51 protein-coding genes (1 of these 51 running past the window's edge) are annotated in these 57331 nt (G+C 70.8%); 13 read left to right on the forward strand and 38 right to left on the reverse strand.

What is annotated here, in order from left to right; translation table 11 throughout:
• The 5 genes from hpf to mtrA all read right to left on the reverse strand — a co-directional run.
• A protein-coding gene (gene hpf, locus ACLQ23_RS01100; RefSeq protein WP_355597361.1) for a ribosome hibernation-promoting factor, HPF/YfiA family crosses the window boundary here: on the reverse strand, nt 1-70 show its 5' end (the start). 575 nt of this gene lie to the left of the window's left edge; the window shows 70 of its 645 coding nt (coding positions 1-70); it begins with the start codon at nt 68-70; the stop codon falls past the left edge of the window.
• Nucleotides 71-318: 248 nt separating this feature from the next.
• Nucleotides 319-1023, reverse strand: a complete 705-nt coding sequence (locus ACLQ23_RS01105) for a ComF family protein (protein ID WP_355597359.1) — start codon at nt 1021-1023, stop codon at nt 319-321.
• A gap of 4 nt (nt 1024-1027) precedes the next feature.
• Nucleotides 1028-2806, reverse strand: coding sequence for an LpqB family beta-propeller domain-containing protein (locus ACLQ23_RS01110; RefSeq protein ID WP_355597375.1), 1779 nt, complete (start codon nt 2804-2806; stop codon nt 1028-1030).
• A 38-nt stretch (nt 2807-2844) separates the two neighbouring features.
• Entirely contained in the window at nt 2845-4596 is a 1752-nt protein-coding gene (gene mtrB / locus ACLQ23_RS01115; RefSeq protein ID WP_425734738.1) for an MtrAB system histidine kinase MtrB, read from the reverse strand.
• A 12-nt stretch (nt 4597-4608) separates the two neighbouring features.
• Nucleotides 4609-5298: an MtrAB system response regulator MtrA gene (mtrA, locus tag ACLQ23_RS01120; protein ID WP_007455837.1), complete on the reverse strand. Its 690-nt coding sequence runs from the start codon at nt 5296-5298 to the stop codon at nt 4609-4611.
• A 160-nt stretch (nt 5299-5458) separates the two neighbouring features.
• On the opposite strand from mtrA, the gene ACLQ23_RS01125 reads away from it, so the two are divergent.
• A complete protein-coding gene (locus tag ACLQ23_RS01125) occupies nt 5459-5740 on the forward strand; it encodes a hypothetical protein (RefSeq protein WP_425880241.1) in 282 nt (93 codons plus the stop codon).
• A 63-nt stretch (nt 5741-5803) separates the two neighbouring features.
• Here the strand turns inward: ACLQ23_RS01125 and ahcY are convergent, their stop codons facing one another.
• From ahcY to ACLQ23_RS01180, 11 genes are all read right to left on the reverse strand, one after another.
• Nucleotides 5804-7303: an adenosylhomocysteinase gene (gene ahcY / locus ACLQ23_RS01130; protein ID WP_355597353.1), complete on the reverse strand. Its 1500-nt coding sequence runs from the start codon at nt 7301-7303 to the stop codon at nt 5804-5806.
• A 273-nt stretch (nt 7304-7576) separates the two neighbouring features.
• On the reverse strand, nt 7577-8740 hold the full coding sequence (gene manA, locus ACLQ23_RS01135; RefSeq protein WP_355597351.1) for a mannose-6-phosphate isomerase, class I: 1164 nt from the start codon (nt 8738-8740) through the stop codon (nt 7577-7579).
• Between the two features lie 3 nt (nt 8741-8743).
• Nucleotides 8744-9751, reverse strand: a complete 1008-nt coding sequence (locus tag ACLQ23_RS01140; RefSeq protein WP_355597349.1) for a cation diffusion facilitator family transporter — start codon at nt 9749-9751, stop codon at nt 8744-8746.
• Nucleotides 9752-9800: 49 nt separating this feature from the next.
• Nucleotides 9801-11000 (reverse strand): SIS domain-containing protein, encoded by a 1200-nt coding sequence (locus ACLQ23_RS01145; protein ID WP_355597347.1) that lies wholly within the window; start codon nt 10998-11000, stop codon nt 9801-9803.
• Complete coding sequence (locus ACLQ23_RS01150) at nt 10997-11182, reverse strand: Trm112 family protein (protein WP_030490836.1); 186 nt, start codon at nt 11180-11182, stop codon at nt 10997-10999. Before ACLQ23_RS01150 ends, ACLQ23_RS01145 begins: the two co-directional genes overlap by 4 nt.
• A gap of 60 nt (nt 11183-11242) precedes the next feature.
• Complete coding sequence (locus ACLQ23_RS01155) at nt 11243-12628, reverse strand: phosphomannomutase/phosphoglucomutase (protein ID WP_355597345.1); 1386 nt, start codon at nt 12626-12628, stop codon at nt 11243-11245.
• Nucleotides 12629-12698: 70 nt separating this feature from the next.
• The gene (locus ACLQ23_RS01160) at nt 12699-13763 is read right to left on the reverse strand and encodes a hypothetical protein (RefSeq protein WP_425734773.1); all 1065 of its coding nucleotides are present in this window, start codon (nt 13761-13763) and stop codon (nt 12699-12701) included.
• Nucleotides 13764-14221: 458 nt separating this feature from the next.
• Nucleotides 14222-14662 carry a hypothetical protein gene (locus ACLQ23_RS01165; RefSeq protein ID WP_425734737.1) on the reverse strand — a complete coding sequence of 147 codons (441 nt, stop codon included), beginning with the start codon at nt 14660-14662 and terminating at the stop codon, nt 14222-14224.
• Nucleotides 14662-19017: a toxin glutamine deamidase domain-containing protein gene (locus tag ACLQ23_RS01170; RefSeq protein WP_425880242.1), complete on the reverse strand. Its 4356-nt coding sequence runs from the start codon at nt 19015-19017 to the stop codon at nt 14662-14664. The genes ACLQ23_RS01165 and ACLQ23_RS01170 overlap by 1 nt, the downstream gene beginning before the upstream one ends.
• A gap of 16 nt (nt 19018-19033) precedes the next feature.
• Nucleotides 19034-19366, reverse strand: a complete 333-nt coding sequence (locus tag ACLQ23_RS01175) for a hypothetical protein (RefSeq protein ID WP_355597337.1) — start codon at nt 19364-19366, stop codon at nt 19034-19036.
• A complete protein-coding gene (locus ACLQ23_RS01180) occupies nt 19363-19785 on the reverse strand; it encodes a YbaB/EbfC family nucleoid-associated protein (RefSeq protein ID WP_355597335.1) in 423 nt (140 codons plus the stop codon). The genes ACLQ23_RS01175 and ACLQ23_RS01180 overlap by 4 nt, the downstream gene beginning before the upstream one ends.
• 79 nt (nt 19786-19864) lie before the next feature.
• Between ACLQ23_RS01180 and ACLQ23_RS01185 the strand changes: the two genes are divergently transcribed.
• From ACLQ23_RS01185 to gabT, 3 genes are all read left to right on the forward strand, one after another.
• Nucleotides 19865-21094: an SUKH-3 domain-containing protein gene (locus ACLQ23_RS01185; RefSeq protein WP_355597333.1), complete on the forward strand. Its 1230-nt coding sequence runs from the start codon at nt 19865-19867 to the stop codon at nt 21092-21094.
• Nucleotides 21095-21243: 149 nt separating this feature from the next.
• Nucleotides 21244-22680, forward strand: a complete 1437-nt coding sequence (locus ACLQ23_RS01190) for a gamma-aminobutyraldehyde dehydrogenase (protein WP_425880243.1) — start codon at nt 21244-21246, stop codon at nt 22678-22680.
• A gap of 27 nt (nt 22681-22707) precedes the next feature.
• A complete protein-coding gene (gene gabT / locus ACLQ23_RS01195) occupies nt 22708-24015 on the forward strand; it encodes a 4-aminobutyrate--2-oxoglutarate transaminase (RefSeq protein ID WP_425734735.1) in 1308 nt (435 codons plus the stop codon).
• 59 nt (nt 24016-24074) lie between these two features.
• Here gabT and ACLQ23_RS01200 read toward each other — a convergent pair whose 3' ends face one another.
• The 6 genes from ACLQ23_RS01200 to ACLQ23_RS01225 form a co-directional block, all read right to left on the reverse strand.
• Complete coding sequence (locus ACLQ23_RS01200; protein ID WP_355629158.1) at nt 24075-24749, reverse strand: hypothetical protein; 675 nt, start codon at nt 24747-24749, stop codon at nt 24075-24077.
• 57 nt (nt 24750-24806) lie between these two features.
• Nucleotides 24807-25472 carry a M15 family metallopeptidase gene (locus ACLQ23_RS01205; protein WP_355597325.1) on the reverse strand — a complete coding sequence of 222 codons (666 nt, stop codon included), beginning with the start codon at nt 25470-25472 and terminating at the stop codon, nt 24807-24809.
• Nucleotides 25469-26596, reverse strand: coding sequence for a D-alanine--D-alanine ligase family protein (locus tag ACLQ23_RS01210; protein ID WP_355597323.1), 1128 nt, complete (start codon nt 26594-26596; stop codon nt 25469-25471). The genes ACLQ23_RS01205 and ACLQ23_RS01210 overlap by 4 nt, the downstream gene beginning before the upstream one ends.
• Nucleotides 26593-27618, reverse strand: a complete 1026-nt coding sequence (locus tag ACLQ23_RS01215) for a threonine ammonia-lyase (protein ID WP_355597322.1) — start codon at nt 27616-27618, stop codon at nt 26593-26595. Before ACLQ23_RS01215 ends, ACLQ23_RS01210 begins: the two co-directional genes overlap by 4 nt.
• 100 nt (nt 27619-27718) lie before the next feature.
• The gene (locus ACLQ23_RS01220) at nt 27719-28783 is read right to left on the reverse strand and encodes a sensor histidine kinase (RefSeq protein WP_355597320.1); all 1065 of its coding nucleotides are present in this window, start codon (nt 28781-28783) and stop codon (nt 27719-27721) included.
• Nucleotides 28780-29445 (reverse strand): response regulator transcription factor, encoded by a 666-nt coding sequence (locus ACLQ23_RS01225; RefSeq protein WP_355597318.1) that lies wholly within the window; start codon nt 29443-29445, stop codon nt 28780-28782. Before ACLQ23_RS01225 ends, ACLQ23_RS01220 begins: the two co-directional genes overlap by 4 nt.
• Before the next feature lie 235 nt (nt 29446-29680).
• Between ACLQ23_RS01225 and ACLQ23_RS01230 the strand changes: the two genes are divergently transcribed.
• From ACLQ23_RS01230 to ACLQ23_RS01240, 3 genes are read left to right on the forward strand one after another with little or no spacing between them, the layout of a single operon-like run.
• Nucleotides 29681-30955: a GAF domain-containing protein gene (locus tag ACLQ23_RS01230; protein WP_355597316.1), complete on the forward strand. Its 1275-nt coding sequence runs from the start codon at nt 29681-29683 to the stop codon at nt 30953-30955.
• 48 nt (nt 30956-31003) lie between these two features.
• A complete protein-coding gene (gene adh, locus ACLQ23_RS01235) occupies nt 31004-32509 on the forward strand; it encodes an aldehyde dehydrogenase (protein WP_355597314.1) in 1506 nt (501 codons plus the stop codon).
• Nucleotides 32509-32916 (forward strand): DUF779 domain-containing protein, encoded by a 408-nt coding sequence (locus ACLQ23_RS01240; RefSeq protein WP_425880244.1) that lies wholly within the window; start codon nt 32509-32511, stop codon nt 32914-32916. Before adh ends, ACLQ23_RS01240 begins: the two co-directional genes overlap by 1 nt.
• Before the next feature lie 275 nt (nt 32917-33191).
• Here ACLQ23_RS01240 and ACLQ23_RS01245 read toward each other — a convergent pair whose 3' ends face one another.
• From ACLQ23_RS01245 to ACLQ23_RS01280, 8 genes are all read right to left on the reverse strand, one after another.
• Nucleotides 33192-34112 (reverse strand): type IV toxin-antitoxin system AbiEi family antitoxin domain-containing protein, encoded by a 921-nt coding sequence (locus ACLQ23_RS01245; RefSeq protein WP_425880245.1) that lies wholly within the window; start codon nt 34110-34112, stop codon nt 33192-33194.
• Between the two features lie 178 nt (nt 34113-34290).
• Nucleotides 34291-34896, reverse strand: coding sequence for a G5 domain-containing protein (locus ACLQ23_RS01250; protein WP_355597310.1), 606 nt, complete (start codon nt 34894-34896; stop codon nt 34291-34293).
• A gap of 494 nt (nt 34897-35390) precedes the next feature.
• Nucleotides 35391-36653 carry a saccharopine dehydrogenase family protein gene (locus ACLQ23_RS01255; protein WP_355597308.1) on the reverse strand — a complete coding sequence of 421 codons (1263 nt, stop codon included), beginning with the start codon at nt 36651-36653 and terminating at the stop codon, nt 35391-35393.
• Nucleotides 36653-38092 (reverse strand): NAD(P)/FAD-dependent oxidoreductase, encoded by a 1440-nt coding sequence (locus ACLQ23_RS01260; protein ID WP_355597306.1) that lies wholly within the window; start codon nt 38090-38092, stop codon nt 36653-36655. The genes ACLQ23_RS01255 and ACLQ23_RS01260 overlap by 1 nt, the downstream gene beginning before the upstream one ends.
• A 34-nt stretch (nt 38093-38126) precedes the next feature.
• Nucleotides 38127-38963: an ABC transporter permease gene (locus tag ACLQ23_RS01265; RefSeq protein ID WP_355631691.1), complete on the reverse strand. Its 837-nt coding sequence runs from the start codon at nt 38961-38963 to the stop codon at nt 38127-38129.
• A gap of 117 nt (nt 38964-39080) precedes the next feature.
• Nucleotides 39081-39989 (reverse strand): ABC transporter permease, encoded by a 909-nt coding sequence (locus ACLQ23_RS01270; protein ID WP_355631694.1) that lies wholly within the window; start codon nt 39987-39989, stop codon nt 39081-39083.
• The gene (locus ACLQ23_RS01275) at nt 39986-41137 is read right to left on the reverse strand and encodes an ABC transporter ATP-binding protein (protein WP_355631710.1); all 1152 of its coding nucleotides are present in this window, start codon (nt 41135-41137) and stop codon (nt 39986-39988) included. The genes ACLQ23_RS01270 and ACLQ23_RS01275 overlap by 4 nt, the downstream gene beginning before the upstream one ends.
• Nucleotides 41138-41142: 5 nt before the next feature.
• The gene (locus ACLQ23_RS01280; protein WP_425734726.1) at nt 41143-42327 is read right to left on the reverse strand and encodes an ABC transporter substrate-binding protein; all 1185 of its coding nucleotides are present in this window, start codon (nt 42325-42327) and stop codon (nt 41143-41145) included.
• A 162-nt stretch (nt 42328-42489) separates the two neighbouring features.
• On the opposite strand from ACLQ23_RS01280, the gene ACLQ23_RS01285 reads away from it, so the two are divergent.
• The 3 genes from ACLQ23_RS01285 to ACLQ23_RS01295 all read left to right on the forward strand — a co-directional run bounded on the left by ACLQ23_RS01285 (nt 42490) and on the right by ACLQ23_RS01295 (nt 46140).
• A complete protein-coding gene (locus ACLQ23_RS01285; RefSeq protein ID WP_053658609.1) occupies nt 42490-43002 on the forward strand; it encodes an Lrp/AsnC family transcriptional regulator in 513 nt (170 codons plus the stop codon).
• Between the two features lie 400 nt (nt 43003-43402).
• Nucleotides 43403-44749: an aspartate aminotransferase family protein gene (locus tag ACLQ23_RS01290; RefSeq protein ID WP_355597296.1), complete on the forward strand. Its 1347-nt coding sequence runs from the start codon at nt 43403-43405 to the stop codon at nt 44747-44749.
• Nucleotides 44734-46140, forward strand: a complete 1407-nt coding sequence (locus tag ACLQ23_RS01295; RefSeq protein ID WP_355597294.1) for an NAD(P)/FAD-dependent oxidoreductase — start codon at nt 44734-44736, stop codon at nt 46138-46140. The genes ACLQ23_RS01290 and ACLQ23_RS01295 overlap by 16 nt, the downstream gene beginning before the upstream one ends.
• Nucleotides 46141-46145: 5 nt before the next feature.
• Here the strand turns inward: ACLQ23_RS01295 and ACLQ23_RS01300 are convergent, their stop codons facing one another.
• Nucleotides 46146-46511 carry a DUF3499 domain-containing protein gene (locus ACLQ23_RS01300; protein ID WP_053658603.1) on the reverse strand — a complete coding sequence of 122 codons (366 nt, stop codon included), beginning with the start codon at nt 46509-46511 and terminating at the stop codon, nt 46146-46148.
• Between the two features lie 153 nt (nt 46512-46664).
• On the opposite strand from ACLQ23_RS01300, the gene ACLQ23_RS01305 reads away from it, so the two are divergent.
• The gene (locus ACLQ23_RS01305; protein WP_007455785.1) at nt 46665-47114 is read left to right on the forward strand and encodes a metallopeptidase family protein; all 450 of its coding nucleotides are present in this window, start codon (nt 46665-46667) and stop codon (nt 47112-47114) included.
• A gap of 72 nt (nt 47115-47186) precedes the next feature.
• Here ACLQ23_RS01305 and ACLQ23_RS01310 read toward each other — a convergent pair whose 3' ends face one another.
• From ACLQ23_RS01310 to ACLQ23_RS01335, 6 genes are all read right to left on the reverse strand, one after another.
• Nucleotides 47187-47444 carry a WhiB family transcriptional regulator gene (locus ACLQ23_RS01310; RefSeq protein WP_007455784.1) on the reverse strand — a complete coding sequence of 86 codons (258 nt, stop codon included), beginning with the start codon at nt 47442-47444 and terminating at the stop codon, nt 47187-47189.
• A 468-nt stretch (nt 47445-47912) separates the two neighbouring features.
• Nucleotides 47913-48242: a phospholipase gene (locus tag ACLQ23_RS01315; protein ID WP_355597292.1), complete on the reverse strand. Its 330-nt coding sequence runs from the start codon at nt 48240-48242 to the stop codon at nt 47913-47915.
• Nucleotides 48243-48262: 20 nt separating this feature from the next.
• Nucleotides 48263-49657 (reverse strand): DUF4331 domain-containing protein, encoded by a 1395-nt coding sequence (locus ACLQ23_RS01320; protein ID WP_425880246.1) that lies wholly within the window; start codon nt 49655-49657, stop codon nt 48263-48265.
• A 55-nt stretch (nt 49658-49712) separates the two neighbouring features.
• Complete coding sequence (locus ACLQ23_RS01325) at nt 49713-49991, reverse strand: hypothetical protein (protein WP_234587743.1); 279 nt, start codon at nt 49989-49991, stop codon at nt 49713-49715.
• Nucleotides 49992-50152: 161 nt separating this feature from the next.
• Nucleotides 50153-52696 (reverse strand): bifunctional FO biosynthesis protein CofGH, encoded by a 2544-nt coding sequence (locus tag ACLQ23_RS01330; RefSeq protein ID WP_355597288.1) that lies wholly within the window; start codon nt 52694-52696, stop codon nt 50153-50155.
• Nucleotides 52697-52842: 146 nt separating this feature from the next.
• Entirely contained in the window at nt 52843-54057 is a 1215-nt protein-coding gene (locus ACLQ23_RS01335) for a hypothetical protein (RefSeq protein ID WP_355597286.1), read from the reverse strand.
• Nucleotides 54058-54155: 98 nt separating this feature from the next.
• On the opposite strand from ACLQ23_RS01335, the gene cofD reads away from it, so the two are divergent.
• Both cofD and ACLQ23_RS01345 read left to right on the forward strand, forming a co-directional pair.
• Entirely contained in the window at nt 54156-55103 is a 948-nt protein-coding gene (cofD, locus tag ACLQ23_RS01340) for a 2-phospho-L-lactate transferase (protein ID WP_355597284.1), read from the forward strand.
• Nucleotides 55100-56188: a coenzyme F420-0:L-glutamate ligase gene (locus ACLQ23_RS01345; protein ID WP_355597282.1), complete on the forward strand. Its 1089-nt coding sequence runs from the start codon at nt 55100-55102 to the stop codon at nt 56186-56188. The genes cofD and ACLQ23_RS01345 overlap by 4 nt, the downstream gene beginning before the upstream one ends.
• Nucleotides 56189-56262: 74 nt before the next feature.
• On the opposite strand, the gene ACLQ23_RS01350 is transcribed toward ACLQ23_RS01345, so the two are convergent.
• The gene (locus ACLQ23_RS01350; RefSeq protein WP_355597280.1) at nt 56263-57252 is read right to left on the reverse strand and encodes an ArsR/SmtB family transcription factor; all 990 of its coding nucleotides are present in this window, start codon (nt 57250-57252) and stop codon (nt 56263-56265) included.
• Between the last annotated feature and the right edge of the window lie 79 nt (nt 57253-57331).

Raw genomic sequence — 57331 nt, forward strand, 5'->3', positions numbered from 1 at the left:
GTTTCTCGGCTACGTGCACCCGGTAATGGTCCGGCACTTCGACGTTGCGGCCCTTGACCACGATGTCCATGCGACCTCCCTTGATTTCGGCCGTCTTCGATCCGGTTTCCCGGTCGCACGCCGTGGGGAGACCCGCTGGCGTCGACCGGTCAATACGGCTACGCCTCCTCTCACCGCCGGGGGCGGGATGGACCGACCTTCCTACCCCCGACAACGAAACGCTAACTCTTGTTTGCCCGGCAGTCACCCCATGTTGCCAACACCACCAAGGAATTTCCGCAGCCCATACACCAACAGGTGAAACGGAAACACTGTCGGTTACAAATGGTGTCTTTTCTCGGTCGCGGCGAGCACCGCGGCGACAGTGGGCGCCCACCCGGCCGTCGCCAACACCCGGGCCGCCGCGGCGAGGGTGACACCTGTGGTGACGATGTCGTCGAGCAACACCACGACGGGTACGTCGCCAGGCATGCCGCCGCGCGCCACCCCGGCCCGGGGACGGAACGCCGCCTCGGCCGCCGCCGCCCGGCCCGCGCTGTCAAGCGTCACCGAGTCGGGCCGGGGCATCGCGCGCAGCGGCCGGTGCACCCGTACCGGCCAGCCACAGTGACTCAGCCGCGCCGCGCAGTGCCGGGCCAACCGGTCCAGGTGGTCGCCAAAGCGGGCCCGGGCCGCCGCCGCGGTGTCCGGAACCGGCACCAGCGCAATCGGCCGGACCTCGCCGACCGCAGCCGCGACCACCTCGGCGAGTAGCGCGCCGAGCGGGCGGGCCAGCCCGTGCCGGCCGTGTTCCTTGTACGCCAGCAAAGCCTCGCGCAGCGGGCCGGCGTACGGGCCGAGGGCTGCGCAGGGCGGCAGGCCGGGCGGGGCGGGAGTCGGCCGCACCGACCGGGGGCGCAGGGCGGCCAGAGCCGTCACGCAGGCGGGGCAGACCCCGTGCCGCATTCCCGGGTGGCGCTCCCGGCAACCCGCGCAGTCGGCGGGCAGGACCAGGTCGGCGAGGTCCGCCCAGAGCCCGCGCACGGCGTCAGTAGAGGAAGAACGGGGCGGACGGGTTGCTCGGGCGTACGCCGGCCGGCGGCGCGACGATGTCGCGCACACGGTCGGGCTCGATCCGCTCGAACGGGCTGCTGCGGTAGGCCACCTTGTTCGCCTCGTACATGTACGCCCCGCTGGGCACGCGCACACTGCGGTTCGTGGGGTACGCCGCCAGGTGGGTGACCTTGGCGCCAACGTCGGTACGCAGCGGGGTCTGCACGGCGCCGTCCACGCTGATCTCGTAGATCGCCGGCTGGCCCGCCGACCCGGCCACCACCAGCCGATCCTCCCCGATCCAGTCCACCGCCGTCAGGCCGCTCAGCGAGGTCACCAGCGCCCGAGGCGGACCGATGGACACGCTGCTGCCCGCACCGTCCAGGTTGACCGCCGCCACATAGAGCCGACCCTCGGCGATCAACGCGATCCGCTGCCCGTCCAGCGCGGCGGCCACGGCGGTCACCCCGGCCGAGGGCAGGTTGAGCGGCACCTCGAACATTCGGGCGGCCTCGTCGAAGCGGTAGAGGCGGCCGTCGGCCACCACAAGGCCCTGCGCGGAGCGGGAGTCGACAGTGCGCAGCCAGACCGGGCGGCTGATCGAGGCGTACTCCGTGGCGCTGCGGTTGACGATCTCCACCGGCACGGCGCCGGCGCCCACCGCGAGCCGCTGCCGGTCCTTGCCGCCTGTCACCACCATCGCGGCGAGGATCCGGTTGTTGGCGGCCCGGGCGAGGCCTGCGGAGACGACGTTGCGATTGACCCCGCCCGCCAACGGGACCTGGCCGCTGAGTTCGCCGACGAAGTCGAGCGGACGGATGGCGCCCTCGTAGACGCCGAACCGCTGCGGGCCCTCCGTCACCGGGTAGAGCGGCTGGGCGATCCGGCGGTCGCTCAGGTTCTGCACGGGCTGGGAGTTGTTACGGATCTTCAACTCCAACTCGCCCGGCAGGTCGCCAAGCGACCAGGCGAGCTGGGTGATCAGTTGGTCGACCCGGTTCTGGTCGTCACCGGACATGTCCAGGTTGACCTCCCAGCGGCCGTTCGCGCCGGTGGCATTGTTGATCAATTCGGTGCCGTCGGGCAGCCCGACGACGCCCTGGCGCAGCCATTCCGACGGGCCGCCGACCAGCCACTTCACCACCTCGTTGACCCGGCGCTCGTCGGGCACCGCCAGTGGCAGGTAGCGCTGGTCGGGCACCAGCCGGGTGCGGTCGGAACTCCAGAAGTAGATCGACTCGTCCTGGTAGTACTGCTGGAGCGCCACGTCGCTGAGCAGCAGGACGTTCGGCGGATCCAGGACGTACAGGCCGGCGCGCTCGTCACTGTCGGTGCCGCCGAGCGCCGCGCTGCGCAGCCGGAACTCGTACTCCGTCTCGGTCGCCACCGGCGGCGCCAGGGTGCCGTTGGTCCGGAGTACGCCGATCTGCTGCACGGCGATCTTGACGGTGGTGGTCGAGTCGCTGTTGAGGGTGAAGACCGACTCCCCCAGCCGGACCACTGTCAGCGCGACCTCGCTGCCCTTCTTCACCTGGAGGCGGGACTTGTGCTCGGGGGCGAGAAACTGCGTGACACGTTCGTAGGCCCGGTCCGGCTCGCCCGCGGCAGCGGACAGGAAGTTACGCACGAACGCCTCGTTGTCGCTGCCGCTCGCCGTACGCGAGGGCGGCTCGCTGCGCCGACCGTTCACCGACCCGGCCTCGGTCGCGGTGCCAGCCTTGCCGTCCACCCGCACGTCGGACTCCGTCGGGATGCCGCACCCGGCGCTGAGCATCAGCGCCGCGCTGAACGCGCCGAGCAGCGGCCGGACCCTCACGACCGCACCTCAGCCGGCTGCTCGTCCCCAGCAGGCACCGGGCCGACAGTCAGCACTCCGCCCGTGCCGGCCTCGATGGCCAGCGGACCGCCGTCGCGAGGACCACCGAACGGCAATGCCGCGTCGGCGGGCACCAGGCGCAGCGGTGAAGTCGTCAGCCGGTCACCGGCACGGGCCGGCAGCGTGAGCCGGAACTGGGCGCCCTGCCCGGGCGCGCCCCACGCCTCCAGCCAACCGCCGTGCAGGCGGGCGTCCTCCAGGCTGATCGACAGGCCCAGCCCGGTGCCTCCGGTCTGCCGGGCCCGGGACGGGTCCGCCCGCCAGAACCGGTTGAACACCAGCTTCTCCTCGCCCAGCTTCAGCCCCACCCCATGATCACGTACGGTGATCGCCACTGCGGTGTCGTCGATGCCCAGGGTGATCAGCACCGGCCGGGCCTCACCGTGCTCGACGGCATTGCCGACCAGGTTGCGCAACACCCGCTCGACGCGGCGCGGGTCGACCTCGGCGATCACCGGGGTGCCCGGCAGATCCAGCTCGATGGGTACGCCCACCCGCTCGGCCAGACCGGCCAGCCGATCGACCACCCGGTGCACCACAGGCACCAGGTCGGTGGGTTCGGCGTCCAGCATGGCGAAACCCGCGTCGAACCGGCTGATCTCCAGCAGGTCGGTGAGCAGCTCCTCGAAGCGGTCCAGCTCGGCCTGGAGCAGCTCGGCGCTGCGGGCCACCGCCGGGTCGAACTCGTCGCGCTCGGCGAAAATCAGGTCGGCGGCCATCCGGACCGTGGTCAACGGGGTACGCAGCTCGTGCGACACGTCGGAGGTGAACCGGCGCTGCAATCGCGACATCTCCTCCAGGCGCAGGATCTGCCGTTGCAGGTTTGTCGCCATCTGGTTGAACGAGGCGGCGAGCAGGGCGAGGTCGTCCTCGCCGTTGACCACCATCCGCTGGTCGAGCAGGCCTGCGGAGAGCCGCTGGGCGGTACGCGCGGCGACCCGGACCGGGTTGACCACCAGCCGGGTGACGAGCGCGGCGAGCAGCCCGAGCAGGACCACCAGGGCGATGCCGGTGCCGACGACTGTGGCTCGCGCGTCGGCAGCGGTGGCGTCCTGCCGGGTCAGCGGCACGAGGTAGTAGAGCTCGATCTGGCCGAAGCGGGTCGGCACCGGCGAGCCGTACACAAGGTATTTGGTCGGTTCGCCGGTGAGCCGCCCGGTGCGGATCTGGCTTGCCACCTGGCCGCTGGCGACCGCGGCCCGCAACTCGTCGCTGATCAGCGGCTGGACGTTCGCCGCCGGCGCGGTGCGGGTCTGGATGATTGTCGGGTAGTCGGCGGCGGTGATGGCCACCACCACCCCGCTGGTCTGCTGTGGGTCGCCGCCGGCCAGGTAGTTGACGGTGTTGTCGATCGTCTCCTGGAGCTGCGCCTCCTGGGGCTGGCCATAGAGGGAGACCTGCCTGGCGGCATAGCTGGCGCCACTGTTCACCCGCTGCCGGACGTCGGTGCGGGCGTTGTCGAGCAGGATCGTGGTGATCTTGTCAGCGATCAGGTACGCGAAACCGCCGACCAGCAGGCTGGACGCGACGAGCGTGATGGTCACCACCCGCACCTGGAGTGAGCGGCGCCAGGTCTGGTGCACCCGGGCCGCCAACCGGCCGACCCGGCCACTCAACTCATGCCACAGGACCCGGCCAGCGTGGGGCCGGGGGGAATCCGTGGTCTGCGGGGGCGGGGAGGTCGACACAGTGTGACCAGGCTATCCGGTCCCCGCCTTGTAGCCCACGCCCCGCACGGTGAGGATGATTTCCGGCCGCTCCGGGTCCGGCTCGATCTTGGCCCGCAGCCGCTGGACGTGCACGTTGACCAGCCGGGTGTCGGCCGCGTGCCGGTAGCCCCACACCTGTTCCAACAGCACCTCGCGGGTGAAGACCTGACGCGGCTTTCGGGCGAGTGCGACAAGCAGGTCGAACTCCAGCGGAGTCAGCTTCACCTCCTCGTCGTTGCGGCTGACCGTGTGGGCGGGCACGTCGATGGTGATCTGGTTGCCGGGCGGCCCGATGGTAAGCATCTCCGGCGCCACGTCCTCGCCCCGACGCAGCCGGGCCCGCATCCGGGCCACCAGCTCCTTGGGCTTGAACGGCTTCACCACGTAGTCGTCGGCGCCGGACTCCAGGCCGAGGACCACATCCACGGTGTCGCTCTTGGCGGTCAGCATGACGATCGGCACGCCCGACTCGGCCCGGATCGACCGCGCCACGTCGATACCACTCATTCCGGGCAACATCAGGTCGAGAAGGACGATGTCGGGTCGACTGTCGCGAAACGCCGCCAATGCCCGCTCTCCGTCGGCCACGAACGATGGCAGGAAACCCTCGCTGCGCAGCACGATGCCGAGCATCTCGGCGAGCGCGGGGTCGTCGTCGACCACCAGTACCCGGGCTCTCATGGGATTAATATTGCATCCCCGTTCAGATCGGTGGGACCGGCGTCACCCGGCACGGATGGTGCCGCCGACGCATACACACCGCGATCCCGCGGCGGCGGCGCCACGGGATTCGGGGCCGGCACCCGGATGAATCCCGGTCCGGCTGCCACCATGATCCCCCGTGAACACCGTCCAGCGCCACCGCTGTTCCCGGCCGGTCGGCGCTGTCGCGATCCGGACGCTGTTCTGGTCGCCGGACAACCGGATGACGGTTGCCTCCGGCCGACTGTGGGAGGATCCCGCCGTGAAGGCTTTCCTGCCGTGGCTGGCGGTGCTGGCCGTGGTGCTGCTGCTCAGCGCGCTACGCCAGCGGGCGCTCGCCACCGCCGTGTCGCTCGGCTGGCTGGCCTGGTGCGTCTGGACCTGGTTCCGCCCCACCCGCCGCAACTCCAGGCCCGGCTGATCGAGTACGGAAACGACGAACCGGGCCGGCTGCCAGTGGCAGCCGACCCGAACCTGGTGTCGATCAGTAGCGGTAGTGGTCCGGCTTGAACGGGCCCTCCTGGGAGACACCCAGGTACGCGGCCTGCTCCTTGGTCAGCGTGCTCAGCTTGGCGCCGAGCGCGCCCAGGTGCAGACGGGCCACCTTCTCGTCCAGGTGCTTGGGCAGCACGTAGACGCCGATCGGGTAGTCGTCGGTCTTGGTGAACAGCTCGATCTGGGCGATCGTCTGGTTGGCGAACGAGTTCGACATGACGAAGCTCGGGTGGCCGGTGGCGTTGCCCAGGTTGAGCAGGCGTCCCTCGGAGAGCACGATGATGGCGTGCCCGTCGGCGAACCGCCACAGGTCGACCTGCGGCTTGATGTTGATCCGCTCGACGTCGGAGCGCTTGGCCAGGCCGGCCATGTCGATCTCGTTGTCGAAGTGGCCGATGTTGCCGACGATGGCCTGGTGCTTCATCCGGGCCATGTGCTCGTTGGTGATGACGTCGAAGCAGCCGGTGGCGGTGATGAAGATGTCGGCCTGCTCGACAACGTCGTCCAGGGTCGCGACCTGGTAGCCGTCCATCGCCGCCTGGAGTGCGCAGATCGGGTCGACCTCGGTCACCACGACCCGGGCGCCCTGGCCACGCAGCGACTCGGCGCAGCCCTTGCCCACGTCGCCGTAACCCATGACGACTGCCATCTTGCCGCCGATCAGCACGTCGGTGGCCCGGTTGATGCCGTCGATGAGCGAGTGCCGGCAGCCGTACTTGTTGTCGAACTTGCTCTTGGTGACCGAGTCGTTGACGTTGATGGCCGGGAAGAGCAGAGTGCCGGCGCGGTGCATCTCGTAGAGCCGGTGCACGCCGGTGGTGGTCTCCTCGGTGACGCCCTTGATGCCGGACGCGATCCGGGTCCAGCGCTGGTTGTCCTCGCCCAGCGAACGGTGCAGCAGTTCGAGGATGACCGCGTACTCCTCGGAGTCGGCGGACTCGACCGGCGGCACGGCACCGGCCTTCTCGAACTCGGCGCCCTTGTGCACGAGCAGCGTGGCGTCGCCGCCGTCGTCGAGGATCATGTTCGGGCCCTGCCCGTCGGGCCAGGCGAGCACCTGCTCGGTGCACCACCAGTACTCCGGCAGCGTCTCGCCCTTCCAGGCGTACACCGGAACGCCGGCGGGGGCCTCGGGGGTGCCGTCGGGGCCGACGACGATCGCCGCGGCGGCGTGGTCCTGGGTGGAGAAGATGTTGCAGGACGCCCAGCGGACCTGCGCGCCGAGCGCGACAAGCGTCTCGATCAGGACGGCGGTCTGGATGGTCATGTGCAGCGAGCCGGTGATCCGTGCGCCGGCGAGCGGCTGCGCCTCGGCGAACTCCCGACGGATCGCCATCAGGCCGGGCATCTCGTGCTCGGCGAGCTGGATCTCCTTACGCCCGAACTCGGCGAGCGACAGATCCGCCACCTTGAAGTCGCCATCGGCGAGCGTGCTCGGCCGGGCCTCGGTCGGCGCGCCGCTGGCGGACGCCGGGAGGGTGCTGGTCATGAATGCTCCTGTCGAACGATGTCTACGCCGACCCTCCACCTTACGCGCGCCGGCGCCGGTCGCCCGGGGGACGGTCTGCGGACAGCGCACGGGGCGGTCGGTGATGGACAGACCTGCCGCCCACTTCCGCCCGCCCCGTGCATCCCCCCGGTTTGGTTCCCCGCACGTTGTCGGACCGTCGTCGCGATAACGCTGCGTACCCATAGAGTCACACTCCGGCTGGGCAGCGTCAAGCCATTCCGGAAAAGTCGGACTTGTGGCGAACGGCAGAGCTCAGCGCAGCCCCGACGTCGCCACGTACGCCTCACCCTCGCCACTGACCCGCAGCGGCTCCCCGGCCGCAGTGCCGATCGCCGCCTGGCCGGACACGAGCGTCACCGCACCCGCCCCGTCGTCCACCGTGACCGAGCCCGCACCGCACAGCACCACACGGGGACCGGGCAGCGGCAGCGTCACCTCCGGCACCGTGGCACCGACCCGTACCCGGTGCAGCGCGAAGTCGTCCACCGGCACCGGCCACCAGTCCACCCCGGGGCCCACCGGCTCGGGCGCGCGCACCGGGTCGTGGAGCACCTCGAACCGCAGCACGCGCAGCAACTCGTCGACGTCCACCCGCTTCGGGGTCAGGCCACCGCGCAGCACGTTGTCGCTGGCCGCCATGATCTCCACCCCGCAGCCGTTCAGGTAGGCGTGCAGGTTGCCGGCGGGCATCCAGATCGCCTCCCCCGGCACCAGGCGCAGGTGGTGCAGCAGCAGCGCCACGAGCACGCCCGGGTCACTCGGATAGGCCTCCGCAAGCCGGCGGGCCAGGTCGGCGTCCGGCCCGTCGACCGACGCCGCCAGCACCGAACGCAGCAGCCCGTCGCGCTCCGCGAGCGGCCAGCCGAGCAGCGTCCGCACCGCCGTGCGCAGACCCTCCGGCCCGGCACGCAACGCCTCGACCACAGGCGCCAACGCCGGTACGCCGAACGCAGCGAGCGCCTCGGCGGACTCCTCCGGGGGCCGGAAACCGCACAACGCCTCGAAGGGGGTGAGCGCCACCAGCAACTCCGGCTTGTGGTGCGGGTCGGAGTAGTTGCGCTCCCCCTCGGGACGGCCCGCCTCAGCCGCGAAGCCAACCCGGGCCTGCTCGGCGTCCGGGTGGGCTTGCAGGCTCAACGGGGCGTCGGCGGCGAGCACCTTGAGCAGGAACGGCAGCCGGGTGCCGAACCGGGCCGACACCCGCTGACCCAACCACCTGTCCGGCTCGTCACGTACCAGGTCGCACAGGCTCGCCCGCAGGCCGGCCCGCTCCACACTGGCCGGAGCACCCGGGTGGGCACCCAGCCACAGCTCCGCCTCCGGGCCGGTGCTCGGCACCGGCCGCCCCTGAAGCGTCGCGATGGCCGTGCGGGAACCCCAGGCGTAGTCGCGGATCGGTCCGTACAGCGGTTCCACCTGTCAGACCCCGGGTCGCCCGGCCGCCTCGCCCGACGCATCCTGCGACTGCGGTACGGCGGTGTCCGCGGCGGCGCCGGTGCCCGCCTCGGCGGCGGCCACGCTGTAGATGTCCGGCTCCAGGTAGATCACCCGGGCGATCGGCACCGCGACGCGGATCCGCGCCTCCACGGCGTTTATGCCGCGGGCCAGCTCGGGAGCGCTCTCCCAGGTCGGTACGCCGATCTTCGCAGCCACCATCAGCTCCTCCGGGCCGAGGTAGAGCGTCTTCATGTGGATGATCCGCTCCACCTCGGGGCCGTCGGTGATCGCCCGCTCGATGGCGACCACATCCTGCTGTTCGGCACCCTCACCGAGCAGCAGACTCTTGGTCTCGATGGCGAGCACGACGGCGATGACCACAAGCAGGATGCCGATCATCGCGGTGCCTGCCGCATCCCACCGACCGTTGCCGGTGATCAGCGTCATCGACACGCCGAAGAGCGCGAACACCAGACCGACAAGCGCGCCGAAGTCCTCCAGGAGCACCACCGGCAGCTCGGGCGCCTTGGAGCGCCTGATGAAACGCACCCAGGACTGCTTACCCCGGGTGAGGTTGGACTCCTTGATGGCCGTCCGGAAGGAGAACGATTCCATGAGGATGGCCGCCAGCAGCACGGTGACGGGCACCCACTGCCACGCCGTGATGCCGTGCGGATCCGCCCACTTGTGGTACGCCTCGTAGAGCGCGAACAGGCCACCGAGGCTGAACAGCACGATCGACACGATGAACGCGTAGATGTAGCGCTCCCGGCCGTACCCGAACGGGTGCTCCGGGGTGGCGGCCCGCCGGGCCCGCTTGCCGCCGAGCAGCAGCAGGCCCTGGTTGCCCGAGTCCGCGACCGAGTGGATCGACTCGGCGAGCATCGACGACGAGCCGGTCAACAGGAACGCGACGAACTTGGTGACGGCGATGCCGACGTTGGCCAGCAGGGCGGCGATGATCGCCTTCGTCCCGCCGTTCGCGCTCACGCCACCACTCCGCACCGCGTCGCGGCGGCGCGAGTCGCCCTACGTACGTTCACTGGTTCGACAGCTCCTTCATCTCGGTGATGGCCGGAACGGCCATCGGGTCAAGACCGTGTGCCAGAGCAAGATATATCGATGCGAAATCCGGTACGGCGATCAGTGACGCTAGTCGCTCCAACGCCGATCCGCCCTCGGCCGTCACCACGTCGCAGCGCACACCGCGGCGCTCCGCGAGGGTCTGCACCGCGTCGGCGCGTCGCTCCTCGACCGCGAGGGGCTCGTCGGTGTCGTCCTCGGCATTGAGCCCGCCGTCGCGCAGCAGCACCAGCCGCAGCCGGGTGCCATCGCCGTCGTCGTCCTCCGCCGGGTCGGCGAAGATGTCCCGCTCGCCCTCGGCCAGACCGCCGAAGACGCCGTCGAGCAGGCCGACCCGTCCCCGACCGGCCTCGCCGAGCGCCCCGGTGACCACCGGGTAGCGGGCGTTCGCCGACAGGGTGTCACCGAACCGGCGGGCCGCCACGGTAGCCAGTGGAGACGAACCCCAGACGATCGGGATCGAGCCCGCCAGGCCCAACGCCAGCGACTTCGCAGGGTTGACGAACGACTCCGCGGCCGAGCGGCAGCGGTCCGCGTCCGCGTCGAGCCGGGCCGCGGTCTCCGCCAGGTCCGCCTCGTTGACCTTCACCAGCCCGAGTGAGCGGGCGGCGAGCAGCACCGGCACCGTCAACGCCCAGAGACTCGCCCGCGCCGGAGCGCGCCGGGGCACCGGAATGAACGGCGCACGGGCCCGCTCGGCCACCGACTGCAACTGCGAATCCGGGGCACCCACCGCCACCAGCCGCGCGCCCCGCCGGTGCGCGGCCTCGGCCGCACCCAGCGCCTCCGGGCTGCGACCCGACGCGCTCACCGCGATCACCACGTCGGCGGCGCCCACCCAACCGGGTACGCCTGCGCTGCGGTGCCCGATGATCGGGACCGGGCAGCGTGGCCCGGCCACCGTGGCCAGCACGTCACCGGTCCGTCCGGCGGTGCCGATACCGGCGACGACGACGGCTCGTGGCCGCCCGTCGTCGGCAAGCACCGCGAGGTTCGCCTCGGCCGCCAACGCCGCGCTCTCCCGGACCTGGGCACCCGCCGACGCGGTGTGCCGCAGCATGCCGCCCGGGTCGTGTTCGGCGAGCGCGTCCGGGTTGTCGAGCAGGGCCTCGTCGGCGTCACGACGCCCACTGACCCCGGCCGTACCGTCGATCATGAGGGCTGCCCCGGACCGCCACGTGCCTCGTCGAGCAGCAGCACCGGTACGTCGTCGCGGACCTCGAAGATCCGGCCGCACTCCGTGCAGGTCAACGTCTGCGCCTCGGCATCGTAGGTGAGCGGGGCGTGGTGCGTGTCCGGGCAGGCGAGGATCTCAAGCAACTGCGGATCCAGGGCCATGGCTGGCTCCTTCCACGAGTGCGGGGTCACCGGCGGCGGTGCCGACCGGCGCAGGCGATCTTATCGGCGAACGCGGTCGAGCACGTCGTCCCGGAGCGAGACCATCCGCTCGCGGGTGGGCGCCTCGACATTGAGCCGCAGCAACGGCTCGGTGTTGGAGGCGCGCAGGTTGAACCAGGCGCCGTCGGGGAAACGCAACGTCAGACCGTCCATCTCGTCGGCCGTCGCCTCCGGGTACGCGGCACGGACCTCGGCCACCGCCGCGGCCTGGTCGGCCACCGTCGAGTTGATCTCGCCGGAGGCGATGTAGCGCTCGTACTCCCCGGCCAGTACGGACAGCGGCAACGGCTGCTCACCGAGCGCGGCCAAGGTGTGCATCGCGGCGAGCATCCCGGTGTCGGCGAACCAGAAGTCCCGGAAGTAGTAGTGCGCCGAGTGTTCGCCACCGAAGACGGCGTTGGTCCGTGCCATCTCCGCCTTGATGAAGGAGTGCCCCACCCTGGCGACCACCGGCTCACCGCCGTGCTCGCGGATGATCTCCGCGACGGCGCTGGACGTGATCAGACCGTGGATCACCGTGGACCCCGGGTGCTTGGCCAACTCGCGGGCAGCGACAAGAGCGGTGATCGCCGACGGCGAGACCGGCTCACCCCGCTCGTCCACCACGAAGCACCTGTCGGCGTCGCCGTCGAAGGCCAACCCGATGTCTGCCCGGTGCTCGACCACAGCCCGCTGGAGATCGACCAGGTTCGCCGGATCCAGCGGGTTCGCCTCGTGGTTGGGGAAGGTGCCGTCCAACTCGAAGTAGAGCGGCACGATCTCCAACGGCAGGGCCGACAGGGCGGCGTCGCCCAGCACAGTGGGAACGGTGAAGCCGCCCATCCCGTTGCCGGCGTCCACCACTACCTTCAACGGCCGGATCCCGGAAAGATCAACAAGCTTGCGCAGGTACGCGGCGTAGTCCGGGAGCAGGTCACGCCGTTCGGCCGGCCGGGTCGGCTCACCCACCGGACGCGACGAGCCCGAATCCAGCAGCGCCTGCGCCCGGTCCCGGATCTGCGCCAGCCCGCTGTCCTGGCCGATCGGCCGGGCACCGGAGCGGCACATCTTGATGCCGTTGTACTGCGCCGGGTTGTGACTGGCCGTGAACATCGCGCCAGGCAGGTCCAGGGAGCCGGAGGCGAAGTAGAGCAGGTCGGTGGACGCCAACCCGATCTCGATCACCGAGCGACCCTCGGCCCGGACCCCGGCGGCGAACGCGGCGGCCAACCCGGGCGAACTGGCCCGCATGTCGTACCCGACGACCACGGCGTCGCCCGGCTCGTCAGTGGTGTTGAGCAGCTGGGTGAACGCGGCACCGAGCGCCTCGGCGACCCTTTCGTCCCACTGGTCCGGCACCGTCCCTCGGACGTCGTACGCCTTCACGATCTGGGACAGATCCGACACGAGTTCCGCTCCTTGGCCGCAGGTTTCCAACGAAACCTGAGCGTATCGGAGCGGGCCGGTTCAGCCCCGCTCAGCCGGGGAGCCGAGGCATGAACACGGTGTGATCGCCCCCGTCCTCAGGTGGAGGCCTGTCGCCGGGGCGCGGCCCAACACCCGGAGCGCCTCCGGCACCCGGCATCGGCGGCGTCGCATCCGGCGTCGGCGCGGCAGGTCGGGCACCGTAGACCCCACCTGTGGCGGGCCGCGGCGACGGCACCGCGCCATAGCCGCCGGACGGCTGCTGCTGCCCGTACACAGCGCCTGGGTGACCCGGCGTGGGCGGCGCGCCGCCCCCGGACCGGTAGGTGGTGCCGCCGGGGTTGCCCGGCAGCGGAACCGGCTCGTCGGCCGGCGCCCGGTCCTGCCGCGAGCGACGGAACAGCAGTCCGATGAGCAGCAACCCGACCGCCACCATCGCGATACCGAAGAACATCACGAGCGAACCGCCACCTGACGACTCGGCAGCGGCCGCCACCGTGCTCGGGGTACCCGACTCGGCGGCCAGCGCCGCCGGCGTCACCGGATCGGCGGGCGTCGTCGCCTCGGTGGGGCTCGGGGTGGGCGACGGCTTCTTCGACGGGGCGGGCGACGCGGAAACGCGCGCGCCTGCCACCTTCGCCGTGTCGGACCCCCGACCCAGCTCCTGGCCCGCCGCGCTGACACCCACACCGGTCACAGCAAGCCGGCCGCCCGGAGCACCGGCGGCGAACGCAACCCGGTACCGCACGGTGATGCCCTTGCCCTTGCACAGGGTCGGCTTCGCCGGCGACGTCTGCGCTGTCGACACACTGCCGCCACCGCCGGAGACAGGCACCGGGAACCAACTCCCGCCCGCGTTGACCTGGACGGTCACCTGGCCTGGCTCAAGACCCTCAAGGCGCAGACCCAGGGCGGTACGCAGCAGAACGCACCCCTCGGAGCGCTTGCGCACCGCGACGTTCACCCCCTGCGCCGACCCCCCGGCGGCGAAGCTGCTGGCCGCCCCCACGCGGACCGAGTCGTCGGCAGCCAGCGCCGGCGTCGCGCCGAGCATCACCAGGCCGCCCACCAGACCACAGACCGTCGCGAACCGTGCCGCGCGTCGACGCACCGACATGATCACCTCACCGTTCCTCCCCGGGTAGGGTTCGCGGCCAGGCTACTACCGGGCCATCCTGACCACCGGTCATAGAGCGGCCCAGATGTGTGCGGCGTTACGGTTTACCGACCAGCAGCATCAACGTGCCACGCTGCCGGTTTGGCACTGCTCCGACCCTGCGGACATCGACGCCGCCGAGTGGGCCCGGGCGCGAGGCTGACCGACGCGCCCGGGCGCAGAGCGCGGCGCGGGCGCGCGCACGGCTCCCGCCTCGCGGCTCGCGCCTCGCGCCTCGCGGCTCGCGGCTCGCGCCTCGCGCAGAGTCCGCGGCGCGCGGCTTGATCCACTCGGGTTCCAGGAAATCGGGGTGTCCGGCGGCTTCGGATACCCCGGTTTCAAGGAAACCGAGTCGATCAAGCAGGCGGGCCAGCCGGGCCAGCGGATTTCTGCGGCTCGCCCTCGGCACTGTGTGAGGGCTACGCCGCAGCTGCTATGGAGGGGTCCGCACCGGGATCACCGGCCGCGCGGAGCTGCTCCTCGAACATCACGAACGTCCGCTGCCGGATTCCCCGGATCAACGCCTGCTCACGTGGCGTCTCGCGACGCGACTCAGCGTCTGCCAGGCTCTCGATCGAACGCACCGTCTCGTAGAGCGCGAAGATGGGGCCTTCCCCCTTGAGGTAGTGGGCTCGAAAAGCCTCGACCTCCTGCACGAAATCCTCCGCGTTACAGCGGAAGACATCCCCTCCGATATCGAAAATTATCTCGGTGAAGAGGTCGTTCTTCTCCTGCCAGCCACCGGTGTCGATGGATACCCGCCACACCCTGGCACCACCGTCGGGCGTCTCCACGATCTTCACCGGCGACTGGTGATAGAGGTAGTAGGACGGGAGCACCAAGCCTGGCATCTGGGTCATCAATTGTTTCCTTCGTAGGTCGATTGCAAAGCGTCCCAGAACAGCCGTTGCTCACGGCAGAGAATCCCGTCTGCGATCGCTGCCTCACGGCTCGTCATAGCCCGACCCTCGGCTCGGGCCACGGCATCCACATCACGGCGGACCTCATAGAGCGCATGCTCCCAGGCCGCAATCTCGTCGAGCGCAGCCAGGTGCAGGCGAAACTCGGCGAGGTGCCCGTTCCGCGTACGGAGTACGAGTTGCACATCCCGGTAGCCGCTGTCCTCGGGAGACAGGAACCGGTCCTTGTACCTGACGATCTCGACGTCAGGGTGGTCGCGGATCCGGCCGAGCGCGGCGTAGAGATCGTCGAGACACCGGAACTCGACCTTCGCCGCCGCCAGGTCGAGCAACTTCGACACATCGCCCTGATGCCTGTGCACCTTGTCTTCGGCCCTGCGCCGGTCCTTGGGCTGCGAACGCCAGCCCGGCTCCGCCACGCGACGGCCGTCGACATGGGCGAGGGACACCGCCAGCTGATTCAGATCGACCTGCGCCTCGGCTGCCGCGGAATAAAGATCGTCGAGGTAGCGCCTCCGATAGGCCGCATCACCGCGTCGGTCGTCGTCGAATGCTGCCTGCGCGACCGGTCCCCGACGCACCTCGACGCTGGCGCTGATCCTCAACTGTTCGTCCGTGAGGGGTGTCGGCGCTGGTTGTGGCACTTTGCGGCGGGACGCGGTCTGCCCTGCCGCCTCCTGCCGGGCGACATCGTCGAGCACGTCGGCGAGCACGTCGATGGCCTGCTGGTGACCGGCCAGGTGATAGAGCGTCAGTGGGCGGGCGGTCAGCGAGCTCGCGAGTTCGGGTGTGGACAGGATGATCCGCGCCAGGTCCGGTTGCCGTACCAGCTGTCGGGCCAGGTGTTCGGCCAGATCCGGCTCGTTCGCGGGCGGCTCTCTCCGCGCCTGGTCGAGCATGTCGCGGACCCGGTCGTCGGCGAACAGTCGCACCACATCCCGGGCAGATGCCTCGTCCAGTTCCGGTACCAGCCGGCGCAGCGTGGGTGGGTCGATCTCCGTGGCGAACTCGAGCGGACTCACTCCGGCCGCGAAGATGTCTTCGAGGCTGCCCGCCGCGGCGATGGCCCGGGCCGGGCCGCCGGTCGAAGGATCGTCCCCGGCACGTCCAAAACTGGCAACGGCGTCCTGCGGGAACGGGCCTGAGCCGGGGCCGTCCAGGAGCAGGTACATGCGGTTGATGTAGGGGTCGCCGTGGCTGCCGTTGTCGTACGCCGGTGGGTGGTTCGGCAGGTCGGGGCGTTCGCTGAACCGGCCCCGGGGCAGGCCGCCGAGCGGCATCGGCTGGCCGTCTCCACTCAGCACGAGCGCGTCGATGCCGATCACGTCTGGGTAGAGCGGCCGGTCCCGGATGGCACCGGTCTGCGGGTCGAGGTAGAGGATCGTGCCGTTCTGGTTGAGCGCCACCCAGGCGTGCGAGCCACCGCTGGCCCATTCGGTCACCAGGAACGCGTAGCTACCGTGGCCGCCCAGCAGCAGTTGGTCACGCAGATTGACGTACGCCCGATCGGCGACCTGTCGCGCCTGCCCGGGGTTCAAGCGCTGGCCGGGCGGCGGGGCGAGAACCTGCTGGAAGCGTCCACCGGTCACGTCTTCGACCCGGCCCGGACCGCCAGCCTCCCCGCGGATCGGGCGTCGGATGTCGCCGTCGAGGTAGCCGTCGAAGGTCCGTGGCGCCGACACCCGGGGCCGCCCGTGCACCCACGTCTCGAACAGCGAAAGGGTGCAGTCCAGGCAGTTGATGCCCCGTGTGGCGTCGGCGCGAGGTCCGCCGTCGTTCAGCAGACGGAACCAGCCGCCCCGGCGGGGGTCGGCGGTACGGATGACGGTGCCATCCCGCTCACGGGGCATCTGCCGTTCGACGTCGACCTGGTGCAGTGCCAGCGGAGGACGTAGCCCTCCGGGCTGCCCGTACGGCCGGGAGTCGTCGATCGGCGGGGGCACGTCATCGCCGGTGAGCGCGGACCTGCCGGTGGTCTCCACCGCGCCGAGGGTCAGCGAGCCGACATCCTTGTTGGCCTGGTGGAACGCGCCGTCGGTGAGGTCCACGACCTCGGGCGCCCGAGCGCCGGCCAGCACCGCCTCGGCCAGGTCACGACATTCGGCGTACGCGCGGGCCTCGTCGTTGGCGGCCCGCTGCCAGCCGTCGGACCACTGCCGATGACCGGTCTGGTGCAACTGTCGGGCGTAGGTGGCGTACTCGATGGCCCTGCGGTCGTGTTCCGCGGCCCGGAGGCGAAGTCGGCCGGCCTCGGCCTGTCGACGGGTGTTCTCGAACGCGGCCCGCTGTGACTCGTAGTACCTCTGGTAGCGCCGTCGTTCGGCGGCTTCCGCCTCGGCTGTCCATCGGGCGGCGTACCAGTCGTGGCTCTCCCGCGCGGGCACCGGCGGATCGCCGAACGCCGCCACGTCGGCGCGGACCGACGCCCGGCCACGGGCCGGATGGGCGGCCGGCGCGAGGACCCACGGGGCATTTGCCGGGGCGGGCTGGGCCGCCGGGCCAGTGACCGTGCTGCGTCCCGCCGCAACCACGCCGTGGGCGAAGGCACCGTTCGGCGCCCCGACCGCCGGGCCGGTGACCGGGGACGGCGACACCACCGGGCCGAAGGGCTGCGGGGCGGCAACCGACGGGGGGACAACCGGCGCGGCAGGAGCCGGCGAGGTGACGGCAGCTTGGGTGAACGGCGGCCCCAGGGTGCCCGTCGCGGCGGGCGCGCCGGCCGACGAGGGCAATACGGTCGGGGCGTTGCCGCCCGAGGCGAGCGCTCCCTGGGTAGCGGTGTGCGACTGGCCGGTCGGGCTGCCCTGAAGCGTGGCGTCCACGGCCACCGACGAAAGCTGCGGATCCGAGCCAACCAAACCGGCCGAACCAGCCGGACCGGCTGAATCGACCAGACCGGCCGAGCCAACCGGAGCGGCCGAGCCGGCCGAGGAGAGCGTGGGGTCGGCCGCGATCGGACGCTCGGGAGCGGCCGGACCGCCCTGGGCAGGCACGACCGCCTCGGACGGCAGCACCGCTGACCCGTCCTCCACCACAGAGGGAACGCCCGTTGTGGACGCTGACGGCCGGCTGGGGTCCGACGAGCTGGGCTGCGGCAGGTCGGCGCCGTCGGCGGTCGAGTACGTCGACGGCTCGGCAAGCAGCGGCGTCGCATAATCGAGCGCCGCCGACGCCGGTGGGCCCGCAACGCCCACCCCCGCCTGCACGGAAACGCCCGCCGCAGCGGTGACCGGGAAGTCGGGCGGCAGGGAGGGGCCGGTGAAGGACGCGCCGGCCAAGGCATCGGACTGTGCCTGGACTCGCGCCTGCAACGCGTGGTCGACCTGCCCGGTCACCGAGCCGGTGACTCCGGACGCGGCGGCCCGTACCGCGTCCTCTGCCGAAATCGGGCCCTGCCCGGTGGCGATGCTCGCGGCGGTCTCGGCGAACATCTCGCCGGTCATCTCCCGACCCAGGTGCTCGCCGACCCGCGCCACGCGGCCGTTCGCGTGCCGACCCAATCCGGCCACTGGCGCCACCACGCCACCGGCGAGACCGCCGACTGCCGATGTGCTCAGGTCGGCCAGGTCGATGCCGTGCGCCCGGCCTGTCGAGTTCTGGTACGCCTGGGTGGCGAGGCTGATCCCGGCCTCCTCGGCCGCCTCCTCCAGCCCTTCCCGGGTGGCGCGCTTGGCGAACCCGCGTACGCCGCCCTTGGCGACCTCCTTGGCCGCGCGCTCGCCGGCCTCCTTGAGCCCGTGTTTGAGGGATTTGCTGGCCAGCTGGCCCAACAGTCGTTTGCAGATCTGTTGGATCAGCAGTCGGGTGGCGGTGACAGCCGCTCCGGCGGCTGGGGACGCGGCACCGGCGGTGAGCACCGCCACCACGGCCACTGTGAGCAGTTCGACGACGAGGATGCCCAGTTCGATCCAGACCTCGAGTTTGGCGCCCTCGATGTCGCAGCCGCACTCCTCGACGAGGCGGCCCAGGTCGGTGCTTACCGCGAGCAGCACGGGCAGTGGCGCGTTGTCGCCCTCGGCGAGCCCTCGCCAGGCTGCCTGGAAAGCGGCATCGACGGCACCGACACCGCCGTACCCGCTGCGGACCTCGGCGGCTGCCTCGGCGGCGTCGGTGCGCGGGCCGGCGAGGACGGACGCGACCGCGTACCACCTGTCGGCGACGTCCCAGACGGCCCGCTCGTCGCCCTCCGGCCACTGCACGCCGATCACCCAGTCGAGGGTCTCGTAGATCCAGCCGGGAACGTCCCAGGGCGCGTAGTCGAGCGGGTGCGGGATCGGGCTCGGCAGCACGCTCATCCGGATCGACCCACAGTCAGCGCTTGTCGGCGGCCCGGTCGAGCCGGGTAGCGCTGGCGCGGTCGGTCCGCATGCTCGCGTCGACCGCGCGGACCACGTCGGAGCCCAGCTCGGTGAGCCGGTGCCCGACGCCCGCCCAGGCCCGCAGCACGGTCTGCTCGATCCCCCGGTAGTTCCGCTCGAACGCGGCTCCGATGTCGTCGCGGCCCCATGGGCGGTCGCCGCTGGCGGTTTCGATCTCGCCGCCCTCCGCCGCCCGGCGGGCGGTCACCGCCGCGCCGGACGAGGCCAGGTCGGCCCCGCCTCGTCGCGCGCGGGCCGGGTCGAGCCACAGTTGCCCGTCGGTCATGCCGACCCCTCACCGCGGCCGAACACCGCGTCGGCGCGGCCGAGCAATGCGCCGAAATCCCCGGTACGCAGGAAGTCCACCGAGCCGGAGCCGGCAGGTACGGTCTCGGCGACGACGTCACGGGTGGCGGCAGCGGCGGCGGACGCGGCGGCACTGACCGTCTCGGTGATCTTTCGGCTCAGCGCTGTGGCGTCCCGGTCGCGGTAGATGGCCGGGGCCAGGTCGAGCGAGACCAACTCGCCCCGCGCGCCGACCGTCGCGGTCACCATCCCGTCGCTGGACCGCCGGGTCACCCGCAGCTCGGCGAGCCGGGCAGCCAGATGGTCCAGATTGGAGCGGAGCTGCTGGTACTGCCCGTACACGTCATCGAATCGGGCTCGTAGCTCGCGATTGGCGTCCCGGTCCACGCGTTCGCTCACCGCCGCCCCTCCCGTCACCGTCGGTAGAGCGAGACGATACCGGCTGCCATCGATCCGTGTGGTCCGGTAGTTTCGATGCGTGATCGACCGACAACAGGCCGAGCAGCTCGCGGCCACCTGGGCCCGCCGCGACTCGCAGCGGCTCGGCCACGAGTGCACGGCCATGGTCGACGAGTTCGACCTCGGCTACGTCATCACGTCAGTCGTGCCCACCGAGGTGCGGGCGATCCCCGGCGACCTGCCTGCGACAGTCATCGACAAGCAGACCGGCACGGTCACCACCTGGCCCCGGGTGCCGAGCGATGTGGTGGCGGAGATGTACCGCCGCAGCCAACCCACGGGCCCCGCCGCTCCGCGCACTGTTGACCCGTCGAGCCTGCTGCCCCGCGAGATCCACCGGGTCCCCACCCCGAACACCGTGGCGCATCTGACCATCGACGGTCGCATCTGGACGGCGCAGGGCGTCAAGGGCGACGTACCGCTGAACCATCACCCGCTGGTCCGCTCGTACCTGGACGCGCAGCCTCCCGGCGAGCTGGTCCGTGGCGTCGAGGCACATGCCGAGCTGATAGTGGTCTCCGACGTCCTGCACGAGTACGACCACCGACGAGCCGCCGAGGGCATCGCACCGATGGGTCGTGGCGAGGCGGCGGCGCTGCTGGACGGCGCGCGGTTCGAGGTCTTCCGGATCCGTGAACCGGGCGACCCGGCGGGTGGCCCCGCCGACCGGCCCTGCGATTCGTGCCTCGCCTTCCTGGTACGCGCGAACGTGTTGCCGGATTCGGCACGGGGTTACATCGAAGCCTGGCAGGCGCCGGCGGCACCGGACCCTGATCCGGGGCGCTTCCCGCCGGAGGTCGCCAACGCGCTCGTCGCCGCCGGGTGGGGCCCGCACATCGGGGACCAGATCATGGCCGCCGCCGCTGTCCGGGACATCACCGCCGTGCCGGGACACGAGGTCTTTCCCGCCGCCGTGGAGGCGATCACCACATTTCCCAGCCTGGTCGGTGCTCGACGCGGCCGGGGCGAGCAGGTGTGGATCTCCCGCTTCGACATCCGTCCGCACACGATGGCGCACACCGCCGACACCCTCGCCGATTTCGGTCGGGTGCTCGGCGTACGCCTGTTTCCGCTCGGCACCGAGCAGCAGGACAGCATCCTGGCGGTCGACGAGCGCGGCCGGGTCTTCGCTCTGGACCAGGCCGGCGAGTGGTTTCTCGGCGACACCATCGACGCCGCGTTCACCACACTGCTGCTCGGCCGTGCGCCCGCCCGGGTCCGCGACGACGGCACCTGGCAGGCCGACTGACGCGCGAGGCGGCCAGCCGCACGAGGTGACCCGTGGTCGACGGAAACAGTCGCAACAGGCCTTGTCTGCCGCGGATTCAGTAGCGAAGATGGCAGGCAGATTGCGATAACCGCCGTAGACCGCACCCGGCCCCCTCGGAGAGTCCCGCCATGAGTGACCAGCAGCAGCTGCGCAACTTCGTCAACGGCTCCTACGTCGAACCGGCCGATGGCGGGTACGCCGACCTGATCGACCCGTGCACCGGTGAGGTGTTCGCCCAGGCACCCGCCTCCGGTGCCGCCGACGTGGACGCGGCGATGACCGCCGCCGCCACCGCCTTCGAAAGCTGGCGGGAGGTCACCCCGGCCGAGCGGCAGCGGGCGATGCTCAAGCTCGCCGACGCCGTGGAGGCCCGCGCGGCCGAACTTGTCAACGCCGAGGTCCGCAACACCGGCAAGCCGCGCCAGCTCACCGCCGACGAGGAATTGCCGCCCGCGGTGGACCAGTTCCGTTTCTTCGCCGGGGCGGCCCGGCTGCTGGAGGGTCGGTCCGCCGGCGAGTACATGGCGGGGCACACCTCGTACGTGCGGCGCGAGCCGATCGGCGTGTGCGCCCAGGTCACGCCCTGGAACTACCCGCTGATGATGGCGGTCTGGAAGATCGCCCCGGCGCTCGCCGCCGGCAACACGGTGGTCCTCAAGCCGTCGGACACCACGCCTGTGTCGACGCTGCTGCTCGCCGAGATCGCCGCCGAGTTCTTTCCGCCGGGGGTGTTCAACGTGGTCTGCGGCGACCGGGACACCGGTCGTACTCTCGTGTCGCACCCGACCCCGCAGCTGGTGTCGATCACCGGCTCGACCCGCGCGGGCATGGAGGTCGCCGCCGCGGCGGCGCCCGACCTGAAGCGGACCCACCTGGAGCTGGGCGGCAAGGCCCCGGTGGTGATCTTCGACGACGCTGATGTGGCGGCGGCGGCCGAGGCCATCGCGATGGGCGGCTACTTCAACGCCGGGCAGGACTGCACGGCCGCGACCCGGGTGCTGGCCGGGCCGGGCATCCACGACGACTTCGTGGCGGCGCTCACCGAGCAGGCCCGCAACACCAGGACCGGCGCCCCGGACGACGCCGACGTGCTCTACGGCCCGCTGAACAACGCCAACCAGCTCGCCCGGGTCAGCGGCTTCGTCGACCGGTTGCCGGACCACGCGGCGATCCAGACCGGCGGGTCCCAGCAGGGCGAGCGCGGCTACTTCTACGCGCCGACAGTCGTCTCGGGGTTGCGCCAGGCCGACGAGATCATCCAGGACGAGGTGTTCGGGCCGGTCATCACCGTGCAGCGCTTCTCCGACGAGGACGAGGCGGTGCGCTGGGCCAACGGCGTCGACTACGGCCTGTCGGCGTCGGTGTGGACCCGCGACCACGGCCGGGCGATGCGGATGACCCGACGGCTGGACTTCGGCTGCGTCTGGGTGAACACGCACATCCCGTTCGTCTCGGAGATGCCGCACGGCGGCTTCAAGCACTCCGGGCACGGAAAGGACCTCTCGGTCTACAGCCTGGAGGACTACACCCGGATCAAGCACGTCATGCACAACATCGAGGGCTGAACCGTGAGCGCGAGGAGTGAGCCGGGTTTGCGAGCCCCGCAGCCGCGACCGAAGGTCGGCGCCGTGCCGGGTTCGGAGGACCTGCACAAGCGGCGTGGCGCTGCGGTCGCGCGAGGCGTCGGAAGCGTCATCACGTCATATGTGGACAGGGCTGCCGGAGGGACGATCACCGACGTCGACGGGCGGGAGTGGATCGACTTCGCCGCAGGCATCGCTGTGACGAGCGTCGGCAACGCCGCACCGAAGGTCGTCGAGGCGGTCCGTGCGCAGGTCGAGCGGTTCACCCACACCTGCTTCATGGTCGCGCCGTACGAGTCGTACGTGGCGGTGTGCGAGCAGCTCAACGCGTTGACGCCGGGTGGGTTCGAGAAACGCTCGGCGCTGTTCAACTCCGGTGCCGAGGCTGTCGAGAACGCCGTCAAGATCGCCCGGCATGCCACCGGGCGGCCAGCGGTGGTGGTGTTCGACCACGCGTACCACGGCCGGACCAACCTCACGATGGCGTTGACAGCGAAGAACATGCCCTACAAGCACCGCTTCGGGCCGTTCGCCGGTGAGATCTACCGGGTGCCGATGTCGTACCCGCTGCGCGACGGCGGGCTTCCCGGGGCCGAGGCGGCGGCGCGGGCGATCGAGATGGTCGAGAAGCAGGTCGGGGCCGAGAACGTCGCCGCGCTGCTGATCGAGCCCATCCAGGGCGAGGGCGGATTCGTGGTGCCCGCGCCCGGTTTCCTGCCGGCGCTACGGGCCTGGGCGACGGCGGCCGGAGTGGTGTTCGTCGCCGACGAGATCCAGACCGGCTTCTGCCGTACCGGCGACTGGTTCGCCTGCGAGCACGAGGGCGTCGAGCCCGACCTGATCACACTGGCCAAGGGCATCGCCGGCGGCCTGCCGCTGGCCGCGGTGACCGGTCGGGCGGAGCTGATGGACGCGGTGCACGTCGGTGGGCTCGGCGGCACGTACGGCGGCAACCCGATCGCCTGCGCCGCCGCGCTTGCCACCATCGAGACCCTGCACGAGCTGGACCTGGCCGGCGCGGCCCGCCGGATCGAGTCGGTGCTGGTCCCCCGGCTACGGGCCATCGCCGAGCGGGATCCCCGCATCGCCGAGGTACGCGGGCGCGGCGCGATGCTCGCCGTCGAACTGGTGCAGCCGGGCTCACTCACCCCCGACCCGGTCGCCACGGCGGCGATCTCGGCCGCCTGCCACGCCGCCGGCCTGCTCACCCTGACCTGCGGCACGTACGGCAACGTGCTGCGCTTCCTGCCCCCACTGGTGATCTCCGACGACCACCTCACCCGGGGCGCCGACATCCTCGAAGCCGCCTTCGCCTGACCCGAAGGAAGGGCACCTTCTTAACGCCTGGTGCATAAGAAGGGGCCCTTCCTAACGCGTCAGCGGAGCACCGTGACCGTATTCCGGCGCACCAGGTTCTTGCCCGGCTCGCGGATCTGCTCCATCGCGGCGCTGTTGAGCAGCACGCAACTGCCCGACGGGCCGGTCACCGTCACAGTGGTCGCACGGTTGTTGTCCAGGTTCGTCACCCGCAGCCGCGTACCCACCGGGAACCGATCGCTTGTCGCCGCCGGCGCGGCAGCCTCTTCGAAGAAGGTGATCGCACCCGAGCACACCGAGCCGGGTGCCGGTCCGGACGCGGCGGGAGACGCCGCTCCGGGGCGTACCGTGTCGGCGGGCGGCGCGGCGGCGGGCGGGGCGGCACCGTCGAGCCGTTCCACGACGTTGCGGCGGATCACGTTCTTGCCAGGCTCTCGGACGAGGTCCATGGCGGCGGCGTTGAGCAGCACGCAACTGCCCGACGGACCGTTCACCGTCACCGTGGCCGTCCGGTTGTTGTCCAGGTTCGTCACCCGCAGCCGCGTACCCACCGGAAAGCGATCGCTTGTCGCCGCCGGCGCGCCGGCCTCCGCCGAGAACGTGACCGACCCGGAGCAGGCGGACTGCCGTGCCGGGGCCGTGCCGGCGAACCCGAACCCGGTTCCCACCGCCACACCCGCCGCGGCGAGCACCGCCACGGTCGCCGCCAGCACGTGCCTGCGCTGCACCTTCATCGCCGTCACTCCCGTCCTCGGTGGTGTTCTTCACCGCGTGGTACGGACGGGAGCGCCCTACCGTTCAGCCGTCGCCGTGACGGCAAGGTCCACCGGCCCGTACCGGGTGTGTGACGCCCCGGTCATCAGCGCCCAGTAGCGGTCCCCGTACGACCAGTGCCACCACTCGGTCGGGTAGTTCACCAGCCCGGCACCTCCGAGCGCGTCCGCGATGAGCTGCCGATGCCGGCGAGCGGTGGCCCCGATTGTGGGTGCGTCGGTGAAGCAGGCGTCGGCGCTGTCCTCCGGGGTGGCGTCCACGGCAGTGCCGAGATCCAACTCCACGCCGTCGACGGTACAGAGGGTCAGGTCCACCGCGCCGCCCGTGGTGTGCGGGGCGACCTCGACCGGCGAGACGAACTTGCTCGTCTCCCGGTGCAGCCGTTGCGCAGGCCAGTCCGGGTGCCGTCGGCGCAGCTCGTCGCGGTAGCCGGTGAAGATGGACAACTGCGCCCGGTACGGCCGGTATCCCTCGATGACGAGCAGGCGTACCCCTGCGGGCAGCGCGCGCTGCGCGGCCAGCAACCGGTCCGCGACACCCGCACGCAGGCGGGCGTACGCCCCGTCGCGGTCGGCCGCACGCCCGTCCAGCCGCAGCTCGGGAAACTCGCGCAGGTCCACCAGGGGATCGCCGTCGTCGGCGCTGGGCACCGCCGCCACCCGGGGGTCGGAGAGCAGGATCATCGAACGCTCCCGGTGGTCGCGACGCGTTCCGCATGTCGGGTACGCGCCAACGCCACCAGCCGCTCCACGACCTCGCGATAGCCGACGCCGGTCGCCGCCCACACCTTCGGGTACATGGAGTGCGCGGTGAAGCCGGGCATGGTGTTGAGTTCGTTGACGTACAGCTCGCCGGTCGTCTCGTCGTAGAGGAAGTCCACCCGGGCAAGCCCCCACCCGCCGATCGCCGCGAACGCGCGCAGCGACAACTCGCGGACCCGCTCGGTCACCTCGTCGGGCAGCACCGCCGGAACGATCATCGGATCGCTGTCGCCGAAGTACTTCTGCTGGTAGTCGAACCAGCCGCCGGCGACGCGTACCTCGCCCACCGCCGACGCCTCCGGCCGCCAGCCGCCGAGCACCGCGCACTCCAACTCGCGGCCGGTGACACCCTGCTCGACGATGACGTGCTTGTCGTGCCGCAGCGCCTCCTCCACGGCGGCGGCCAGGTCGTCGCCCTCGCCGACCCGGGAGATGCCGATCGACGAGCCCATGCTGGCGGGCTTGACGAACAGGGGTCGGCGCAGCCCGAGCACAAGCTTCTCCGGGTCCGCGGTCTCCCGCCAGGTGTACGCGTCGAAGGCGACGTACGGGGTGACAGGGATTTCCTCGGCCCGCAGAGCCCGCTTCATCGCCACCTTGTTCATGCCCACGGCGGAGGCGAGGATGCCGCACCCGACGTACGGCACGTCCAGTTGCTCCAGCAGCCCCTGCACCACGCCGTCCTCGCCGAACGGGCCGTGCAGCACGGGGAAGACCACGTCGAGTTCCGCGTGCACCGCCCCGGGGGCATTGCCGGCGCACACCTGCACGGTCCCCGGGCGGGGGCCGGACCGCAGCTCGACAGCCGGCCCGGTCACTGTCAACCGGTCGTCGATGGCCCGATCGGCGGCAGGCCGGTCCCGCAACTCGGCAAGCTGCGCGTCGGGCAGCAGGCGGAATCCCCCGCTGCGGGTGATGCCGATGGCGACCGTGCGGTACCCACCACCGGCCAGCGCCCGGACCACACCAAGCGCCGAGGAGCAGGAGACCTCGTGCTCCGCCGACGGCCCACCGAACAGGATTCCGATCCGAATCGGGGCACTCATGCCGCCGCTCCTTCCACAGTCGTCAACTCCGCGAGCCGGGGCGCCGTCAACCGGGCTGCCAGCTCCGCCTCAACGTTTCCGCCGGTCAGCACCACGCCTACCGTCCGCTCCCCGAGCGCACCGCCGGCCCGCTCTTCCCGCAGCCGGAGCGCGCCGGCCAGGCCGGCCGCCCCGGACGGCTCGACGAGCACCTTCAGCTCCATCAGCAGCAGCCGGAACGCCGAGGCGATCTGCTCGTCGTCGACACGGACGACGCCGTGCAGCGCGCTCCGCAGGATCGCGAACGGCAGCTCACCCACGCAGGACGGCCGCAGCCCGTCGGCGATGGTGGGCGCCGGCGCGACCGGAATCCGCTCGCCCGCGGACAGGCTGCGCGCCAGCGAGTCACAGCCGACCGGCTCGACGCCGTACACAGTGATGCCGGTGCCGGCGGCGGCCAGGCAGGCACCCGCCACCCCGCCGCCGCCACCGACCGGCACCACTATCGCGTCGAGCGGGGTGCCGGCGCGTTCGGCCTGTTCGATCAGCTCAAGGCTGGCGCTGCCCTGCCCGGCGATCACGTCCGCGTGGTCGTACGCGTCGACGACCGGGTGGCCGGTCTGGTCGCGGAGCGCGTACGCCATCGCCGCCCGCTCGTCGACGCCGGTGCCCGCGAACACGACCCGCGCCCCCGCGGCACCGGCCCGGTCGACCTTCGTCGCCGCGGCGTCGACAGGCAGCACCACTGTCGCCGCGAGGCCGTGCTGGCGGGCCGCCAGCGCCACAGCAATCGCGTGGTTGCCGGTGCTCTGGGCGATCACCCCGGTGTGGCCGGCGGCGGCGAGCCTGCCGACGGCCCGCAGCGCACCGCGCATCTTGTACGAGCCACCGGTTTGCAGGTTCTCCGCCTTGAGCAGGACCCGGCCACCGGCCAGCAGGTCGATCGCCGGGGAGCGCAGCACCGGGGTACGGATCACCCGGCCGCTGAGCCAGCGGGCGGCGTCCTCGACATCGGCCCGGACGGGGCCAGCTGTGGATGACATCGAACTCCTTTGTCACGGCCCGGACCGCGTCGGTCGTTTTTCGGGCACGCCGGAGGTGGGGATGCCGAGGTGCTCGGCTCCCGGAACGGTGTGGGTGGTGTCAGGTCGCTGCGGGTAGGTGGACGTCCACCCGCAGCCCGCCGTACTCGGCGGGTCGGGCGGCGATGGTGCCGTCGTGCGCCTGGGTGATCGAGCGGACGATTGCCAGGCCGAGGCCAGCGCCACCGCCGTGCGAGGTACGGTCCCGGGCGAGACGACGGAACGGTTCGAAGAGGCCCGCGACAGCCTCAGCCGGTACGGGCTGACCGGTGTTGACGACTGTCAGCGCGGGCGCGGAACCGACTGTGACGGTCAGCGAGCCGCCGCGCCGGTTGTACTTGATCCCGTTCTCCACAAGGTTTGTGACAAGGCGTTCGAGAAGCACCCGCTCGCCGACGACGACCTTCGGCGCGAGGTGGCTCTCGATTGTCACGCCTGCCTCCCGGGCCCGGTCCTGGTAGCCGGCGAGGACCCCGTCGACGAGGTGGTCGAGCCGCTGCGGGATGCGCGCCCGCAGCCCCTGGTCGCTTTCGCTGAGCGCCAGCAGGCCCTCGATCAGCCGCTCGTTACGTTCGTTGGTCTCCAGCAGTTGGCCGGTAAGCAACTCCAACTGCTCGGGGGTGAGCGACCGGGCCATGCCCACCTCGATAAGAGTCCGCTGCACGGCGAGCGGCGTACGCAGCTCGTGGGAGGCGTTCGCGGCGAACCGCCGCTGCCCCTCGTACCCGGCGGAGACGCGTTCCATCATCTCGTCGATGGCCCGCGCCAGCTGGGCCAGCTCGTCGTTGCCCCGAGGGCGGATGCGGTGGCCCAGGTTCTGCGGGCCGAGGTGCCGGATCGGCTCGGCGAGGTTACGCACCGGGCGCAGGCACCACGACGCCCCGAACCAGAGCGCCAGCAGGGCCGCCACGGTCACGACCACCACCGACAGCACGGGAAGCACGAACGCGCTCCTTCCCGCCTGCGCGCAGGACTCCGACACACCGGGCAGCGGCAGACCGCAGAGTTGTAGGCCGCGATTCCACAGCAGTCCGGTAAGCCGGTTGCCGACCGCCGGCAGCACCGGCCCGGCGAGCAGCGCCAGCAGACCCACAAGCAGGACCCGGCGGCGCGGAGTCCAGCTCACGCCGGCCCGCCGAGGCGATAACCGGCCTTGGGCACCGTGTGGATGACCGGCGGGTCACCGAGCTTCTTGCGCAGCGTCATGACGGTTACCCGTACGGCGTTCGTGAACGGGTCGGCGAACTCGTCCCAGGCCTGCTCCAACAGGTCCTCCGCGCTCACCACCTGCCCACCGGCACGCAGCAGCACATGCAGCACGGCGAACTCCTTCGGGCTGAGCGCCAACGGGCGGCCGTCCCGGGTGGCGTGGTGCCGGGCCACATCCAGCACCACGCCATCCCGGGCGAGCACCGGCGGAAGCGCCGGGGTGGACCGCCGCCCGAGGGCCTGCACCCGGGCGACCAGTTCGGCGAAGGCGAACGGCTTGGTGAGGTAGTCGTCCGCGCCGAGGCCGAGACCCTCCACCCGGTCCCGGATGCCAGCCGCCGCGGTGAGCAGCAGCACCCGGGTGCCGACGGCGGAGCCGGCGATACTGCGGCACACCTCGTCGCCGGTGTGGCCGGGCATGTCCCGGTCCAGCACCGCCACGTCGTACCTGTTCACGCCGATCCGCTCCAGCGCACCGTCACCGTCGTAACAGACGTCGACGGCCATCGAGAACCGCCGTAGCCCCTCGGCCACGGTGTCCGCCAACAACCTCTCGTCGTCCGCCACCAACACCCGCACGATTCCGCTCCCCCGTGGTTCGCATTGCCCGCATACCGTCGCAGGCCCGGGTTAAGGGTTCTGTAAGCACCCGCCGGAGCCATCCTCCACGCCGTCATCCGGCCGACAAACCGCCGCTACCAGGAGCTGCCGCCTTCCTCCCCGTCAAACGCGGTGTGCGTCGTGCGTCCCGGACGCTTTCGGCAGTTGGCGATCAGACGTGAGCTGCGTCACGATGGGGCCGAGGAGGTCGCCGATGGCTGACCCGTGGCTCGCCCTGGAATTCGGCGTCGATCCGGTGGAACGGATCGCGCAGGTCGGCGCCGCCCACGAAGCATTCCTCACCGGCGCCGCACCGCATCGGGTGCGGGACGTGGTCCGCCGGTCCTGGGAACGCTCGGCACGGCTCGACCCCGAGGCCACCCCGCCTGTCGACCTGGCCGACGACGTCCTGGCCGCATACCGGGCCGCCCACCCGTTGGCCCGGGTGCTGCCGCTGTTCCGTGACCTGCTCGGCGGCACCGCCCAGGACGGCGCGCACCTGATGGCGGTCTGCGACGCGTACGGGCGGCTGCTCTGGGTCGAGGGGCATCCGGGTGTGCTCCGGCATGCCGAGCGCATGAACTTCGTGCCCGGCGCCCGCTGGGACGAGACGCACGCCGGCACCAACGCGCCCGGCACCGCGCTGGCCGTCGACCACAGCGTGCAGATCTTCGCCACCGAACATTTCAGCCGCCCCGTGCAGCGCTGGACCTGCGCCGCCGCGCCGATCCACGACCCCACCACCGGACGGCTGCTCGGCGCGATCGACATCACCGGCGGGGACCACCTGGCCAACCCGCACAGCCTGGCGCTGGTCCGTGCCACCGCCCGAGCCGCCGAGGCGCAACTCGCCGTCGACCGACCGGCGCAGCCTGGTGTCGCCACGGTGACCGCGCTCGGCCGCGACGAGGCGGAGCTACGAATCGACGGCCGGGTGATCCGGCTCGGCCGCCGACACAGCGAACTACTGGTGCTGCTGCTGCACCACCCGGAGGGGCGTACCGGCGAACAGCTCGGCCTCGACCTGTACGGCGACGACCGGCTCCACCCGGTCACAGTGCGCGCCGAGCTGTCCCGGTTGCGCCGGGTGCTCGGCGCCGAGTTGCTCGACTCCCGCCCGTACCGGTTGCGCGGCACCATCCACGCCGACTTCACCACCATCATCCGATTGCTGGACCAGGGCGATCCGGTGGGAGCCCTCGACGCGTACTCCGGGCCTCTGCTGCCCAGCTCGGACGCGCCGGGAGTGACGCGACTGCGCCGGCTGATCGACGGCCAGCTCCGCGCGGCGGTGCTGGCCGCCGCGGACCCGGCGCTGCTCGCGGCCTGGACCGCGACGCCGGCCGGCGTCGACGACCTGGCCGCGTGGCAGGCCCTGGCGCGGGCGTTGCCGGTGGCCGCGCCGCGCCGGCCCCTCGCGCTGGCCCGCATCGACCAGCTCTCCGGTGAGTACGACCTTCCGCGCGCAACGTGGCTGCAACGTTCCTGAAACTACCGTCGCCGTCGGCACACCCGCACAACGACGGCGGAGGTAACCATGACGCGCTACGACGCGCCCACCCACTGGCAGACCCGTTACGACCACTTCATCGGCGGCGAGTACGTCAAGCCGCACGGTGGTGACTACTTCGAGAACCCCACCCCGGTCACCGGGCAGACCTTCACCGAGGTCGCCCGGGGCACCGCCCCCGACGTGGAGAAGGCCCTGGACGCCGCGCACGGCGCCGCCGACGCGTGGGGGCGGACCTCGGTGGCCGAGCGGGCGCTGATCCTCAACCGGATCGCCGACCGCATGCAGGACAACCTGGAATCGCTCGCCATCGCCGAGAGCTGGGAGAACGGCAAGCCGGTCCGGGAGACCCTCGCCGCCGACATCCCTCTCGCCATCGACCACTTCCGCTACTTCGCAGGGGCGATCCGTGCGCAGGAGGGCTCGCTCGGCGAACTCGACGACGACACAGTGGCCTACCACTTCCACGAGCCGCTCGGCGTGGTCGGGCAGATCATCCCGTGGAACTTCCCGATCCTCATGGCCACCTGGAAGCTGGCACCCGCACTCGCCGCCGGCAACGCCGTGGTGCTCAAGCCGGCCGAGCAGACGCCCGCGTCCATCCACTACTGGCTGTCGCTGGTGGCGGACCTGCTGCCGCCGGGCGTGCTCAACATCGTCAACGGCTTCGGCGTGGAGGCCGGCAAGCCGCTGGCATCCTCGCCCCGGGTCGCGAAGGTCGCGTTCACCGGCGAGACCACCACCGGGCGGCTGATCATGCAGTACGCCAGCGAGAACATCAAACCCGTCACCCTTGAGCTGGGCGGCAAGAGCCCGAACATCTTCTTCGACGACGTCAGCGCCGCCTCCGACGACTTCCTCGACAAGGCGCTCGAAGGCTTCACCATGTTCGCCCTCAACCAGGGCGAGGTCTGCACCTGCCCGTCCCGGGCGCTGATCCAGCAGGGCCACTACAGCGACTTCCTGGACGCGGCAGTGGCGCGCACGAAGGCGATCGTCGCCGGACACCCGCTGGACACCGACACGATGATCGGGGCGCAGGCCTCCAACGACCAGTTGGAGAAAATCCTGTCCTACCTGGACATCGGCCGGCAGGAAGGCGCCAAGGTGCTGACCGGAGGAGCGCGCGCCGACCTCGGCGGCGAACTGTCCGGCGGCTACTACGTGCAGCCCACCATCTTCGAGGGCGACAACTCGATGCGCATCTTCCAGGAGGAGATCTTCGGGCCGGTCGTGTCGGTGACCTCGTTCGCCGACCTCGACGACGCCGTGAAAATTGCCAACGACACCCTGTACGGGCTCGGCGCGGGCGTGTGGAGCCGGGACATGAACACCGCGTACCGGGCCGGGCGTGCCATCCAGGCCGGTCGAGTGTGGACGAACTGCTACCACGCGTACCCGGCGCACGCCGCGTTCGGCGGGTACAAGCAGTCCGGCATCGGGCGGGAGAACCACAAGATGATGCTGGAGCACTACCAGCAGACCAAGAACCTGCTGGTCAGCTACTCCACCAAGAAGCTCGGCTTCTTCTGATGAGCGACACATCCGTCGGCGGCGCGGTGCCAGGGTCACCTGGTGTCGCGGTGCCGGGTGCGGCGTCTCCGGTCGCTCTGACCCCTGCGGCGGCCGAGCTGATCCGGTCACTGCGGGGGCGGCACGGGCCGCTGATGTTCCACCAGTCCGGCGGCTGCTGTGACGGCAGCGCCCCGATGTGCTACCCGGCGGGCGAGTTCCGTACCGGCTCGTCCGACGTACTGCTCGCCTCGCTCACGGTCCACGAGGTGCCCGAGCCAGTCGAGTTCTGGATCTCGAAGTCCCAGTGGGAACTGTGGAAACACACGAGGCTCACCGTCGACGTGGTCCCAGGCCGAGGCAGCGGCTTCTCCCTGGAAGCCCCAGACGGCGTCCGCTTCCTAATCCGCTCCCACCTAGCCCCCTAACCCACCCCACCCCACCCCACCCCTCCCTCCCGCCCCTCACCTCACCTCGCCCCCGCCCCGCCCCCGCCCCGCCCCCGCTTTTCCGGGCCCCGTCCGCCCCGCCCTGCCGCGTCGATCATGGAGTTGTGGTGGGCGCTGGATGACTAGTTGCACCTTTTGTGAGGCACCACAACTCCATGATCGACGGGCGGCGGCTGGTCAGGCCAGGAGCCCGGAGGTCGGGGGTCGGGAGGGCGGGGTCGGGTCGGGGGTCGGGAGGGCGGGGGCGGGTTGGGTTACGGGTGGAGGAGGAGAGGAGCGAGGGTGGCGATGATGTGTGCTGGGCGGCGGTAGAGGTCCAGGTCGGTGAAGTGGCGCATTTGCCAACCGTTGGCGGCGAGCCAGTTCATCCGGGACCGATCACGCCGGAGCCGGTCACGGTCCAGGTGGGACGAGCCGTCGTACTCGACTCCGACCCTGCGTTGCCGGTAGCCAAGGTCAAGGCGGTACAGCGGTATCCCGTTGCCGTCGGGGACCCAGAGCTGCGGCTCCGGCGGCGGGAGTCCTCCATCGATCAACACCAGCCTGAGCTGGCTTTCCTGTCGACACTCCGCGCGAGGGTCGGCACGTGGCACGAGCTCGCGCGCCTGGCATACGCCGCGCAGGCGTTCGTGCCGATCGACTTCGATCCGAAGTTCCTCAGGTCGGCAGGCGCCGACGCGAAGGCACAGGTCCAGTAGCGGCATCGCGTCCATCCGACGCATTGATCGGGCCAGGTCGACCGCACACCGGGCGGCGGGAGCACAAGGCACTCCGCCCAGTAGCACCGGGTCGCGCACGGGCAGAACCGCCTCGTGGGCAACGACCCCCCGGATGTGCGGAACGCTCTCCCCGGCCGGCACGATTATGTGGACGTCGGCGCTGCGGGCGTCGCCGAAGCCGTGCAACTGCGCGCCGGTATGGAAGCCGACGACCGCACTGTCAGGCAGCCGCCGAAAGATCGCGGGCAGGTGCTTCGGCGAGTACGCCGAGGGCGCGTAGACGCTCCGCGACAACCGGCGCAGCCTGGACTGCTCTGCCAGCCTCCGCACCTGTTCCCGACTGAGGCCCGCAGCGAGCAGCTCCGAGTATCGAAAAAGGCCCTCCGTCATGCCTGAGAATCTGCAGCCAAACCTGGGGATCCGGCGCCCCCAACTCGGCACCTTGTGGATAACCACCGCCCCTGTGCACAACCCCCAATCAAACGCCATCCGTGCTATGGCCCCGAGCCCCGTTCCCGTCGATCATGGAGTTGTGGTGCCGGACAGAGGCCGCAAATCGGTGCTGACCGCCCACCACAACTCCATGATCGACGCAAGCGGGGCGGGGCGAGGACGGGCTGGTGTTGGTTGGGGATTAGTCGCAGCCGTAGCCGTCGTTGTCGCGGTCCAGGTCGTAGATGTCGATGCCGATGACCTTGACGACTCCGCTGACGTAGGCAGGACCGTTGCCGCTGCCTCCTGCGCAGTCGACATCGCTGGCAATGGGTACGCAGGGGGTGTAGTTCGGGTCGCACTTGGATGACTGCGCCTTCTTGGTACCGATGGCGACGACCTGGGTAACCGGCTGCTTCGTGACCGTGGACTTGACCAGCTTCTTGCCCGTCTGCACCCCGTCGGTGGTGGTCACCTCGTAGGTCAGGGTCCGGATGCCGTTGGCGCCCTTGGTCCGTACGACCCGCTTGCCCTCGGCCAGGGACGAATCCTTTACGGTCCGCTCGCCGTGTCGGATCGTGGCCCGCTCCGTCACGGTCGAGACCTGCACCACCGGCGCGGGCGCAGCACTGGACGGGGACGGCGGGGCCGACGGTTCGGCCGCGGCGGAGGGTGCGATGGAGGGTGCGGCAATCGGCGGCACCGCCTGCGCGGGGGCCTCGGTCGGCTCGGCCGGCGCCGCCAGGATGGGCTGCTGCGCTTCGTCGGCCGCGGTATTGGTGCGGCCGGGCGTCGGCTCGCCGACCATCGCGCCGACGATCGCGCTGCCGGCGCAGCAGAGCAGTAGGAACGACAGTGCGATCGAGCCGAGGATCACGGCGACTCGACTCGCGGGACTGGCCCGGCGGAACCAGTTCGGTCGGGGCCCGGACGACGGTGCGTGCGGCGGGCCAGGAAACGGCGGTGGATGCATCGTCACGGCGATGAGTGTCGTCGCAAATACTTTGTGCAATATCCACCGTCATGCTCGTCATGTGTGCCGCCTGATCCACACCGGACGTTCATCGGCTACCACCAGTGCCACGCATCGGTGACGGTCAGCGCCGAACACGGCATTCCGGGCCGCCCCACGGCCAAGACTGAAAGCCGAACGGGCAACCCGTACATGCAGCAAAGGCATAAATCGTCACGCATCAAGCGAACCTACGGCGGATACGCCGAGGTCGCCCGGGAGCCGCCGATGACGTGTCGGGTTGGCGTCACTGCGGCGGTCAGCGGGGTTCAGGGTGGGCTTGTGCGGGTTCAGCCCTGAACCGGACGACGGGTGATCGCGGCGGACGGGTGGCGTTCGGCCCATTCATGATTCCGCTCCTCCAACCCCCACGGCGAGCCGTACGCGGTCAGCAGGTCGAGGAACGGCACTGGGGGTAGCGCCTCCGGGCCCAGCACCCCGACGCCGGACCAGACGCCGTCGGCTAGCAGTTCCAGTGCCACGACCGGGTTGACCGCCGTCTGCCACACCACTGCCTGGTGGCCGTACTCCCGCATCGACCACTCGTTGTCGACCACGTGGTAGAGGTAGACCTCGCGGGGCTGCCCGTCCGGGCCGAGGCCGCGCACCCAGGTGCCGGCGCAGGTCTTGCCGCGCATCCGGTCGCCGAGCGTTGCCGGGTCGGGCAGGCTGGCGGCCACCACGTCGCGCGGGGACACGTCGACGCCGCGTACCCGCACGGGCGTGGTCGCGTCCAGGCCGAGCTTGTGCAGCGTCTTGAGCACCTCGATGAACTCGTCGCCGAGGCCGTACTTGAAGGTGACCTTCCGGGCGTCGACCCAGCGCGGGATGAGCAGCACCTCTTCGTGTTCCACGTTTACGCACTCGACCGGTCCGATGCCCTCGGGGAAGTGGAACACCTCCGGCTCGCTGAACGGCTCCGTGGTGTACCAGCCCCGGCCCTTCTCCCAGATCACTGGCGGGTTGAGGCACTCCTCGATGGTGGTCCAGATGGAGAAGGAGGGCGCGAAGTCGTAGCCGTCGACGGTCAGGTTCGCGCCGTCGCGGACGCCGATCTCGTCGATCTCACTGAACAGTTCGTCGGCGGCATAGCGGGCGAAAACGTCGGACAGGCCCGGTTCGACGCCGATGCCGCACAGCGCCATCCGGCCGGCGTCGACCCACCGGTCCGCGACGGCGAACTGTTCGTCGCCGAGCTTTACCCCGGTCTCGGAGTACGGAAGGGCGGGGTGCGGGTGCGACAACGACATCGCCATGTCCAGGTAGTCGGCCCCGGCCGCGAACGCGCCGTCGAAGATCGGCATGACGAAGCGCGGGTCGACAGCGTTGAGCACGTGGGTGATCCGGTGCTCCCGGCAGAGCGCCGCGACCGCGTCTGCCGAGGAGGCGTCCAACCGGGCGGCGACGAAGCGGTCACCGTGCCCGCTGATCGCGCGGCTGGCCCGGTCCCGGTCGTAGTCGGCGACCACAATCGTCTCGAAGAAGCTGCGGCGGGCGGCGATGGCGACGGCTGCGGACCCGACGCCACCGGCACCGATGAGCAGGATACGCATCAGGAATCGAACCCCAAACCAAGACGATCGAGGGTACGCAGCCACAGGTCGCGCCGGCCCTCGCGCGCGTCGGCGCGGGCCATCGACCGGCGGGTGAGGTTGATGCCGATCGCACGGATGGGTTCCGGTGGGAACGGCAACGGCTTGCGGCGTACCAGGTCGAGCCGGGTCAGCGGGGTGTTCCCGCCGTCGAGCAGGTCGAGCAGCACCCGGGCGGAGAAGCGTGTGGCGCCGACACCGAGCCCTGTGTAGCCGGCCGCGTACGCCAGTCGACCGTCGAAGGCGGTGCCGTAGAACGGGCAGAACCGGGTGCAGGTGTCGATGACGCCGCCCCAGCGGTGGCTGAAGCGCACGTCGGCGAGCTGCGGGAACGTGGTGAAGAAATGCTCGGCGAGGGTGGTGAAGGTGGCCTGGCGCTGCTCCAGCTCGGGGGCGACCCGGTTGCCGTAGTGGTAGACCGCGTCGTAGCCGCCGAAGAGAATCCGCCCGTCGGTGGTCATCCGGTAGTAGTGGAACTGGTTGCCGGTGTCCGCCAGCCCCTGCCTGTTGCGCCAGCCGATCGCGTCCCGCTGGGCTGGAGTGAGTGGCTCGGTCATCAACACGTGGTCGTAGACCGGCACCACGTACGCGCGCAGCCGGCGCAGCAGCGGCGGAAACGCGTTGGTGGCCAGGACGACCCGCCGCGCCCGCACCGATCCGGGCCGCCCACCGGCGGCGGGATCGCCGGCGTCTGCGCCGAGGGTGGCGGCACGCAGCGCAGCGCCGTCGGCGCGCAGCCCGGTGACCCGGGTGTGCTCGTGCACCCGCACGCCGAGGTCGAGGCAGGCGCGGCGCAGACCCCACGCCAGCTTCGCCGGGTCCACCATTGCCACCCGGTCGGCGTCGAACATCCCACCCAGGTACGTCGGTGAGTCGACCTCGGCGCGCACCTCGTCCCGGTCGAGCAGCCGTACCCGGTGGCCGTACCGGCGGGCCAGCTCCGCGTCGGCGGCCAGCCCGTCGAGTTGGTACGGCTCGACGGCGACGGCAAGCTCGCCGGTGCGTTCGAAGTCGCAGTCGATGTCGTGGTCGGCGACTGTGGCGGCGATGGCGTCCAGGTTTTCCCGGCCGAGGCGTTCCAGTTCCCCGACCTCGTCGGGGAAACGCTCGACGCCGTTGGCGAGCCCGTGGGTGAGCGACGCCGCGCAGAACCCGCCGTTGCGCCCGGACGCGGCCCAGCCGCAGGTGCCGGCGTCGACAAGCAGGACATCGCGGTCGGGGTTCGCCTGCTTGGCCAGCAGTGCTGCCCAGAGCCCGCCGTACCCGCCGCCGATCACGAGCAGGTCGGCGGTCTGCGGGCCGACGAGTGGCGGCAGCGGGTCGGGGCGGTCGGGACGGTCCAGCCAGTACGGCACGGGTGCCGCGTCGGCGAGCGCCCTGTCGACCTGCGGAAGGGTCATGACCGAAGACCTGTCGGACGACCCACCGCCGGGCTCATGACGACCGGCGCGGTTGAGGTGCCGTACGGGCCAGCAGGTTGGCGCGGCGGGCCCGTCGCCCCCGCAGCGAGCTGAGCCCGACCAGCAGCAGGGCGATCACGAACATCGCGGTGCCGATGACGTTCACCTGCGGTGGGATGCCCCGCTGGGCGGCACCCCAGACGTACATCGGGAACGTGACTGTGGTGCCGGCGTTGAAGTTCGTGATGATGAAGTCGTCGAAGCTCAACGAGAAGGCCAGCAACGCGGCGGCGACGATGCCCGGCAGCACCAGCGGCAGGGTGATCCGTCGGAACGTCTGCCACTCGCTCGCGTACAGGTCCGTGGCGGCTTCCTCCAGCCGCCGGTCCATCCCGGCAAGCCGCGCCTTCACCGTCACCACGACGAACGACACGCAGAACATGACGTGCGCGATGACGACGGTCCAGAAGCCCAGGGGTACGCCCGCCGACACGAACAGCGCCAGCAGCGACGTGCCCATCACCAGTTCCGGGGTGGCCATCGGCAGGAAGATCAGCACGTTGACGCCGGACCGACCCCGGAATCGGTGCCGGACCAGCGCGAACGCCATCAGGGTGCCGAGCACTGTGGCGGCCACTGTGGAGATGAAGCCGATCTGCACGCTGCGGACCACCGCGTCGCACATGTCGGAGGTGGCGCACGGCTGCCGCCAGTTGTCCAGCGTGAACTCGTTGAAGTCGTACGACAGGCGACTCGACGGACGGTTGAACGACAGCCCCGCCACCACGAGGATCGGCAGCGCCAGATAGCCGAGCACCAGCAGCGCGACGATCATCACCCAGCGGTCAGCAAGCCAGCGCGACACCCTCACCAGAGCCTCCTTGGATTCGCGACTGCGGGGCTCCGCTGCGCTGCACTCCTCGCGCTCATCACAGCCCCCTCTCATTCGCGACTGCGGGGCTCCGCTGCGCTGCACTCCTCGCGCTCATCACAGCACCTCCTCCGTGCCGGCCCTGCGCAGATACCCGAAGACCACAGCGAGGATCGCCGCCATCAGCAGGAACGACAGCGCGGCGCCCTGCGGGTAGTCCAGCCGCACCAGGAACGCCGAGTCGATGACGTTGCCGATCATGTACTCGTTGGGGGTACCGAGCAGTTCGGCATTGATGTAGTCGCCGCTGGCCGGAATGAAGAACAGCAACGTGCCGGCGACGAGGCCGGGCATGGACAGCGGCAGCGTCACCCGGCGGAACGCCTGCACCGGGCTCGCGTACAGGTCACTCGCCGCCTCCAGCAGCCGGTGGTCCAGCCGCTCCAGGCTCGCGTACAGCGGCAGCACCAGAAACGGCAGGAAGTTGTACGTCAGCCCGAGCACCACGGCGAACGGGGTGGCAAGCAGTCGACCGTCCGGGCCGAGCAGGTGTACGTCCCGCAGCAGGCCGACAAGCGCACCGTTGTCCGACAGGATCGTCTTCCAGGCCAGTGTGCGGACCAGGAAGCTTGTGAACATCGGCGCGACCACACACACCAGCAGCAGGTTCTTCCACCGGCCGGCCTTCTGCGCGATGGCGTACGCCAGCGGGTAGCCCAGCAGCAGCGCCAGCACCAGGGCCACGAAGGCGTAGCCGAACGAGCGCAAAAACTGCGGCCAGTACGCCTGCACCACGTCCGGGTAGTTGCCGAACGCCCACGTCATCGCGTAGCCGGTGGAAAGCGAACCGTTGGGGTCGTACAGGCTCGCGGCGGCGAGTTGCAGCAGCGGCACACCGAAGAACACCAGCAGCCAGGCCGCACCGGGCAGCAGCAACAGGTACGGCAGCAGCCGGTACCGCCCGGGCCGAGGCGCCGGTGGTGGGGCCGGAGCCTTCCCCGATCTGGTGGGCGCCAGAAGGGTCATGACGACGCGCCGACCGGCTCGTCGAGAACCGGCGTGGTCCGGTCGGTGTCGGCGGCGTCGCGGGGCAGCAGGAAAGCGTGCCGCGGATCCCAGTACGCCACCGCTTCGCTGCCGACCGCCACCTGAGCCGAGGTTCCGCTGTTCGCCGCGAAGACCGACAGTTCGGTGCCCCAGCCGGTGCGCAGCAGGTACTGCGTGCTGACCCCCACGTAGGAGGCATCGGTGACGACCCCTGTGACGTGCTGATGGCCGGCGGGCACCTGGTCGGCGGAGCCGACCAGGTGGAGCTTCTCCGGGCGTACCCCAAGGTGGACCGGACCTCGGTCGGCCCGGACCCGGCCGGCGGGCACCGAGAAACGCGCGCCGTGCGCCGTCACCGCGACCTCTTCGCCGCTGGTCCCGGCGGCCTCGGCGGCGAGCAGGTTGGACTGGCCGAGGAAGTTCGCCACGAACGCGGTGGCCGGGAACTCGTAGATGTCGGCCGGGGCGCCGAGCTGTTCGATACGGCCGGCGTTCATCACCGCTACGGTGTCGGCCATCGTCATGGCCTCCTCCTGGTCGTGCGTCACGTGCACGAAGGTGATGCCCACCTCGGTCTGGATCCGCTTCAGCTCGATCTGCATCTGCCGGCGCAGCTTCAGGTCGAGTGCGCCCAGCGGCTCGTCGAGCAGCAGCACCTGCGGCTGGTTGATCAGCGCACGGGCCAGCGCGACCCGCTGCTGCTGGCCGCCGGAGAGCTGGGCCGGGCGGCGATCGCCGAAGCCGTCGAGCTGCACCAGTGACAGCATCCGCAGGACCTCGTCGTTTACCGAGCGGATCCCGCGCCGACGCAGCCCGAAGGCCACGTTCTCGAAGATGCTCAGGTGTGGAAAGAGCGCGTAGCTCTGGAACACCGTGTTGACTGGCCGTTTGTACGGCCGCAGCCGGGCGATGTCGCGGTCGCCGAGCAGCACCTGACCGCTCGTCGGCTCCTCCAGCCCGGCGATCATCCGCAGGGTGGTGGTCTTGCCGCAGCCAGACGCGCCGAGCAGCGCGAAGAACGACCCCTGTTCGATGCAGAGGCTGAGATCGTCGACGGCGGTGAAGATGCCGAAGCGCTTGGTGAGGTTGGCAAGGCGCAGGTCGCCCGCCGGTGTCTCGCGCGCCATTCCCGTCACGCCCCGATGACCTGCTGGAACTTGCCTTCGTACTCTTTCTCCTGCTTCTCGTCCAGGGTCATGAACACCTTGGACTTCGACAGCAGCGCCTCGTCGGGGAAGATCAGCGGGTTGGCGGCGAGCTCGGGGTCGATCTTCTCCATCTCGGCCTGGGCGCCCTTGACCGGGCAGATGTAGTTGACGTACGCGGCGAGCTTCGCGGCGACGGCCGGCTCGTAGTAGTAGTTGATCAGGGCCTCGGCGTTGCCCTTGTGGGTGGCCTTGTTGGGAACCATCATGTTGTCGCTGAACAGCATCGCGCCGGAGTCGGGGGCGACGAACTGCACCTTCGGGTTGTCACCGGCGAGCTGGATGACGTCGCCGGACCAACCGATGCACGCAGCGATGTCGCCCTTGGCCAGGTCGGGTGCGTAGTCGTTGCCGGTGAACTTGCGGATCTGTCCGGAGTCGACTGCCTTCTTGAGCTTGTTGAGCGCGTCGTCGAACTGGGCGCTCGTGAAGTTCGACGGATCGTGGCCGCCCGCGCCGAGCAGCAGGCCCATGGTGTCGCGCATCTCGCTGAGCGCCGTCACCTTGCCCTTGAGGTCGGGCCGGGTCAGCAGCTCGTCGACGGTCCGCAGCTCCTTCGTGACGCTGCCGTTGTACGCCAACCCGGCGAGGCCGGACTGCCACGGGATGGCGATCCGGTTCTCGGCGTCGAAGGAGCGGCTGACAAGCGACGGCAACAGGTTTGCCTGGACATTCGGGATCTTCGCCGGGTCGAGCTTCTGGATCCAGCCGAGCCGGATCATCCGCGCCGCCATCCAGTCGGTCAGGACGATGATGTCCCGGTCGGTGCTCTGGCAGGCGGCTAGCTGATTCTGGACCTTGCCGAAGAACTCGTTGTTGTCGTTGATGTCCTCGGTGTAGGTGACCTGGATTCCGCTCTTCGCGATGAACCCGTCCAGGCTGGGCCTCTTGGACTCGTCAGCTTCGTCGACGTCCATGTACTGCGGCCAGTTGGAGAAGGCAAGCTTCTTCTCGGTGCCGGACAGGTCCTCGCTGACGCAGCCGGCCTCGGTCTGCTGCGCACCCTTGGTGCCGCAGCCTGCGAGGCTGCCGCCCGCGGCCAGCAGAGCGGCGGAACCGAGAGTGCCGGTGAGCAGTCCACGCCGGGAGAGGGGCCGAAAGGGGGTACGCATGACGACTCCTAGGGGGGTCAGTGCCATGGACGACTGATCCTGGCATGAGGAAACCTCTCTTACAAGGGATTCCGTTGTGGGAATAGCGATGCACGACGAAATACGCCAGACTGCGCGGTGATACACGCGCGACATCACGATTCGGGACATGGGGAGCGCACGATGACGAACCGGCAGCACGAAAACGGCAGCGGCGGCCGACGCGTCGCTGTGCGTGACGGCGCCAATCACGCTCTGCTTGACGATGTGGCCAAGCAGATCATCGAACAGCTCCAGGAGGACGGCCGCCGGCCGTACGCCACGATCGGCAAGGCGGTAGGACTCTCCGAGGCGGCGGTCCGCCAGCGGGTGCAACGGCTCCTCGACTCCGGCGTCATGCAGATCGTCGCCGTGACCGACCCCCTCCAACTGGGCTTCCCCCGCCAGGCAATGATCGGCCTGCGTACCGACGGCGACTTGGAGTCCGTGGCCGACCGGCTCGCCGAACTCGACGAGGTCGACTACGTGGTCATCACCGCCGGCTCGTTCGACCTGCTCACCGAGGTGGTCTGCCGCAACGACGACCACCTCCTGGAGATCCTGCAACGGCTACGTGCCGTGCCCGGCGTGGTCTCCACCGAGGCGTTCGTCTACCTCAAGCTCCGCAAGCAGACCTACACCTGGGGTACGGCCTGAAGCCCACGCCGCCCCTTTGCTCGATCCGCGGCTGATCCATTCGACAGCGCCGACCTGACCCGGACCGGGTAGGCACCGCTCACGTCCTTTGCTCTGCTTCAACCGGCGCAACACCCCGTGTCCGAATACCGGACGCGCGCTGGTGCGTCCGTTGAAGCAGAGCAAAGGATGCCGAACAGGGGTCAGCGGGCGACCGCCGGGCATTGAGCGGGCGACGACGGGCAGGGCTGACACTCGGTGCGGATTCCGTCGTTCCCAGGTCTCTTTCTCGCCGAATCCGTCGCCATTGAGCCTCCACGCTACTGATCGCACTTGCCATTCCGGGCTCGGCTGTGCGATAACCGTGGTCAGAGCGGCCGGTCTCACCTCGTCGACCGGCCCGACGACCGATGGGGCTGACATGGCCAACGCCACCGACCACCTCTGGATGCACTTCACCAGGATGGCGAGCTACTCCGCCGGTGAGGTGCCGACAATCGTGCGCGGCGAGGGCGCGTACGTGTGGGACGCGCAGGGCCGCCGCTACCTCGACGGGCTCGCCGGGCTCTTCGTCGTCAACGCCGGCCACGGTCGCACGGAGCTGGCCGAGGCCGCCGCCAAGCAGGCCGGCGAGCTCGCCTACTTCCCGCTCTGGTCGTACGCCCACCCGAAGGCCGTCGAGCTGGCCGAGAAGATCGCCTCGCTCACCCCCGGCGACCTGAACCGGGTCTTCTTCACCACCGGCGGTTCGGAGGCGGTGGAGGCGGCGTGGAAACTGGCCCGTGCCTACTTCAAGCGCACCGGCAGGCCCAACAAGTACAAGGTGGTCAGCCGGTACATCGCGTACCACGGCACCTCGATGGGCGCCCTGTCGATCACCGGCCTGCCCGGCATCAAGAGCGACTTCGAGCCGCTGGTGCCCGGCGGGATCAAGGTGCCGAACACCAACTTCTACCGGGCGCCCGAGCACGGCGACGATCCCGAGGCGTTCGGCCGCTGGGCCGCCGACGAGATCGGCCGGGCCATCGAGCGGGAAGGGCCGGACACTGTCGCCGCGGTCTTCCTGGAGCCGGTGCAGAACTCCGGCGGCTGCTTCCCACCGCCCCCCGGCTACTTCGAGCGGGTCCGGGAGATCTGCGACGCGTACGACGTGCTTCTCGTCTCCGACGAGGTGATCTGCTCCTGGGGCCGGCTGGGCGAATACTTCGGCGCGGTGCGCTACGGCTTCCAGCCGGACATCATCACCACCGCCAAGGGCATCACCTCCGGATACGCCCCGCTCGGCGCGATGATCGCCAGCGACCGGCTGATGGAGCCGTTCCTCACCGAGACCGGAATGTTCGCCCACGGGGTGACGTTCGGCGGCCACCCGGTCTCCTGCGCGGTGGCCCTGGCCAACCTTGAGGTCTTCGCCCGCGAGGACCTCATCGGCCACGTACGGGCCAACGAGGGCTCCTTCCGGGCCACCCTGGAGAAGCTGTACGACCTGCCGATCGTCGGCGACGTCCGGGGCGACGGCTACTTCTACGGCATCGAGTTGGTCAAGGACAAAACGTCGCGGGAGACCTTCGACGAGGCCGAGTCGGAGCGGCTGCTGCGCGGCTTCCTTTCCACAGCGTTGTTCCAGGCGGGCCTCTACTGCCGGGCCGACGACCGGGGTGACCCCGTCATCCAGCTCGCGCCGCCGCTGATCGCCGACCAGCGGCACTTCGACGAGATCGAGCAGATCCTGCGCGCGGTGCTCACCGAGGCATGGACGCGGCTCTGAACGGCGACCCCGCCGAGGGCTACCGGGGCCTGTCGTACTGGCTGTCCACGTTGGACGGGCCGCTGGCCCCACGGCCCGCGCTGGCAGGTGACACCGACGCCGACGTGGTGATCGTGGGCGCCGGCTACACCGGGCTGTGGACGGCGTACCACCTGGCCCGCGCGGACCCTGCGCTGCGTGTCACGGTGCTGGAGAAGGAGATCGCCGGGTACGGCGCGTCCGGCCGCAACGGCGGCTGGTGCTCCGCGCTGTTCCCCACGTCGCTGACCGGGCTGGCCCGTCGACACGGCCGGGACGCCGCCGTCGCCATGCAGCGGGCGCTGCACGGGACGGTGCGCGAGGTCGACCAGGTGGTCACGGCGGAGGGCATCGACTGCGACTGGGCCGACGGGGGCACTGTCACACTGGCCCGCACCGGTCCGCAGTTCGCCCGGGCGCGGGCCGCCGTGGGCGAGGCCCGCGCGTTCGGCTTCGGCCCGGAGCACCTGAGGGTCCTCGACGCCGAGGAGGCCGCCGCCCGCTGCGCCGCCGAGGGGGTACGCGGTGGGACGTACACCCCGCACTGCGCGGCAGTGCACCCGGCGAAGCTGGTCCGGGGTCTCGCCCGCGCTGTGGAGCGGCTCGGGGTGACCATCCACGAGGGCACCCCTGTCGTCGCGATCCGGGCCGGCTCGGCGGTGACGGCGTCCGGAACGGTGCGGGCGCCGGTGGTGGTCCGGGCCACCGAGGCGTACACGTCCACGTTGCCCGGTCAGCGGCGCACCGTGGCGCCTGTGTACTCGCTGATGGTGGCCACCGAGCCGCTCACCGACGAGACGTGGGCACGGATCGGGCTGGCCCGGCGGGAGACGTTCACCGACCTCGGGCACATGATCATCTACGGCCAGCGCACCGCCGACGGGCGGCTGGCCTTCGGCGGACGCGGTGCGCCGTACCACTTCGGGTCCCGGGTCCGGCCCGGCTACGACCGGGAGCCACGGGTCTTCGCCGCGCTGCGACGTACCCTCGGGAGGCTCTTCCCGGTGCTCGGCCCGGACGTGCCGGTGACACACACCTGGGGTGGCCCGCTGGGCGTGGCCCGGGACTGGGCCGCCTCGGTCGGTTTCGACAGGGCCAGCGGGCTGGCCTGGGCGGGCGGCTACGTCGGGGACGGGGTCGGCTCCAGCAACCTCGCCGGCCGCACGCTTGCCGACCTGATCCGTGGCCAGCGCACCGAGCTGACCACACTGCCCTGGGTCAACCACCGCTCGCCCCGCTGGGAACCGGAGCCACTGCGCTGGCTGGCGGTGAACGCCGGCCTACGGATCATGACCGGCGCCGACGAGGCCGAAGCCCGCAACGGGCGACCGTCGCGCCGGGCCGCCGCGTTCTCCCGACTCCTGGGGCACTGACCGGGTCAGTGGTTGGGCGGGATCACCCGGAGGTGGCCTCGGCGGCCGGTCTGGTGGGGGTTCTCGTGGTGCTGGTCGGGCTCCGGGGGGCGGGGAGCCGGGCGGGCGGCCTCGCGGACCGCCTCGGCCAGCGCGACCAGGTCGTCGGTGGTGGGCGGGGGCGGCTCGAACTCTCCCTCGTGCCGGACCACGTCCCAGCCTCGCGGCGCGGTCAGGCTGCGGGCGTGCGGCTCGCACAGGTCGTACGTGTGCGGCTCGGCGAACGCCGCCAACGGGCCCACGACCGCCGTCGACTCGTTGTAGACATAGGTCAATGTGGCGACCGCTTGCCGGGGGCAGCCGTTACGGGAGCAGCGCCGTGGTGACCTCACGGCGGCAGGGTATCCCCATTACCGGGTCCGGCGCATCGCTTCGCGTTGCGACACGCCCGTCGTGGTGATCACAATTCAGGGCCTCGCGCCGCGCCGCGCCACGGGAGCGGCGCTGCCGCTGACCGGCCCCGAGCGGGGGCTACCCTTTGCCTCATGACGAGCCCGGAACACCGCCGCCCCGGCCCCGGCCGGCGAGCGCACCGCGACCGGCACGGGCGTGGCCTGCGCGGGCGTCTGGTGCCGGCGACGGTCCCGCTGGCCCGCACCAAGGCCGAGGTCTTCGACGACCTGGTCCTGGACACCGTCGAGACGTTGGAGCGGCGGTTCGCCAAGGAGCTGGCCGGCGTCGAGTTCGCGGTCGAGGACGTCCCGCCGGATCTGAACGTCTACGACTCCGACGTGCTGGAGGACGGCGAGGTGCCGCTGGCCCGGCTCCTGCCGGGCCGTCCCGGTCGCCAGGAGGTACCACCACGGATCGTGTTGTACCGGCGACCGTTGGAGTTCCGGGCGATGGACCGCGAGGATCTCGCGGACCTCGTCCATGACGTGATCATCGAACAGGTCGCCAACCTGCTCGGTGTCGACCCCGACGAGTTGGCCTGAGCGGCCCCGGCCGGGTTGACCTGCCGTACGGCGGCTGAGTCGGGCGGCCCCCACCGCCCCGACCCACACCGCTCAAGCGGCTCGCCGCTTCAACTTGCGCCGCTCCCGCTCCGATAGCCCACCCCAGATGCCGAAACGCTCGTCGTGGCCCAGGGCGTATTCGAGGCATTCAGTCTTGACCTCGCAGCGCGAGCAGATCCGCTTCGCCTCCCGGGTCGAGCCGCCCTTCTCGGGAAAGAACGCTTCGGGGTCGGTCTGCGAGCACAGGGCCCGCTCCTGCCACTCCGGCGCGTTTCCGAGCAGGTCGGCCACCTCTAGCTGGCCGTCCATCAAATGCCTCCTTGTCGCGCACCGGCGTCATCGCCGCTGCAACCCCCCACGCGAAAGGCGTGCTTGTCCGTCCGGTCCGGTTTTGTTGCGTTCCGTGCGAACAACCCCATTCAAATTACACGCGTGTAATGCGTGCGCCGTCAAGCCAAACTTGATAATGGAGTCGCCCTCCCGACAGCCCCGGCCGGCCACCAGGACCGCCCGGCCTCGCAACCTGCCCTATCGATTCAGACCCCGGCCGAGTAACGCCCTCTCCGGCGAGTTGCCCGACTTTTCTGCCGTGGCGCACCGCCGACGAAGGACTGTCACCGCGACATCGACCATGGCCGCCGACCCCTCTCCACGAAGCTGATCTTGGTGGGGGACAGGTTAACGCGGCACGGCGCGGACTGCCCGTCAAGCCGTCGACAGCGATCACGCCCCGTCCACGATGTGGACGGGGCGTGATCGGAAAACGGTGGGGTACGGTCAGCCGGCAGGCCGAAAACCGCTGCTGGGCCAGACGAATTCCGCTATCCCTCCACCGTGGACAGAAACGGTGCCGACGGAAGTGTCGCCGTCCCACCAGACGGTATAAATCCCGGCGGGCAGATCGGGATAGACCGCACTGTGGAACGACCCGTCGCGCACCCGGCGTTCCCGCACCGCCGAGTGGACCCGCCGTTCGCCGTCCCGGCTGATCTCGATCTCCCGGCCGTGCAGATCCCGGCCGGTGTAGACGATCAGGGCACCGGTGTCGCCGCCCAGATCGAGGACGACACTCCCGATCTCCGAGGGCCCGTACGCGTGCTCGTGCATCAGCCGCTCCCCCGCGCCGGTCAGGCCGACGCCGGCGGGTTGTTGAACCCGTCGTACGGCGTACCCAGGTAGGGGAAGTTCGCGAGGAACGGCGCCGTCACGTCGGCCGCGCTCAACCCGGGCGTCACCGCCGCGGCCGCCGCATCCGGACGGAACGTCTTGTCGACGAGCGGAACCGTCACACCGGCGATCGCCCGCAGCGCGATGCTGACCACGTCGTCGCCGACCCGGCGCCCGTTCGGATAGCCGGCCAGATCGCCGCCGAGCACCCCGAACCGGTCCGGACGCCGAGTGGGCGGGATCGCTGTGTTGAGCCGCAACATGTCGGCCCGCACGTCGCCTGTGGCGTTGGTGAAGCCGTCGATCAGGCCCGCCGGCACACCGGTGAGCAGGATCGCCACCAGGTCCGCCCGCGCCTTCTTGGCCTTTGTGAGCTTGTCCAGGTTGGGAAAGACGTCCGGGTAGAGCGCCGGCAGCAGTGCGGCCAACTCCGGCTGCTCGACGAACTGCGCGAACCGCTTGTCCTCCGAGGGTGGCAGCGTGTTCCACAGGTCCTTCTTGGACATCGGGACGACGACCTCGTTGAACAGCGGATTACCCAGCCGCGAGACCTGGGTGAACGGGCCCGTCGACGTGTCCGCGGCCACCCTGTCACCGAGCACCCGGACCTGCCGGCGCGACGCCGAGGTCCACACCCCGATCACCGAGGCGGCGTCGGCCGCGCCGTACCTGTTGGCCCGCCGCCGCACCTGCTTCAGCGGCACCTGCACGGCGATGCTGTGCACGTTCATCCGGTCGGTGGCGTTTACCGGCTCCCCCTCGGCCTTGAAGATCCTCTTGCCCGCCACGTGCAGCTGCTGGAACGGCCGCAGCGTGCCGAGGTCGAAGATCGCTCCCAGGTCGACGAAGAAGCCGTCCGCCCGCTGGCCGGCGAACACCCGCTCCCCCGTGGACAGCGTGTAGGTGGCCTGCCGGACCAGATCGGCGTACTTCGGAGTGGACAGCGGGCCGACATTGCACGGCGGGCAGGGCAGCTTGTGGGCGAGCCGGTGCTCCCGGCCGTCGACCACCCGGGTCAGGCTGTAGAACTGCCGCCGGTTCCAGTTCTTGCTGTCCAGCGAGTCGATCGGACCGGTGTTGTAGAGAAAACTGTTCGGATTGGTGATCTCGGTGGTGAATTCGAACCGGTAGGTGATGTCCGGACGGCCGTCACCGTCGTTGTCGATATGGATCTCGTACCGCACGTCGTCGCCGAACTCGAAGAAGTTCGGCCCTCCCGACGGGAACTGCAACGGCACGTAGTTGGCGATCAGCGTGACAGTGTCAGGTTTGTCGGGGCTGACGAACGCGTAAAGGTCGGAGCTATCGGCGACCGGATCCTTGGCTATTTCCGGGGCCTCGCGGTGGGAAGACATGGCGGACCAACCTCACTGGGCGGGAAGCAGGGGCGGGAGGGCGAGACGTCGAGGGTCAGCGCCGGGCAGCGCGACGCAGCCGGTCCGCCAGGCCGCGGTCGCGCACCTCGATCCGGGATTCACCGACGAAGACGTCCATCGTTCCGGAGGCGGCGTCGCGCAGGTGCACGACGATCGGCTCGTCGGCCCGACCCGCCGCACCTGGCGCGTTCTGCGCGGCCGACAGACCCGGCACGGTGAGCGCGGCCGCGCCGAGGGTGGCGCTGGCCGCGGCGGTCAACGTCTGCCTGCGGGTCAGTCGCGGCCACTGCCGCTTCCGCTGATCACTGGTCATGGGCAACCTTTCCGGCTGCGGCGCGAACGCGCCCGCGGGGGACGGACGGGTCCGGTGCCGCCGACCGACGCCGCCGGGCCCTGGGGGACACCGGCGGCGGTCCTCGCCGCGACCGCCACCGGCATCGCTTGGTACGGCCGGCGACGGGAAAAGGTTCGACCTCAGCGGCGAAGGTGACCGTACGCGGTCGTACGCTTGCGCGCCGGTCGTCCGGCCGCCGTGGCGATGGCCCGCAACTGCTCCTCGGTACGCGCCGAGCCGTTGTCGGAGCCCGCCATCCGGGAGATGGTCTCCTCCATCAACGTGCCGCCCAGGTCGTTGCAGCCACCCTGGAGCATTGCCACAGTGCCCTCGTCGCCGAGCTTCACCCAGGAGCATTGGATGTTGTCGATCCGGCCGTGCAGCAGCAGCCGGGACATCGCGTGCACGACCCGGTTCTCCCGCCACGTCGGCCCGGGACGGGCGATGCCGGCCAGATAGATCGGGGCGTTCGTGTGCACGAACGGCAACGCCACGAACTCGGTGAACCCGCCGGTACGGTCCTGCACCCCGGCCAGCACCCGGAAGTGCGCCAGCCACTGCCCGGGATGGTCGACGTGGCCGTACATCATCGTGGAGCTGGACCGGATGCCAAGCTCGTGGGCGGTGCTGACCACATCGACCCAGGCGGCGGCCGGGAGTTTGCCCTTTGTCAACACCCAGCGCACGTCGTCGTCGAGGATCTCCGCGGCGGTGCCCGGAATGGTGTCCAGGCCCGCCTCGCGTAGTTGGGTCAGCCACTCGCGGACCGGCACGCCGGCCTTGGCGGCGGCGGTGACGATCTCCATGGGGGAGAACGCGTGCACGTGCATGCCCGGCACCCGCGCCTTTACCGCCCGCACGATGTCGGCGTACCCGGTGACCGGCATCTTCGGGTCGATGCCACCCTGGAGGCACACCTCGCTGGCGCCGGCCGCCCACGCCTCCTCGGCCCGGTCGGCGACCTGCTCGACGGAGAGCCGGTACGCGTCGGCGTCACGCTCCCGCTGGGCGAAGGCACAGAAGCGGCAGCCCACGTAGCAGACGTTGCTGAAGTTGATGTTGCGGTTGACCACGTAGGTGACGTCGTCGCCGACCGTGTCGCGGCGCACGTCGTCGGCGAGCCGGCACAACTCGTCCAACGCCGGCCCGTCCGCCCCGAACAGCGCCAGCGCGGCATCGGTGTGCGCGGGATCCAACAGAGCGGCCGGGTCGTCGGCGGCGAGCCGCAGCCCAGCCCGCAAGTCGCGGTCCGCGCCGCTCCCGGCCGTCACCGGCGGTACGTCCGCACGCCGCGCCGCAGCCTCCGGGGTGACCTTGCCGGCCACCTCGGCCCAGTCGCCGTAGACGCTGTCGAAGTCACCCCGCCGATCCTCGGTCCGGCCCGTGGTGTCGATCGTGGCGTGCAGGTCGGTACGCCCGCCGAACATCTCCTCCGGCTCCTGCCACGCACGCCCCTGCGGGATGGCCGACTCGACGGCCAGACCCGACGTCGGGTCGGCCAGGGCGCCGACGTGCGGCAGCAGCCGTGGGTCAAGCCACGGGTCACCGGCGCGGACGTACTCGGGGTAGATGGTCAGCCGCTCCCGCAGCGTGAACCCGGCCAGCTCGGTGTGCCGGGCCAGCTCCTCGATCTGCGGCCAGGGACGCTCCGGGTTGACGTGGTCCGGGGTGAGCGGGGACACACCACCCCAGTCGTCGATGCCGGCCCGCAGCAGCAGGGCGTACTCCCCTGCGATGAGGTTCGGCGGTGCCTGGATGCGGGCCTTCGGGCCGAGCAGAAGCCGGGCCACCGCCACAGTGGCGGCGAGGTCGTGCAGCTCCGCGTCGGGCATGCCCCGCATCGCCGTGTCCGGCTTGGCGCGGAAGTTCTGCACGATCACCTCCTGGAGGTGGCCGTACTCCCGGTGCGCGCGGCGGATCGCGAACAGCGCGTCCACCCGCTCGGCCGGGGTCTCGCCGATGCCGATGAGGATGCCGGTGGTGAACGGCACCCCGACGCGGCCGGCGTCGTCGAGCACCCGCAGCCGGACCGCCGGCTCCTTGTCGGGCGAGCCGTAGTGCGGGCCGCCCGGCTCGGACCAGAGCCGGGTCGCCGTGGTCTCCAACATCATGCCCATGCTCGGCGCGACCGGCTTGAGCCGTTGCAGCTCCGACCAGGACAGCACCCCCGGGTTGAGGTGCGGCAGCAGGCCGGTCTCCTCGAGCACCGCCACCGCGCACGCCCGCAGGTAGTCGAGGGTGGAGTCGTAGCCGCGCTCGTCCAGCCAGCTCCGCGCCGCCGGCCAACGCTCCTCCGGCCGGTCACCGAGGGTGAACAGGGCCTCCTTGCAGCCCAGTGCCGCGCCCTCCCGGGCGATGGCCAGCACCTCGTCGCGGTCCAGGAACGGCGCCGGCAGCCGGTGCGGCACGGTGGCGAACGTGCAGTAGTGGCAGCGGTCCCGGCAGAGCCGGGTCAGCGGAATGAAGACCTTCTTCGAGTACGTGACGACACCCGGCCGGCCAGCCTCACGCAGCCCGGCGTCGCGGATCCCACCTGCGGTGCGCAGCAGCTCGTCAAGCGCGTCACCACGGGCCGACAGCAGCGCTGTCGCCTCATCGACGTCAAGCGACCGCCCGGTCGCGGCCCGGCCCAGGGCCCGTCGGACGCTCGCCTCGCTCGGGCCGGAGTGGGTGCGATCAACCATCCGCCCAGCCTAGGCGCTGCATTGCGCCGCCCCCGGTCCCGCCCCCACCGGCCCCAGCCCTTTGATCATGACGAAGCCGCCCTCGATCTCGATGCGTCAGGGCAACAACTTCATGATCGACCGGGTGGGGGCCGGCGGTGGGTGGCTCAGCGGGGTTGGGTGGGGTGCTCGCCCGGGTTGAGATACTGGGTGCGGTCGGTGTCCCCGTCGGCCGGGCGCGAGATCGCCTCGGTCGGGTCGGCGGACTCACGCGAGATCGCCTGGGTCGGGTCGGCCGACTGGTGGGAGATCGGCTCGGTCTCATCGGCCGACTGGCGGGACATCGCCTGGGTCGGGTCGGCGGACTGGCGCGGGATCGCCTGGGTCGGGTCGGCCGACGGCGGCTGCCCGAACGGCGGCGCGGGAGGCGCCGACTGCGGGGCCGGCGGCGCCGACTGCGGGGCGGCGTTCACCGGCGGCGCGGACTGCGGTGCGGTCGGGAACGGCGGCCCGGACTGCGGGAACGGCGGGGCCGACTGAGGGGCCGGCGGCGCAGACTGCGGGAACGGCGGCGCCGACTGCGGAGCCGACTGGAAGGCCGGCGCGGACTGGCCGTACTGGCCCGGGAACTGCGCCTGCGGCTGGCCGCCAGGCTGACCCGGAGCCGGCCAACCATCCTGCTGCTGACCACCCTGCTGACCCGGCCAACCGCCCTGCGGCTGACCGCCAGGCTGACCCGGAGCCGGCCAACCATCCTGCTGCTGGCCTCCCTGCTGACCCGGAGCCGGCCAGCCGCCCTGGGGCTGGCCGCCCTGCTGACCCTGGGCCGGCCAACCGCCCTGCTGCTGCGGCCAGCCCGGCTGCGGCTGCCCGTAGACACCCGGCTGGGACTTCGGCTTGGGCACGTAGAAGAGCTTGCGCCAGATGGTGAAGACCACCCAGGCGGCGACACCGAAGATGACCAGCCAGGAGAACCGGCTCAACACGCCGAGCAGCGCGTCGAGGATCTCCGCTTCGGCGAGCCGACCCACCGTCCAGATCAACATGGTGAGGGTGCCGAACAGCACGCTGAGCGCGTACTCGACAAGGGCCACCTGCGTGATCAGCTTCGCCTTCGGCACGATCGGCGAGATGTGGGTGGCCAACACCACTGCCAGCAGCGGCAGGACCACGGCCTCCACGCCGATGAACGTGAAGAAGGCACCGCCGGCACGGTCGGTGAGGTCGACGTAGTCGTTCGGAGTGAAGAGCCGGATCAGACCCACGAAGAGGAACACGGCGTTGGCGCCGAGCAAGGCGAGCGCACCCAGCTCGCGTAGTGGCTTGGTCTGCTGGCGGGCCTGGGCCGCGTCGGTGGACGCGGGCTCGGCAGGGCTGGTCACGAACTCCCCCTCGGGGCGTAATCGGACAGGGCGCACGTGAGCCTAGTCTCCCCGGGCATCGGCGGAGTGGAGGCGTCGCGTACGCGAGGATGGTCGGCATGCGCATCGTGGTTCTGGCCGGCGGCATCGGCGGCGCTCGGTTCCTGCTCGGCGTCCGGGCGTACGCCCGCGAGGTCGGCGCCGACGTGACCGCCGTGGTGAACGTCGGCGACGATCTGTGGCTGCACGGGTTGAAGGTCTGTCCCGACCTGGACAGCGTCATGTACACCCTCGGCGGCGGGGCCGACCCCGAGCGGGGCTGGGGCCGGGTCGGCGAGAGCTGGACGGTCAAGGAGGAGTTGGCGGCGTACGGGGCGGAACCGACCTGGTTCGGCCTCGGCGACAAGGACATCGCCACCCACCTGGTACGCACCACGATGCTCAACGGCGGCTACCCGCTGAGCGCGGTCACCGAAGCGTTGGCGACCCGCTGGCAGCCCGGCGTACGCCTGCTGCCGGCCACCGACGACCGGCTGGAGACCCACGCCGTCGTCAGTGACGGCGACGGCCAACGGGCGATCCACTTCCAGGAGTGGTGGGTGCGGTACCGGGCAGACATCCTCACCCACCGCTTCGTCTTCGTCGGCGCGGAAACGGCGAAGCCCGCGCCCGGTGTGCTGGAGGCGATCGGGTCGGCCGACCTGGTGCTGATCGCGCCGAGCAACCCGGTGGTGAGCGTCGCGCCGGTGCTGGCCGTACCGGGGATGCGTGAGGCGGTGGTGGACGGCCCGGCGCCGGTGGTGGGTGTTTCGCCGATCATCGGTGGGGCTCCGGTACGCGGGATGGCCGACCGTTGTCTCGACGTGCTTGGCGTCGAGTGCAGTGCGGCCGGGGTGGGCCGGCTCTACGGGGGTCGGCCGGCCGGTGGGCTGCTGGACGGCTGGCTGGTGGCCGAGGAGGACGCGGGCGCCCTGGTGCCGGAGGCGACGGTCCGCGCCCTGCCGCTGCGGATGACCGACGAGGCGGCGACGGCGGCGATGGTCCGCGCCGCGGTGGAGTTGACATGAGGCTGGAAATCCTGCCGGTGCTGGGCATCGGCCACGTGACCGAGGGCGACGACCTGGCGGCGCTGATCGCCACCGCCGCGCCCTGGCTGCGCGACGGCGACGTACTGGTGGTCACCAGCAAGATCGTCTCCAAGGCGGAGGGACGGCTTGTCGACGTCCCCGCCGACGGCCCCGAGCGGCTCACCGCGCGCGACGAGGTGCTTGCCGGAGAGACCGCGCGGGTGGTGGCCAGCCGGGGGGCGACCCGCATCGTGCAGACCCACCACGGCTTCGTGATGGCGTCCGCCGGGATCGACGCGTCGAACGTGGACAAGACCCAACTGGTGCTGCTGCCGGTGGACCCGGACGCGTCGGCCCGCGAGCTGCGGGCGGCGTTGCAGCAGCGGTACGACCTGGACGTCGCAGTGATCATCAGCGACACGATGGGCCGGCCGTGGCGCAACGGACTGACCGACGTCGCGCTCGGGGTGGCCGGGATGCCGGCGATCCGTGACCACCGGGGCGAGATCGACCCGTACGGCAACGAGCTGCAACTGACGCAGATGGCAGTGGTGGACGAGTTGGCCGGCGCCGGTGAACTCATCAAGGGCAAGTGCGACCAGGTGCCGGTGGCGGTGGTGCGGGGCTACCTGTCCGCCGCCGACGACGCCGACTCCGTCGGGGCGAAGGCGCTGGTCCGCGACGCCGCGCAGGATCTCTTCTCGCTCGGCACCGCCGAGGCCCGCGCCGCCGGGCTGGCCGACGCCGCCGCCCTTGTCGACTCGCTGAGCCCGACGCCGCCCGAGCCCGCTGCGGTGCGACGGGCGATCGAGGCGGTCGCCGAGGTGATCGCCCCCGGTACGGCCTTCACGCTGATCGACGAGACGGAGTCGCGCGCCGGTCTGATCGCCACCGTCCCCGACTGGCCGGATGACGCCACCGCCCTGGTGCTTGGCACTGCACCGACCCCTGTCGAGCCGGTCGACCTGGTCCGGTTCGGCGCAGACCTGCACCGGCTGCGCGTCGCCCTGGCCGCCGAGGGCATCGGGTCGACGCTGCTGCCCCCGCCCGCCGGCAGCCCAGCCAGCGCCACACTCGCCCTATAGGTCGGGCCTGTCCGTCCGCAGCCGTCACGGTTCGGCCGGCCGCGTGGCCTCGCGGGTCGGGCCTCCGGGCGGGGTCAGGCGTCCAGGACGGCGCGGCCGAGTGGGGTCAGCGTGTGCAGCACTGTGTTGCGGTCGCGGTGACTGACAAGCAGGCCGGCGTTGCGCAGCACTGTGGCGTGCTGGCTGGCGGCCGCCGCTGAGATGTCGAGCCGGCGGGCCACCTCGCCGGTGGTGCAGCCGTCGCCGCTGGCCTGCAACACGGCGGCCCTGGTCCGGCCGAGCAACGCCGCAAGCGACTCGCTGGTGGCCCCCGGCGCGGTGCCGTTGATCGAGGCCAGCGCGCCCAGGCGGTCCACCGGATAGACAAGGACCGGCGGCAGCTCCGGATCGAGCAGGGCGACAGGCGTGCTCGCGCAGAAGAACGACGGCACCAGCAGCAGGCCCCGGCCGCCGAGGTGCAGTTCCCGGCTGTGCGGGTAGTCGCGCACCTCCAGCACCCCGTCCTCCCAGCGCATGGCCGGCCGAAGGCTTGTCAACAGCCCTTCCATGCCCCCGTCGAGCAGGGCTCGCGTCCGGCGGGTGCGGTCCGCCGCCACCGCGGCCTGGATCCGGCCCCAGTACGGGCTGATCGCCAACGACCGGTACTGCTCCATCGAATCGGCCAGGTGTCGCAGCGCCTCGGCGTCGCCCCGGCCCAGGGCGGCAGCCGAGGAGGGCAGCGGAGTCTCGGCGGCCAGCAGGTTCAGGTCCCGCTGCAACAGCTGCGCCGGGGTGCTGCGGACCGCGTCCAGCCCGGCCTCGAAGCCGTCGCGGCTGGCGTACGGGGTGAGGAAGTCCGGGAAGTAGCCGCGCGGCGGGTTCAGTGCGAACAGCAGCCGGAGTTGATCGGAAGCGGCATCCTGGCGCAGATCGCGGGCAACGGCACGCCGCCAGGTCGAGGTCAGCGGATCACGGGTGCGGCCCCGCAACACGTGCAGGCTGAGAACCAACTCCCAGACCGGGTCCGCTGTCGGCGCCACCCGGGTCCGGAGGATGTCCTCGCCAGAGAAGTAGATCTTCAGCATGGGAACTCCCGTGTCGCCAGCAGAGGGATGCCGGGTGACCGCTCGACTCTACCTGGCCGGCAGTTATCTCCGTTTTTAA

The sequence above is a fragment of the Micromonospora sp. DT41 genome, from assembly GCF_049841715.1.
GTDB classification, from domain to species: Bacteria; Actinomycetota; Actinomycetes; order Mycobacteriales; family Micromonosporaceae; genus Micromonospora; species Micromonospora profundi.

Bases quoted from the DNA above. Each gene is read 5' to 3' on its own strand.
- ACLQ23_RS01305 (WP_007455785.1), top strand. From the start codon at position 46,665: ATGACGAGCCCGGAACACCGCCGCCCCGGCCCCGGCCGGCGAGCGCAC.
- ACLQ23_RS01345 (WP_355597282.1), top strand. From the start codon at position 55,100: ATGAGGCTGGAAATCCTGCCGGTGCTGGGCATCGGCCACGTGACCGAG.
- ACLQ23_RS01315 (WP_355597292.1), bottom strand. From the start codon at position 48,242: ATGCACGAGCACGCGTACGGGCCCTCGGAGATCGGGAGTGTCGTCCTC.
- ACLQ23_RS01255 (WP_355597308.1), bottom strand. From the start codon at position 36,653: ATGCGTATCCTGCTCATCGGTGCCGGTGGCGTCGGGTCCGCAGCCGTC.
- ACLQ23_RS01160 (WP_425734773.1), bottom strand. From the start codon at position 13,763: ATGTCGGTGCGTCGACGCGCGGCACGGTTCGCGACGGTCTGTGGTCTG.
- ahcY (WP_355597353.1), bottom strand. From the start codon at position 7,303: ATGACCAGCACCCTCCCGGCGTCCGCCAGCGGCGCGCCGACCGAGGCC.
- ACLQ23_RS01260 (WP_355597306.1), bottom strand. From the start codon at position 38,092: ATGACCCTTCCGCAGGTCGACAGGGCGCTCGCCGACGCGGCACCCGTG.
- ACLQ23_RS01110 (WP_355597375.1), bottom strand. From the start codon at position 2,806: ATGCTCAGCGCCGGGTGCGGCATCCCGACGGAGTCCGACGTGCGGGTG.
- ACLQ23_RS01330 (WP_355597288.1), bottom strand. From the start codon at position 52,696: ATGGTTGATCGCACCCACTCCGGCCCGAGCGAGGCGAGCGTCCGACGG.
- ACLQ23_RS01280 (WP_425734726.1), bottom strand. From the start codon at position 42,327: ATGCGTACCCCCTTTCGGCCCCTCTCCCGGCGTGGACTGCTCACCGGC.
- ACLQ23_RS01190 (WP_425880243.1), top strand. From the start codon at position 21,244: ATGAGTGACCAGCAGCAGCTGCGCAACTTCGTCAACGGCTCCTACGTC.
- ACLQ23_RS01320 (WP_425880246.1), bottom strand. From the start codon at position 49,657: ATGTCTTCCCACCGCGAGGCCCCGGAAATAGCCAAGGATCCGGTCGCC.
- ACLQ23_RS01295 (WP_355597294.1), top strand. From the start codon at position 44,734: ATGGACGCGGCTCTGAACGGCGACCCCGCCGAGGGCTACCGGGGCCTG.
- ACLQ23_RS01310 (WP_007455784.1), bottom strand. From the start codon at position 47,444: ATGGACGGCCAGCTAGAGGTGGCCGACCTGCTCGGAAACGCGCCGGAG.
- ACLQ23_RS01150 (WP_030490836.1), bottom strand. From the start codon at position 11,182: ATGGCCCTGGATCCGCAGTTGCTTGAGATCCTCGCCTGCCCGGACACG.
- ACLQ23_RS01240 (WP_425880244.1), top strand. From the start codon at position 32,509: ATGAGCGACACATCCGTCGGCGGCGCGGTGCCAGGGTCACCTGGTGTC.
- cofD (WP_355597284.1), top strand. From the start codon at position 54,156: ATGCGCATCGTGGTTCTGGCCGGCGGCATCGGCGGCGCTCGGTTCCTG.
- adh (WP_355597314.1), top strand. From the start codon at position 31,004: ATGACGCGCTACGACGCGCCCACCCACTGGCAGACCCGTTACGACCAC.
- ACLQ23_RS01205 (WP_355597325.1), bottom strand. From the start codon at position 25,472: ATGATCCTGCTCTCCGACCCCCGGGTGGCGGCGGTGCCCAGCGCCGAC.
- ACLQ23_RS01215 (WP_355597322.1), bottom strand. From the start codon at position 27,618: ATGTCATCCACAGCTGGCCCCGTCCGGGCCGATGTCGAGGACGCCGCC.
- mtrA (WP_007455837.1), bottom strand. From the start codon at position 5,298: ATGAGAGCCCGGGTACTGGTGGTCGACGACGACCCCGCGCTCGCCGAG.
- ACLQ23_RS01290 (WP_355597296.1), top strand. From the start codon at position 43,403: ATGGCCAACGCCACCGACCACCTCTGGATGCACTTCACCAGGATGGCG.
- ACLQ23_RS01175 (WP_355597337.1), bottom strand. From the start codon at position 19,366: ATGACCGACGGGCAACTGTGGCTCGACCCGGCCCGCGCGCGACGAGGC.
- ACLQ23_RS01145 (WP_355597347.1), bottom strand. From the start codon at position 11,000: ATGATCGACGGTACGGCCGGGGTCAGTGGGCGTCGTGACGCCGACGAG.
- ACLQ23_RS01170 (WP_425880242.1), bottom strand. From the start codon at position 19,017: ATGAGCGTGCTGCCGAGCCCGATCCCGCACCCGCTCGACTACGCGCCC.
- ACLQ23_RS01270 (WP_355631694.1), bottom strand. From the start codon at position 39,989: ATGACCCTTCTGGCGCCCACCAGATCGGGGAAGGCTCCGGCCCCACCA.
- ACLQ23_RS01325 (WP_234587743.1), bottom strand. From the start codon at position 49,991: ATGACCAGTGATCAGCGGAAGCGGCAGTGGCCGCGACTGACCCGCAGG.
- ACLQ23_RS01250 (WP_355597310.1), bottom strand. From the start codon at position 34,896: ATGGTCGGCGAGCCGACGCCCGGCCGCACCAATACCGCGGCCGACGAA.
- ACLQ23_RS01200 (WP_355629158.1), bottom strand. From the start codon at position 24,749: ATGAAGGTGCAGCGCAGGCACGTGCTGGCGGCGACCGTGGCGGTGCTC.
- ACLQ23_RS01350 (WP_355597280.1), bottom strand. From the start codon at position 57,252: ATGCTGAAGATCTACTTCTCTGGCGAGGACATCCTCCGGACCCGGGTG.
- ACLQ23_RS01210 (WP_355597323.1), bottom strand. From the start codon at position 26,596: ATGAGTGCCCCGATTCGGATCGGAATCCTGTTCGGTGGGCCGTCGGCG.
- ACLQ23_RS01275 (WP_355631710.1), bottom strand. From the start codon at position 41,137: ATGGCGCGCGAGACACCGGCGGGCGACCTGCGCCTTGCCAACCTCACC.
- ACLQ23_RS01165 (WP_425734737.1), bottom strand. From the start codon at position 14,662: ATGACCCAGATGCCAGGCTTGGTGCTCCCGTCCTACTACCTCTATCAC.
- ACLQ23_RS01230 (WP_355597316.1), top strand. From the start codon at position 29,681: ATGGCTGACCCGTGGCTCGCCCTGGAATTCGGCGTCGATCCGGTGGAA.
- ACLQ23_RS01285 (WP_053658609.1), top strand. From the start codon at position 42,490: ATGACGAACCGGCAGCACGAAAACGGCAGCGGCGGCCGACGCGTCGCT.